Origin of the sequence: Marinobacter sp. (assembly GCF_041686475.1) — a bacterium.
In the GTDB taxonomy this organism is placed as follows: Bacteria; Pseudomonadota; Gammaproteobacteria; order Pseudomonadales; family Oleiphilaceae; genus Marinobacter.
In genome coordinates this window covers 20,339-68,592 of sequence record NZ_JAWLDU010000007.1, presented here as the reverse complement: position 1 = coordinate 68,592, position 48,254 = coordinate 20,339, and the positions used below count along the sequence as shown (strand labels likewise).

The window sequence follows — 48,254 nt, the reverse complement described above, 5'->3', positions numbered from 1 at the left end:
GGAGGCAAAAGGATACCAGATTACCTGTTGATCGCATGGTTGTTTTGCCAATCCGCGCTTACAATGTGTAACAGAGTTAATGAGCAATCTATCAAGGAGTCTTTCTATGGCTGGCCGGGAAAGCTTGCCTCTGCGCCGTCTAAAAGAGTTTCAGCCGTTGAACCGGCTGACTGATGATCAGCTGGTTTTGCTGGCGAGCAGGGCGGAGCGCAGGACCCATGGTCCGGGGCAGCGGGTGGTGGAGCGTGGTGTTCGTGATGGGCTGGATTTTTTCCTGGTTGCAGGCAGCGTGGAGCTGGAATCCATTGACGGTCGCAAGTCCACCATAGACGCTGAAAGCGACAAAGCGGTCAATCCCATCGCCCGGCTGCAGCCGCGAATGTACGACGTTACGGCAACCAGGGCCAGCGAGTTTCTGGTTATCCCCCAGGATATCCTGAACCAGCTGCTACGCTCGGCACCGGTGCCGCAGGTGGAAATGGACTCAGGGGATGGTGTTGGTGATGATGGCACCGAGGAGCATCACCTGCTGATGGAGTTCTACGCCGAACTGCGTTCCAACCAGCTCAGCCTGCCCAGCGTTCCGGATGTGGCATGGAAGGTGCGCCGGGCGGTAGACCGCGAGGAATCCACGGCAGACCAGGTGGCAAGCGCCATTTCAGCGGATCCGTCGATGGCCGCCAAGCTGGTTCGCGCCTGCAACAGCCCCTTGTACCGGGGCTTCAGTGATGTCCGCAACGTTCGTGAAGCCGTCGTCAGGCTGGGTATGCGCACCACCCGCCAACTGGTCACCGTGTTCTCGTTGCGGGAAGTGTTCAAGACCAGGCAGGCATCGTTGCAGAAAGAGATGGACAGGCTCTGGCGCCACTCCCGTGAAGTTGCGGCACTGTGCTGGGTACTTGCCGATAGTGCCACATCCATCAACCCTGAAGAGGCGCTGCTCGCCGGGTTGCTCCATGACATCGGTGTAGTGCCTGTGCTGGTGCAGGCCGAGCATCACGTTAATCTGTTTGCGGATCAGGCCAACCTTGAACATGCCATTGCAGAACTGCGGGCGGATGTAGGCACCGCGATTCTGGAAAGCTGGTCCTTCCCGGCGAGCTTTCTTGAGGCTACCCGCCATGCCGAGGACTGGGGATATGAAAGCCGCGAACCGGCACCCCGGTTGGTGGACGTCGTGATTGTGGCACAGTTGCACGCCATGATCGGCTCCAGCCAGAACGGTAACCTGCCTCCGTTTGATGAAGTGCCTGCCTACCGCAGGCTGGGCGAACTTGAACTGAATGCCTCCCGCAGCCTGCAACTGCTGACGGAAGCCCGTGCAAGGGTGGATGAAGTCCATCGCCTGCTTTCAATACATTGAGAATATGACAGGGCTGTCAGTCTTCCGGAGCTCTGAACTGGTGACAATACCGACAATGAATGTACCTCTTTTTCCATTGAATTCGATTGTACTGCCGGGGGGAAGAATCCCTCTCCAGCTCTTTGAGCCAAGATACATCGATATGCTGACCCGCTGTCTGAAGGATGACCGGGGTTTCGTGGTGGTTCTGCTCAGGGATGGGGTGGAAACCGGCACGACAGCCGCCTTCTATGACATTGGCACCTATGTGCGCATCATTGATTTCCAGCAGATGGATAATGGCCTTCTGGGTATCACGGTTGAAGGGCAGGACAAGGTTACGGTAGTACGCACCTGGCAGCAGCCGGACGGCCTGAACGTGGGCGATGTGGAATGCCTGCTGGCAGAAGAGGAACTAAGTGTTCCCGAGCGCTTCACCGAACTGCCCTCGGTGTTGAAAGCACTGTTTCGTCACCCGGTTATCCGTGAGCTGAACATGGACGTGGACTACAACGACGCCCGGGATGTTGGCTGGCGTCTGACGGAACTGCTCCCACTGGATAAACAGGAAAAGCAGCGCCTGGTAGAGCTTCAGGACCCACTGGACCGCCTGGAACGGCTGCTCGGATTACTGGAGGCGCTGGAACAGAACTGACGTGGTGAGTCTCTAGCCCGCCACCGGCCCGTGCAGAAGAACCCCTTCTGCCCAGTTATCAGCAACATACCACACGATGTAGAGAGCCCAGGCAATGCCTGCGGCCAGTAACGAACTGTCCGTCGTCAGCGGGATATTGTCGTAACGGCTGTAACTGGCCCGTGCCAGTCCGGAAATCGACAACCCCAGAAGAAGCCCCGCCAACACATCCGTAAACCAGTGTATTCCCAGGTAAAGCCGGCTCAATGCCACCAGCACGATGGGAAGGCTGAATAACAGGTAATAGCGCCAGCGCCTGCGGTGCCGGCTTTCCCGGGCAACAAAGCTGGCGATGAGGGACGACAACACGGTTATACCCGTGGTATGCCCGCTCGGAAAGGCCCCGGACGCGGGCGGGCCGAGCACGATATCCGGCCGCGGGATGGCTGACAGGTACTTGAATGCCCACACCAGCAGCGTTGCCAGCAGAGCGGCGCCGATAATATGCAGTGCTGCTGCGTAGAAACCACGCATGCCCAGGGCCAGTGAAAACAGCGCGGCGGCTGCCAGCAGTACCGGCGGGTCGCTTAGCAGCGTCAACGTCAACATTACCGGATCCAGCAAGGGATTCCTGAGTTGCGCAAACCATTCGAGCGTGAGGTTGTTGAAGGGCTCGAGCACCCGGGTAGCGGTTACCAGTTGTCCCAGTATTGTGAACAGTGCCCCGGCACCCAGCGCCAGGGACATTGAGGGGAGTGGAAACTCGCCAGCCTGGGACGGCCGCTGGCTGGTGTAAAGCCGCCAGAAACGATGAGTGGCATGGTAACGGCTCATCAGCCCGCCAAGCCACTGGTAAAGCCGGCTGCTGTGTCCAAGCCCCAGCTGAAAGCGGATGAGTAAAAGGTAGATCAGCAGCAGAACCCCGGCGCTGATACCGATCACCGGGTAGAAATGCGCCGGTGGCTCAAAGTCAGTGGCGAGTGCGCTGCCAACCAGGTAGCCCGGCAGCACGTAGGTGGGAGCCCAGGCGACGGCGGACGACAGGTTAAAGGCCAGAAATCGCCGCCAGGGCATGAGAAAGGCGCCGGCAATGAGGGGGATAACCGGGCGAATCGGGCCCACAAAACGCCCGATCACCACGCTTTTGCCACCGTGAAGATGAAAGAAAACCTCGCCCTTGGCGATGAAGCCCGGAAAGTGATTCAGCGGCCATAGCTTTTCCAGTCGGCCCTGGAACAGTCTGCCGAGGGCAAAGCTGATACTGTCGCCAGCGACAGCACCGGCGCCCGCCCAGAACAGCACCTGGAGGATCGGTATCGAGATCTGGCCTGCCAGCGCAGCGACCGCGAAAATAATGGCTACACCCGGAATCAGGATGCCGGCAATGGCAAGGGACTCGAGGAATGCAGTGGCGAAGATGGCGACAGAGAGCCAGCCAGGATTGGTAGCCAGCCAAGCGGTCAGTGCCTGCAGCCACTCCGAACTCATGACTGGCGAACTTCTCCCTGGCTATACCAGACCGAGTCGGCCCCGCGCTTCCTGGCCTCCTCAAGCGCCTGGCGCACCCGTTTCCGCAGGTCAGCCGTACGGGTATCTGAACTTGCGCGTGTTGTGCAACCGAGGCTGACAGTGACCTTGCCAGCCAGGGGCCAGGTCTGCTCCGCGATCGTGCGGCGAATACGTTCGGCAATGACGCGGACACCTTCTTCCGGGGTAAAAGGCAGGATCAGGAAAAATTCGCCATCTTCCAGCGTGTAAAGGGTGTCGCCGGCCCGGATCACCCCGAACAGGTGCTGGGTAAGGTCCCGTAGTAACCGTTGCATACCGGCTTTGCCATGGAGATCCTCCGCTTCATCCGCGTAATCGATGGCCAGGGAGATGACAGACAGTGAATGGGACATCTCGATGGCGCGGCTGATTTCTTTTTGCAGGGTTTCATCCAGGAAGCGTGCATTGTGGGCGCCAGTCACCGGGTCTGTAATAGCCAGGTCCTCGGCGGACTGTGCCATGTGATCGTAGTGCCAGATATACAGTGCCGCGACCGCTATTAATGCAAACACTCCGGAGCCGATGGTAACCGTATGGGTGACCGTCTGTGTCAGCAGCAGGAACAGTGCCAGTGCCGACAGCAACAACAAAGAAAGTATGATTCCCTGGCGTAGCGGCAGGATCAGCAGGTTCAGAAGTATCAGAGGCATGACCCAGTGGCTGATCCCGGGCGGATCCAGGGCATAGATTGCGGCGACCAGACCACTGTTGAGCGCAGTCAGGATGACCAGATGCCCGGGTGCGGAAAGCTGATGGCGGCGACAGATGAAGGTGTAGCCAGCGCCGGCGATAGTCAGGAGGGTCATTCCTGATGCCAGAAAGAACAGTTCGTAGAAACCATAGCGAAGGTTCTGGAAGGCCAGGCTGGCAATGAACAGGCTGGCAAACAGGTAGCCTGCCAGGTGAGTGAAGCTCCTCAGGCGCGTCTCGGTCATGATATCGGCCCTCCGGTTCCCTCGGCGCGGGCCGCTGGTGCCGTATGGGACCAGGTGCTGTAGGACTGGGCCCGGTTGCCTCCCTGTTGTTGAGCCCGCCGGAGGGCGTTGGCGGCAGATTGCTGCAGGCTGTCGGCATCATCGCCGATATTCAGCCCGGCGATGCCGGCGCTGATGGTCAGATCCAGCTGATGGGAAGCCAGCAGGGTGCTCAGCCCTCTGCGGATGGTCTCCGCCAAAGTGGCAGCGTCTGCCGTCGCAATGCCCGGCAGGATGATAAGAAACTGCAAGTCGGCCACTCGGTAATACGTGTCGAAATCCCTAAGTTGGGAATGCAGGTAGCGGCCAATTCGTGGCAATATGGAGCGTATGTCGGCGTCGGGGTTACTGTCGCTGAGATGGGTGTCCAGGCCGATCATGATCACCGACATGTCCGTGCCTTCACGCTCGCTGCGCTGGATTTCCTTGTGCAGGTCGGCCGACAGGTACTCCCGGCTTGCTGCCTGGGTCAGTTCGTCGGTACGACGCAGGGGCGCCAGCTGCCGGGATTTGTACTCACGGAGAAATACCAACAGCCCGGACAGCACAATGGTCAGCAGAAGCGCGCTGATCATCTGGTGACGATCCGGTGCTCCACCGGCCCAGTGGTTGGCGAGTATCGCCATCAGGGCGGCCAGAATCGTGATGCCGGCGCCCCAGAAAACCGGCAGCAGGGCAAAGCCTACCAGTGGCGCCACGTAGAGCCAGTGGGTCAGGCTCCGGGGGCCGGTCCACAGGCTGGTCACCAGAAGCAGTAACAGAGCAATGAACAGCAGGCGATGTATGGCGGGCCAGGGTTGCCGGAAGCGCCCGGGGTGGAAAGCACTGCTGGTGAAGACCAGGCCGGCGCCCACAATCGCGGCAACAGCGGTAATGGGTTCCCTCTGTATTACCGCGAATACAGCAATGGCGAGCAGGATCAGGAATCCTGTTCTCGACAGGCGGCTAAGCAGGAATTTTTCGGCCATCTGGGCCATGGTATCCGTCCTCTCCCGGGCGTCCGTGTGTTCAAAGCATACAGCAGGTACCGTTCAATGACCCGCGTAATAACGTGTGTCAGGGCGGTATAATAATCGCTTGGGATGCGTACTTGAAACGGGAAAGGTAAAGTTAGGCCCTGATTCGCACAATCGGTACAAAAATCTAAAGGTAATTGGATGGATATTGCAGCATACATGGCTGATGTGGGGCAGCAGGCGCGGGAAGCCGCTACTGCGGTAGCCCGATCCACAACGGCAGTTCGCAATCAGGCACTGCTGGCAACGGCGGAAGCACTGGATGCCTCGAGGGGTGAGCTTGCCTCGGCAAATACCAGGGATCTGGAGAGTGGTCGCAGCAACGGCCTTGACGAAGCCATGCTGGACCGGCTGGAACTGACACCGGCGCGGATTGACGCAATGATCGAAGGGCTACGCCAGGTTGCCTCATTGCCGGACCCGATCGGTGAAATCACCGATATGACCTATCGTCCCTCCGGCATTCAGGTCGGGCGGATGCGGGTACCGCTCGGCGTTATCGGTATTATCTACGAGTCGCGCCCGAATGTGACCGTGGAGGCAGCCAGCCTGTGCCTGAAATCAGGCAATGCAACCATTCTCCGCGGAGGCTCCGAGGCGATTAATTCCAACCAGGCCATCGCAGAGTGCCTGGCCAGGGGACTCTCGGATGCCGGGCTTCCCGGCAATGCCGTGCAGGTCATCAAAACCACCGACCGGGCTGCGGTGGGCGAACTGATTACCATGCCCCGGTTTGTCGACGTGATCGTTCCCCGCGGCGGCAAGGGCCTGATCGAGCGAATCAGCCGAGACGCGCGGGTGCCGGTAATCAAGCACCTGGATGGCATCTGCCACGTGTATATCGACAGTCATGCCGACCCTGAGAAGGCACTGGCCGTGGCTATCAATTCCAAGACCCAGCGCTATGGCACCTGCAACACCATGGAGACACTGCTGGTGGACCAGGAAATTGCCGGCGATATCCTGCCTTTGCTGGCGGATGCCTTCCGTGAGAAGGGGGTAGAGCTGCGGGGTTGCGAGCAGACCGTGCAGATTCTGGCGGATGTGACTGCTGCCACCGAGGAGGACTGGGAAACGGAATATCTGGCACCGATTCTTGCGGTAAAGGTTGTGAACGGAGTTGATGGCGCCATCGCTCACATCAATTGTTACAGCTCGCAACACACCGACAGTATCATCACCGAGAATTACACTCGGGCGCGCCGATTTATGATCGAAGTGGATTCCAGTTCGGTAATGGTGAATGCATCCACCCGCTTCGCCGACGGTTTCGAATACGGTCTGGGTGCGGAAATCGGTATCTCGACGGACAAGATCCACGCCCGGGGCCCTGTCGGCCTTGAAGGTCTGACATCGCAGAAATATGTGGTGTTCGGCGACGGCCACATCCGGACCTGATCCTGCATGCATGTAATCTATGGCGGTACCTTCGATCCCATTCATCATGGCCACCTGCGGCTGGCAGTAGAACTCCGGGAGCGGCTTGGCGTACCCGAGGTGTCACTGATGCCCTGCCATGTGCCTCCGCACCGCGAGGTGCCGGGTGCAACCAGCGCGCAACGGGTAGCGTTACTGGAACTGGCCATCTCCGGTGAGCGGGGGCTGACCCTGGACGACCGGGAGCTGGGGCGTGACGGTGCCTCCTATACAGCGGAAACCCTGCGCCAGATCCGTGCTGAGTTGGGGGCTGAGCGACCACTGACGATGGTGCTGGGTACGGATTCATTTGCCGGCTTTGACCGTTGGCAGGAGTGGCAATGCATACCCGAGTTGGCGCACATTGTGGTGGTACGGAGACCCGGACCCGGGCTGGAACCGGGCAGCGCACCGGCGCGCCTGCTTCAGGAGCGCTCGGTTGACAGTGTGGAGGCGCTCTACAAAGCCCCCTGTGGCCATGTTCTGGAACTGGATCCGCCCCTGCTGGATATATCAGCGACAGGTATTCGCGACAGAATCCTTTCTGGGCGCTCACCCCGATACCTCCTGCCAGACAGCGTATGGCAGGAAATTCGTCGTCAGGGACTTTACGGAGCATGACCTGACGGGAACTTTTAGTGCTACAATCCCGTGTGAATATGACTTATCGGGTGGCCGCATTCGCCGCCGCCCGCCAACAGGGTGATTATGCAGGCAGAGCAACTGAAAGAACTGGTCGTGGGTGCGCTTGAGGACGTCAAGGCGCAGGACGTGAGTATCATTGATGTCAGGGGAAGAACCAGTGTCACTGATTACATGGTACTGGCTTCGGGAACCTCTAACCGACACGTAAAATCCCTGGCGGATTCGGTGTTGTCGGAAGCCAGGGAGAAGGGGGTCAGGGCCAGTAATGTGGAAGGTGCCAATGCCAGCGACTGGATTCTGGTGGACCTTGGTGACGTAGTGGTTCATGTCATGATGCCCGCAACCCGCGAATTCTATGATCTCGAGCGTCTGTGGCGGGATGCTCCGGATCTGGGTGTTGCAGGTAGCGAATAGCGATGCGGTTACGTCTGGTCTGTGTAGGGCAGAAAATGCCCGAGTGGGTCAGCCAGGGGTTCAACGAGTACGCACGCAGGATGCCGCCGGAACTGCCCATTGAGCTGGTAGAAATACCGATGGCTCACCGTGGGAAAAATCCGGATATTCCCCGGTTGATGCAGAAAGAAGCAGATTCGATCCTCTCTGCGGTGGGCCCCAGGGACCTTGTCATTGCGCTGGAAGTTGGTGGCCGCAACTGGTCCACCGAGAAGCTCTCAAACCAGCTTGAGGGCTGGCAGCAGGATGGCCGGGATGTCAGTTTTCTTGTCGGAGGTCCGGATGGACTAGCCGATGCCTGCCGGGCCAGGGCCGATCGGATGTGGTCGTTATCTTCGCTGACCCTGCCCCACCCGCTGGTTCGTATCCTTCTAGCCGAGCAGTTGTACCGAGCCTGGACCGTCACCCGCAACCACCCTTACCACCGGGCCTAGGAAACCGATATATGCCCTGGGGAGAATTCAAGGATACAGCAGCCGAACGACGCCTGTTCCAGCGTCGGGCCCTGGTAATGCTGTTACTGGTGGCCACGTTGCTCGGAATGCTGGTCGCCAGGATGTATCAGTTGCAGGTTGTCGAGCACGATATCTACACCACCCTTTCCGACAAGAATCGTGTTCAGGTTCAGTCAGTGGCGCCCCCGAGGGGACTGATATACGACCGCAACGACGTGTTGCTTGCCGAGAATCGCCCGGTTTTCAGCGTGACCCTGGTACCGGAGCGGGTCGGCAATATCGAACAAACGCTGGCCAAGCTCCAGGGCATGCTTAGCATATCCGATGAAGACATGGAGCGCTTCGAACGTCGGCTGATGGAGCCGAGGCGACCTTTCCAGGAATTGCCGCTGCGTTATGACCTGGATGAACAGGAAATTGCACGGCTTGCCGTCCATCGCCACGAACTGCCCGGGGTGGAAGTGTCCGCCGAACTGGTTCGCTATTATCCTCACAGTGAACTGACGGCCCATGCGCTTGGCTATGTGGGACGGATCAATCGGCAGGAACTGCAGCGAATTGATCCCATCAACTATGCTGGCACCAATTACATAGGCAAGTCCGGCGTGGAGCGGTTTTATGAAAAGCTTCTGCATGGCCGGGTTGGCTATCAGCATGTAGAAACCAATGCCCGTGGCAGAACGCTGCGAGTGCTGGAACGCCAGAACCCGGTGCCCGGAGAGGACATCGGCCTGCATATGGACCTGCGGCTGCAGCGCCTGGCCCACGAATTACTGGATGGCCGCCGCGGCGCCATAGTGGCGGTAGAGCCATCCACAGGTGGGCTGCTGGCCCTGGCTAGCGTACCGGGTTTCGATGCCAACAAGTTCGTTACCGGTATTGGCAGTGATGAATACCGGGAACTGAGCACCAGTATCGACATGCCATTGTTCAATCGGGCGTTGCGTGGCCAGTATCCGCCCGGATCCACTATCAAACCCATGATGGCAGTGGCTGGCCTGGACAGCGGGGTAACAACCCGGGAAAAAGAAATCTGGGACCCCGGCTACTTTCAGCTCAGGGAAGGCGGCCGTCGTTTCCGAAACTGGAAACGCACGGGCCACGGCTGGGTCAATCTGATGGATTCGGTGGCTCAATCCACTGACACCTACTTTTACCAGATGGGTGTTGAAATGGGGGTGGACAAGATGCACCACTACCTGTCGGCGTTCGGCTTTGGTGAAGATGCAACCCTGGACGTCGCAGGGGCCCTCAGTGGACTGCTTCCCTCCAGAGACTGGAAACGGGCCGTTCACAATGAGTCATGGTACCCCGGAGACTCTGTAAACATGAGTATCGGGCAGGGTTATATGCTGGCAACGCCGCTACAACTGGCAACCGCCACGTCGGTTATCGCCAACCGTGGCAACTGGGCAGAGCCGCGGCTTCTGAGAGATATCAAGGGTGATCGCTCGATCGACAACGTACTGCCCACCGGAGATCACCAGTCAATCGAGCTCAAGAATCCGGGCGACTGGGAGTTTGCAGTGGATACCATGGTGGAAGTGATGCACGGCAGCAAGGGTACTGCCCGTGGTGCCGCCCGTGGAGCCCCCTATCGCATGGCAGGCAAGACCGGGACCGCCCAGGTGTTCAGCCTGGCAGAGGACGAAGAGTACGATGAAGAGGAAATACGCGAGCGTTTGAGAGACCACGCGCTGTTCGTTGGCTTCGCGCCAGTGGATGATCCCAAGATTGCCGTGGCCGTGATTGTGGAAAATGGCGGCAGCGGCAGTGGTACCGCGGCGCCCGTGGCCAGGGCTTTGTTCGACGCCTGGCTGCTGGGTTTCCCGAAAGAGGGAGAGGCACTGGTTGTGGGCGCATCCGAAGGAGACGCTAACTGATGGCAGCGGGAGACATGTTTACCGGGTCAGCACGCAATTCATTATCCGGGCCCAGGGGGCTCTGGTCTGTTCTGCATATTGACCCCATCCTGATGTTTCTTCTGCTGACGCTTATCGGTGGTGGTCTGGTAGTGCTCTACAGTGGAGCCGACCAGAACATGGCAGTGGTCAAGGCCCAGAGTATCCGCATGGGGGTTGCCCTGGTGGTGATGCTGGTCTTTGCCCAGCTTGATCCTTCTGTGTTCCGGCGCTGGGCGCCCTGGCTCTTCGCTCTGGGTCTTGCCGGCCTGGCGGCGGTGTTACTGGTAGGCGTCGGGGCCAAGGGTGCCCAGCGCTGGCTGGCAATTCCGGGATTGCCACGTTTTCAGCCATCAGAACTGATGAAACTTGTGGTGCCAATGATGGCAGCCTGGTACCTGTCACGCCATTACCTGCCGCCACGTATCCGCCACGTCGCTGTGGCGATTCTGATTGCCCTGGTACCCATGGCATTGATCATCCTCCAGCCGGATCTCGGCACATCCCTGCTGGTAGGCACAGCGGGAATTTTTGTGGTGTTTTTTGCGGGCATCAGCTGGCGGTTGATCGGAGCTTTCTTTGCCATGGTATCTGTGGCGGCGCCACTGATGTGGTTCTTCGTCATGCGGGAGTACCAGAAGCAGCGGGTGCTGACCCTGCTGGATCCCCAGAGTGACCCACTCGGCGCGGGCTGGAACATAATCCAGTCCAAAACCGCTATCGGATCCGGTGGGGTGGATGGCAAAGGCTGGCTTCAGGGCACACAGTCCCACCTGGAATTCCTGCCGGAAAGCCATACCGATTTTATCGTGGCCGTACTTGCTGAAGAATTCGGTTTCATCGGTATGCTGGTGCTGCTTGTGCTTTATCTTTTGATTATCCTGCGTTGTCTGTACATTGCCGCCATCGCTCAGGACTCTTTCAGCCGCTTGCTGGCGGGTGCTCTGACCATGACCTTTTTCATCTACATTTTTGTCAATGTCGGAATGGTGAGCGGCCTGCTGCCGGTCGTCGGGATTCCACTGCCTCTTGTCAGCTATGGCGGAACTTCCAGTGTTACCCTCATGGCGGCCTTCGGAGTGTTGATGTCTATCCAGACCCACAGGCGGATGATCAGTGCCTGACAAACCAGTGTCAGCATGGACAGCGGGTAATGGTTGCCCTGCAGGTCGTCGTGGTAATCTTGCCAGCTTCATCCTCACGGGGAGTTCCATGAAAACAGTCAGAAACCGGGTGCGTAACGGACTGGTCATCGCGGTCCTTTTCATGGTGCCGGCGCTGGCATGGGCGCAATACGACAAAACCCCTGAAGGCCAGGCTTTTATTGATGAGATGGCAAAGCGTTATGGCTTCGAGACCAGCCGGGTCGAAGCCCTGCTTGCCACGGCCGAGCGCCAGGATTCAATTCTGGATTCCATCAGCCGGCCGGCAGAAAAGACCCTGGAATGGCACCAGTACCGCAAGATCTTCATCCGCCAGGAACGAATCGAGCAGGGTGTCGAATTTCTCAGGCAGCATCGCGAGGCATTTGAGCGGGCAGAGGCCGAATACGGCGTGCCGGCATCGGTCATCGCTGCGATTATTGGTGTGGAAACCTGGTATGGCACCTATAAGGGCAAGCACAGAGTTCTGGATGCGTTGGCTACCCTGGCGTTCGACTATCCGCCGAGAAGTCGTTTTTTCCGCAGTGAACTGGTGCAGTACCTGCTGATGACCCGCGAGCAGGGTTTTGACCCGGAAGAACTGACCGGCTCCTATGCCGGGGCAATGGGGTATGGCCAGTTTATCTCCAGCAGCTACCGTCACTATGCTATTGACTTCGACGGTGATGGCATCGCCGATATCCTGCACAACCCGGTCGACGCTATCGGCAGTGTGGCAAATTATTTCCGCGCCCATCACTGGGAGCAGGGCGAGCCAGTTGCAGAACCTGTGCAGAGCGGCTTGCCGGAAGGTTCACCAATGCTGACACGGGAACTGAAGCCGACCCTCACAGTCAACGACTACCGGCAGGCCGGGTTGTCGCCCGAAGCCGACGTGGCCGGAGATGCAAAAGCCCGGGCAATCCGTCTTGCCGGTGCTGATGGTCCTGAGCTGTGGCTGACATACCATAACTTTTACGTGATAACCCGCTACAATCACAGTCATCTGTATGCCATGGCTGTGTTCCAGCTGGCCAATGCATTGAACGAGCTGGCCAGCCAGTCGGAACAACAGAACGGGGTGGATAATAACTCGTGATTAAAAGCACTTTCTTGCTGGCTGTCGTGGCGGCCCTGGTTCTGGCCGGGTGTGCGTCATCACCGGAACCGGATCATTCGTCAAGATACACCATGAGTCAGGACCGGGCGCCCGCCGGCAATTTCGATGTCTCGGACCTGCAGGATGCAGAGCCCCGTTATGAGGAGCCCCGGGGGGCTGGAAACAAGTCCCCCTACAAGGTGTGGGGAAAGGAATACCGCGTCATAGAGAGCAACGACGGTTATGTCCAGCGCGGCACGGCCAGCTGGTATGGCGAAAAATTCCATGGCCATAAAACCTCCAACGGTGAGGTTTTTGACATGTATGAAATGTCGGCCGCTCACAAGAGCCTCAGGATCCCCGGTTACGCCCGTGTTACCAATCTTGATAACGGCCGTTCGGTGATCGTGAGAGTAAATGACCGTGGACCTTTTCATGGCGACCGGCTGATCGATCTCTCCTATGCAGCTGCCAAGAAGCTCGGCTACCAGGGCAAGGGCACGGCAAGAGTGGAAGTGGCCGCCATAACCGTTGAACAAGACGGCTCAATGACCCTGGCGGGCAAGCCGTTTCCTGACGGGGAGGCACCGGTGCCGGCAGAGCGTCTTGCCGAGTCTGGTGGTGGCAGCAAATCACTGTTCGTGCAGCTGGGCTCGTTCAGCCAGCGCAGTCCTGCCGAGGTTCTGCTAAAACGCGCCCGTGAGGCGGTGGACGATCCCATGAGAGTGCGGGAGGTAAAAACGGCATCAGGCCGCTTCCACCGCGTCCAGGCTGGGCCTTTCAACGACGAAGATGAAGCACTGAGAGCCCAGAGCCGGCTTGAAAACCAAGGATTCGGTCAGTCAATATTGCTGACCGACACACACTGAACCAGTCACCCACTTGATACTGAATGGACCCATGGCAATAAAAAACGTATTTCGCGCCTGTACCGCTGTTCTCATGCTTGCCCTGCTGTCGGCAACACCGGCGGCAGCGCAGTCTGTGCTGATCCCGTCTCCGCCTCAGATTGGTGCGAGTTCCTACATCCTGATGGATCCGCTGTCCGGGCGGATCATCATGGAGGAAAACAGCCATGAACGCCTGCCTCCGGCGAGCCTGACCAAGATGATGACCGCCTATATCGTTGAGCGGGAGCTGGACGAGGGCCGGATAACCATGTCCGACATGGTGCCCATCAGTGTTGAGGCGTGGCGTACCGAGGGTTCGCGCACGTTCGTACAGGAAGGAACACAGGTATCCGTGGAGGACCTGCTCAAGGGCGTTATCATCCAGTCGGGTAACGATGCTTCTGTGGCACTGGCGGAGTTTGTTGCCGGCAGTGAGGATGCCTTCGTTGATGTCATGAACCAGCAGGCGCAGCTTCTGGGCATGAATGAAACCAGTTTTGCCAACTCCACCGGGTTGCCGTCACCGGATAATTTCTCTACCGCCTACGATCTGGCCCTGCTGGCAAAGGCGATTATCAACGACTACCCGGAAAACTATCCCCTGTACGCGCAGAAGCATTTCACTTTCAACAACATAAGGCAGCCAAACCGGAACAGCCTGTTGTGGCGTGACGACAGCGTTGATGGCCTGAAAACCGGCCATACCCAAGAGGCGGGCTACTGTCTGGTGGCATCAGCCAAACGCAATGACACCCGCATGATTGCTGTGGTTATGGGTACGGACAGCACGACAGAACGCGCCCAGGAAGTCCAGAAAATGCTCAACTACGGCTTTCGCTACTACCAGACAGAAAGGCTTTTCCGGTCCGGCCAGGAACTGCTGGAAGCTCAGGTCTGGGGTGGTGAGAGCGACAGCCTTTCAGTGGGCCTCATGGAGGATATTCACGTAACCATTCCCCGGGGCTCCCGTGACTCTCTGGATTCCACCGTGGAACTGGATTCCGTGATCAAGGCGCCTGTGTCGAAAGGCGATGAGCTGGGTCGGGTGACTGTGAAACTGGACGATGAGGTAGTGGTTGACCAGCCGGTACTGGCCCTCAGTGATGTGCCCGAGGGTGGGTTTTTCAAACGCATCTGGGACGCCATCAAGCTATTCTTCATGCAGTTGTTTGAATAAGGGCCGGTGCGCCCGGGAGAAATCCGCGATGAGTGAGCCAAAGGCACCCAAAATAGAGTTCCCCTGTGACTATGTGATCAAGGTCATCGGGGATTCCGCCCCCGATTTCAAAGAGTTTGTGGTGGAAGTGGTAGAGCAGCATGCACCAGGGATATCCGAAAAGGATGTATTTGTCCGGGAAAGCAGCGGCGGACGCTTTTCGTCAGTGAATCTGACAATCGTCGCCACCGGCGAACCGCAGCTCAAGGCTCTGTTTGAAGAGCTGAAGGCCAGTGGCCGGGTCCATATGGTGCTGTGACCGGATGGACGAATTGATTGTTCGTACACTGGGAGAGCAGCCTTACCTGGAAACCTGGGAGGCGATGAAATCGTTCACCGCCGGCCGTGATGCCTCAACGCCCGATGAAATCTGGCTGCTGGAGCATCCACGGGTATACACCCAGGGGCAGGCGGGCAAGGCCGAGCATATTCTTGCTCCGGGCGATATTCCCGTCATTCAGGTCGACCGTGGCGGACAGGTGACTTACCACGGCCCCGGACAACTGGTGGTCTATCTGCTGATCGACCTCACCAGGCACAGGCTTGGCGTGCGCACACTGGTGGATGTAATTGAGCGCTCGATCGTCCAGACGCTGGCAGAGTTTGGAATTGCGGCCTCGCCACGGCCCGATGCACCGGGCGTGTACGTTGAGGAGGCGAAAATTGCGTCTCTTGGCCTGAGGGTGAAACGCGGCTGCTCGTTTCACGGTCTGGCGCTGAACGTTGCCATGGACATGGAGCCGTTCCGCCGTATCAACCCCTGCGGTTACGCCGGTATGTCCATGTGCCAGGTCAGGGACTTTGCACCGGGCGTGGATATCAGTGACGTGACAACCATTCTGTCTGGCGAGCTTGCCGCCAGCCTCGCGCATGGAAACATCCGCCGAATTCCCTGGTGCCCTTGGAATTGATGATCGGTCGGTTAGGTTTGAACGGAGAGGTATCCGTATAATGAATTCATAGGCTGATAACGCCAACACTTACTGAACCGGGCAGGTTTTTGATGGCACCCAGACCCAAGAGCACATCTGTCGCACGAATCAAGACCGGAAGCTTCGAACGCCGGCTCTCCCTGACAAGGGCCGGATTGTATGCCGGTACACGCATGGCGTCCCATATGGCCACCAACTGGTTTGGTGGCAAGGACAAGCGGGACGCCAGGCATCGCGCCATGCTGTCCAGCCAGGCGGAGTTTCTGGTGGAAGAGCTGGGGAAGCTCAAGGGCAGTGTGGTCAAGATCGGGCAGGTGATGGCACTGTACGGCGAACATTTCCTGCCGGAAGAAGTAACAGAAGCGTTGCATACCCTGGAAGACCAGACCACCTGGCTTGAGTGGCCGTCCATTGAGCGCGTGTTGAAAGACGAGCTGGGTGCCGAGCGGCGTGCGGAACTGGAAGTGGATCCGGACCCCATCGGCGCGGCTTCCCTTGGCCAGGTTCACCGGGCCCGCCGTCGCAGTGACGGTCTTGAGTTGGTGCTGAAAGTTCAGTATCCGGGGGTTGATGAGGCTGTTGACAGCGACCTCAACTCAGTGGCCCAGTTGCTCAGAGTTGCACGGCTAGTGTCGTTCGGCCCGGAATTCAACGACTGGTTGGAAGAAGTACGGGACATGATGCACCGGGAGGTGGATTATCGCCTGGAGGCCTACACAACGGAAAAATTCCGGCAGATGCTGTTAAACGATCCCCGCTTCGTGGTGCCAAGGGTTCTGGAAGAATACTGCACGGCTCATGTTATCGCCTCCACCTACGAGCAGGGCCATTCCGTAAGCTCGGTGACGGTCAGGGAATTGTCGCTGGAACGTCGCAGCGAGCTTGGCCGGGCGGCACTGGAACTGTTTTTCCGCGAACTGTTTGTCTGGGGTGAAATCCAGACCGACCCGAATTTCGGCAATTATCGCATTCGTATTGCCGGTGAGAGTGGCGCCGACCGGGAGCACGACCAGATCGTGTTGCTGGATTTTGGCGCGGTTCAGTCCTATTCGGCCAAATTTCTCGACCCGGTCATCCAGATGATCCGGGCCTCCTATGAGGGCGATCTGGAGGCAGTGATTGATGGTGGGGTGAAGCTGCGCTTCATGAGCGAGGAATGGCCGGCGGACGTACTGGAAAAGTTCGGCTCGGTCTGCATGTCGGTACTGGAACCCCTGTCACGGGACCGGAGCAGTTGGCCGGATTACGCCGTAAACGACGACGGCGAATATCGCTGGAAACAGAGCGATCTGCCATCCCGGGTTGCCCGCCAGGCGGCGCGATCCGCCATCAGCCGTTACTTCAAGGTGCCGCCGAAAGAGTTCGTCTTTCTGAATCGTAAGCTGATTGGTGTCTATACCTTCATCGCAGTGCTCAACGCGGAGTTCAACGGTGAGGACCTGCTGCGGCAATACCTCTACGGAGACCCGGGAACCGCGGACCCTTCCAGCACCAGCCATATTACCAAGGCGTAGCGTGCGCCCTTGCCGATGCCCACCAGCACCACGAAGTTGAGCCAGGGGACGCGCATGATGCCCCCGACCAGTGTCAACGGGTCCCCACCGATAGGAAGCCAGCCCAGAAGCAGCGACCATTGCCCGTAACGGTTAAAGCGGATTCGGGCCTGTTCCAGCTGTTTTTCTGATACCGGAAACCAGCGTTTGTGCTTAAAGCGATCCACTTGCCTGCCGATAACCCCGTTAATCACCGAGCCGGCCGTATTGCCTGCGGTGGCCCAGAACCATATCCACCAGAGCGAATAACCTTGCGTCACCATGCCGCCAAGCAGTATTTCGGAATAGGCCGGCAATAGCGTTGCTGCGGCCAGGGCGGTCATGAAAAGCGTAAGGTAGGCCAATGCTGATTCCTCGAAATAAACTCCCGTACCAGGACAGGTTGTACCAATGAAAAAGCTGTCACTTCGCTTCAAACTCTATGCCCTTGTTATCACTCTCCTGCTGGTCATGGGCATCAGCATCGTGGTGACGGCCCAGCTGTCCCTTGGGCAAATGGAGCAGCGAATTACCTCCGAAACCCGTGAAACCGTCCAGGGTATGGCCGTCGAGCGTCTGAGCGCAACGGCCGGCAAGTATGGCGAGCTGGTCAGCGGCATGTTTGCCACAGCCTACCGGACGCCAGAAGTGGTTCGCAATGTAATCAGCCGCAATATCCAGGCAGACAGCTCCGGGCGTATCAGCCGCATTGATCTTCAGGAAACGGTCGGGGCAATCCTCGAAGAGCAGGGCAACCTCAGTTCCATCTATGCCCAGTTCGAGCCCGATGCCTATGACGGCCAGGATCGCTATTTTACCGGTGGCGTGGAAGACCACAGCAGCGATGAGGGCACCCTGGAGATCTATTACTATCGCACTCCGGAAGGGGATGTGGCCTTCAGCCGCACGGAAGATCCTGCGACAAAGTACCTTGACGAGCGCAACGAGTTCGGGACCCGTGAGGCCGAGTGGTACCTGTGTTCCCGGGATACCGGGAAGCCCTGCATAATGGAGCCTTATGAATACCAGATCGAGGAAGGATATTCCGAGCTGATGACCAGCCTGGTGGTGCCTATTCTCAAGGACAACGAATTCGCGGGTGTGGCGGGGGTTGATATCAACCTGTCCACGCTGCAGCAGACCATACAGACCGTCAGCCGCGAGCTCTATGATGGTGAGTCCAGGGTCACGCTGCTCAGTAACCAGGGGCTGATTGCAGCCTCCAGCCACTACGGTGAATACCTGGGCCGCCCACTGTCGGCGGCGCTGCCGCAACAGGCTGATCAATACACCTCTTTGCATCGGGGTGATGGCAATTACGACGATGGAGAAACACTGGCGGTATCCTATCCCATCGAGATTGCCCTGCCGGATACCGAATGGTCGCTGCTGATCGAACTGCCTCGGGAAACCGCTCTGGCAGACGTATCCGAGATTACCGGGCTGCTGTCCAGTGAGGTGAACGCCACCGCCGGGCGTCAGACCATGGTGGGTGTTCTGGTGTCGGTGATCGCAATTCTTGTGCTGGTTGTACTGGTGCGATCTGTTACCAGGCCGCTCAATGAGATCCGTGACCGCATGAAAAACCTGGCGAGTGCCGAGGGGGATCTGACCCGTGAACTGGACATTTATACCCATGCGGAGCTCATTGAACTGGCCGGCGGGTTTAACCGCTTCCTTGGCCGGCTACGGGAAATGATCAACGACCTCAAAAAGGTCAATGGACAGGTCAGCCAGCAGGCCGCTGATGTGGGCCACATCGCCACGGAAACCGACAACCAGACCGAGCGTCAGCATCAGGACATCGAGAGCGTTGTCACCGCCATGAACGAAATGTCCGCGGCAGCGGGCGAAGTGGCCGGATTCGCGGGTGAGGCGGCTGAGAATGCGCAAATGGCCCAGGACGGTATCCGTTTTACCCAGGATACGCTGACGTCAGCCCTTGATGGCGTCAGCGCCCTTGCCGGCGATATGGATGAGGCGAGTAACGCCATTGGCCACGTGGCCACGCGCAGTGAAGACATCAACCGTATCATCGAGGTGATCCGGGGGATCGCGGAACAGACCAATCTGCTGGCCCTGAACGCGGCCATCGAAGCCGCCAGGGCAGGAGAGCAGGGTCGTGGTTTCGCCGTGGTGGCAGACGAGGTGAGAACCCTTGCCTCCCGCACCCGTGAGTCAACCGATGAAATCAGTCTGATGATCGATGGCCTGCAAAATGATGTGAGCGGTGCTGTCACTGTTATCCAGAGTGGTGTTGACCGTGCCACCCGGGCCGTTGAAGGCACCCGGGAAGCAGATCACTCGCTGGCTTCGGTGGTTGAGCGTATTGCAACCATTGTGGAGCACGTTACCCATGTGGCTACGGCGGCAGAAGAGCAGAGTAGCGTCAGCGAGGAGATCAACCGGAATCTTACCCGCATAGGTGACGCGGCTAATGATCTGAGGGCTCTCGCACAGAGAGTAAGCGGCAGCGGTCGCACTCTGGATGAGCAGGTGCAGACGCTGGATTCGGAGCTGAATCGCCTGAAAACCTGATATTGCTGATCGGGCTGGATCAAAGCGGGGTAACCCCGGCGGTCGCTGAATCGTCTATTGCTATCGCTACCATTCAGCCCATCAATTTTCTTTTTATGTAAACATGCGATCATAATGCCGCTTGTTTGAGGCTGTGAAAGCCCGCCTATTTTCCGGACCAGGAGTTGAATTATGGAGCAAGTCACTATTTTTGGCCGCGCTTCCTGTGGTTTCTGTACGCGTGCAAGGCAGCTGTGCGAGATCAATGATCTTCCATACCGTTATGTCGACATTGTCGAGGAGGGGATCAGCAAGGAAGACCTGTCCAAAACCATTGGCAAACCGGTTCATACGGTCCCGCAGATTTTCGTGGGTCAGGAACACGTGGGCGGATTTGATCATTTTTCCGAGTATCTGGAGCGGGCTGGTTCCACGTTCAGCTGAGCAGTTCGCCAAAAAAGGGCGCACCCGGCTGGCCGGATGCGCCCTTTTTGGTCTGCGGCCGATCAGATCTGGAAATCGGCCTTCAGCTTTTTTTCGACCAGTTGGTTTTTCAACTTTGCCACCCTTGGCAATCCGTCATCGAACGGCGGGAAGCTCTCACCGTAAATGAGCGGCTCCAGGTAATCGCGACAATCCTGGGTGATACCGTAGCCATCATCGGTAATGAAGTGGATCGGCATTTTCTTTTCCTGATTGGCAACATCGCTCAGCGGCGCCTCACCAATGTGCCAGCGATACGGGCGTGACTGCTCGCGCACGATGGTGGGCATCAGGGCCTGCTTGCCGGCCAGGGCCATTTCCACGGCTACCCTGCCGACGGCGTAGGCCTGCTCTACATCCGTTGCAGAGGCGATGTGGCGGGCACTGCGCTGGAGATAATCCGCAACCGCCCAGTGGTATTTGTAGCCCAGGGCCTGTCGCACCATGTTGGCCAGGGCGGGAGCTACGCCACCAAGCTGGGTATGGCCGAAGGCATCCTTGGCGCCGGCATCAGCCAGAAAGCGACCGTCTTCATACTGGGCGCCTTCAGACGCAACCACCACGCAATAGCCATATTCCTTGACACAGAAATCCACCCGCTCAAGAAATTTTTCCCGCTCGAAGGGCACTTCCGGGAACAGAATGACGTGCGGAGGCTCGCCTTCGCCCTTGCCGGCAAGGCCGCCGGATGCGGCAATCCAGCCGGCGTGACGTCCCATCACTTCCAGGATGAACACCTTGGTGGAGGTTTCACACATGGAGCGTATGTCGAGGCTGGCTTCCAGGGTGGAGGTGGCAATGTACTTTGCCACTGATCCAAAACCGGGGCAGCAATCGGTGAAGGGCAGGTCATTGTCCACGGTCTTGGGAACGCCGATGCAGGTAATCGGGTAGCCCATCTTCTCGGCAAGCTGGGATACCTTGTAGGCGGTATCCTGGGAATCACCACCACCGTTGTAGAAGAAGTAGCCAATGTCGTGGGCCCGGAACACCTCGATCAGGCGTTCGTACTCACGCTTGTTTTCCGAAAAATTCTTCAGCTTGTGGCGGCAGGACCCGAACGCACCGCCGGGGGTGTGGATCAGGGCCTGGACATCGTCATCACTTTCCAGGCTGGTATCGATCAGTTCCTCTTTCAGGGCGCCGATAATACCGTTGCGTCCGGCATAGACTTTTCCGATCTGATCCGGATGCTTGCGGGCGGTCTGAATGACCCCGCAGGCACTGGCGTTGATGACGGCGGTTACACCGCCTGACTGGGCATAGAATGCGTTTCTGGTGGCCATTTCCGGCTGGTGCCTCCTGCAGTTTCATCGAATGCGGCAGATGATACGCCAATCGCCGTTTTTTTTCATGACATCAAACGTCGTAAGCAACGCTTGACGACCCGCACTCTATACGGGACGCTTTGCAGGTTTCATTCAAGAGGTCGATAACCGAATGCATATTCATATCCTGGGAATCTGTGGCACTTTCATGGGAAGTCTGGCCGTGCTGGCCAGGGAGCTCGGGCACACCGTGACCGGCTCCGACCAGGGGGTTTACCCACCCATGAGCACCCAGCTGAAAGCCCAGGGCATCGGATTGATGGAAGGCTACCATGCGGACAACCTCAAGCCCGCGCCAGACCTGGTGCTCATCGGTAATGCCATGTCCCGGGGCAACCCCGAAGTGGAAGCAGTTCTGAACCAGAATATCGATTACATGTCCGGCCCGGAGTGGCTCGCCCGGGAAGTGTTACGTCATCGCTGGGTGCTGGCGGTGGCTGGCACCCACGGCAAAACCACCACCACGGCAATGCTGCTCTGGATCCTCGAGCAGGCAGGTCTTGAAGCTGGCTATCTGGTCGGTGGTGTCCCCAACGACTTTCCGGTCTCCGCCAGGCTTGGCAACAGCGATTTTTTCGTGATCGAGGCGGACGAATACGACAGCGCCTTTTTCGATAAACGCTCCAAGTTCGTTCACTACCGGCCCCACACGCTGATTCTCAACAATCTGGAATTCGACCACGCCGATATCTTCGACAATGTGGAAGCCATTGAACGCCAGTTTCACCATCTGGTCAGAACCGTCCCCTCCCGCGGGCTGATCATCAGGCCGGCATTGGACATCCATCTGGACAGGGCGCTGGAACTGGGCTGCTGGACCAGTATCCAGGCCATATCAGTGGGCAGCGAAGTGCCTTACATGGCCGACTGGCGGGCAGAATTGCTGGCGGAAGATGGCAGCCACTTCATGGTGGTTCATCATGAGCAGCCTGTCGCCACCGTGAAATGGACGCAGACCGGTCTTCACAACGTGCGTAACGCCCTGGCGGCCATTGCCGCTGCCCGGCATGTGGGGGTCACGCCGGATCACGCCGTGGCGGCACTGTGCCGGTTTTCCGGCGTCAAACGGCGGATGGAGTTGCTGGCGGACGTTGGTGGTGTCCATGTATATGATGACTTCGCCCATCATCCCACGGCCATCACTACCACTCTTGAAGGGTTGCGCAACAAGGTGGGTCAGGAAACCATCGTCGCCCTGATTGAACCCCGTTCCAATACCATGCAGCAGGGGGTGCACCAGCAGACCCTGCTGCCCAGCGCGGCTGCGGCCGACCGCGTGATCTGGGCCAATCTCAACCAGATGGACTGGCTACCGGAACTGATTGATGGCCATAACGCCACGGCGGACACACCGGAGCGACACATTGTAGAGTCGACAATGGAGGCATTGATCGGCCGGGTTCTGGAACAGGTATCCGGCCCCTGCCATATTGTCATCATGAGTAATGGTGGATTTGGTGGTATACATCAGAAGCTGATTGCAGAACTTGAACGTAAAACCGGTTGACAGACGTTTGCCCTCCAACCGATCAGGGAACATCAGCATGACAGCAGCATCAGACAACCAGCGGGTGATCAACCTGGCTTTCACCGGAGCCTCCGGCGCACAGTACGGTCTTCGCCTGTTGCAGTGCCTGGTGGCGGCGGACTGTCGGGTGCATGTGATGGTCAGCAAGGCTGCCCAGATCGTGATTGCCACGGAAACGGATCTGAAGTTGCCGGGCAATACACCGGCCATGCAGGAAGTGCTGACCAACCATGCCGGTGCCAGGCCCGGGCAGGTGCTGGTGTTCGGGCGGGAGGACTGGTTTTCTCCGCCGGCCTCCGGTTCGGGTGAGAAGGCGCCACTGGTGATCTGTCCCTGCAGCACCGGTACCCTCTCCGCACTGGCCACCGGCGCCAGCAATAACCTCATCGAGCGTGCCGGGGATGTGGCCCTGAAGGAACGGCGGCAACTGATTCTGGTGCCGCGGGAAGCGCCTTACTCTGAAGTGCACCTGGAAAACATGCTGAGGCTCACCCGCATGGGTGCGGTGATCATGCCCGCCAGCCCCGGGTTCTATCATCAGCCGCAATGCGTCGGAGACCTGGTGGACTTCATTGTTGCCCGCCTGCTAGACCACCTGGGTCTGCCCCAGGATCTGATGCCACGCTGGGGTGAAGAGCGTCTCAGGGCCAAACAGCCGGACTGATGGCCAGCGATGGTTTTGGCCAGCCCGATTGATGTTTTTCATCATTGAGCGAAATCGCCGCTCCCCCGAGACTTGGTGAACGACAATCACAAGACAGTCTTTCACCGAGGTTCACCATGATTCCACGCACACTCTTTGATGCCGACCTTGAAGGTTTCCGGGATTCCGTCCGCAAGTTCCTGCAGCAGGAAGCGGCGCCCTATCACGAACAATGGGAAAAAGACGGTCAGGTCAGCCGGGAACTCTGGACCAAGGCCGGTGCGCTGGGCTTTCTGTGCCCGACGATGCCGGAAGAGTATGGCGGCGTAGGGGCAGATTTCCGCTACAGTGCGGTCATCATGGAGGAAGTTTCCAGGGCGGGCCTGTCCGGCATCGGCTGGACGCTGCATTCTGACATTGTTGCCCCCTATCTTCTCAACTACGGCTCCGAAGAGCAGAAACAGAAATACCTGCCGAAACTGGCGTCCGGTGAAATGATCGGCGCCATCGCCATGACCGAGCCCGGTGCCGGCTCTGACCTCCAGGGGGTGAAAACCACGGCGGTAAAGAACGAGGCAGGCGACCATTACGTGCTGAATGGCTCCAAAACCTTCATCACCAACGGTCAGATGGCAGACCTGGTGATCGTGGTGGTCAAGACCGACCCCAAAGAGGGTGCCAAGGGCACCAGCCTGCTGCTGGTGGAAAGTGCCTGGGAAGGCTTTGAAAAGGGCCAGAACCTGAACAAGGTGGGCATGAAGGCGCAGGATACCTCGGAACTGTTCTTCCAGGACGTCCGGGTGCCGGCTGACCAACTGCTGGGGTCCATGGAAGGCCAGGGCTTTTTCCAGTTGATGGCGGAGCTGCCGGCCGAGCGCCTTCAGGTCGGCCTGACAGCGGTCGCCGCTGCCGAAGCTGCCTGGCAATGGACCCTGGATTATGTGAAGGAGCGCAAGGCGTTCGGCAAGCCGGTGATCGCCTTCCAGAATACCCGTTTCAAGATGGCGGAAATGAAAGCGGAAATCACCGCCGCGCGAGTGTTCTGTGATCGTTGCCTGGAACTGCATCTGGAGAAGAAGCTGGATATTCCCACTGCAGCCATGCTGAAACAGCACACCACCGATCTGCAGTGCAAGGTCATGGACGAATGCGTGCAGCTTCATGGCGGTTACGGCTATATGTGGGAGTATCCCATTGCCCGGGCCTGGGCAGATTCCCGTGTTCAGCGCATCTACGCCGGTACCAATGAGATCATGAAGGAAATTGTGGCGCGCTCATTCTGAGCGCAATTTTGCGTCGGTCTGGTGCCAGGGGTCTGGTACTAGACGATTATGCTATGCAACCTGCCATCGTTAGATCAAATTAAGCTTCATTAACTCCCGAACTCTGCCGTTAACTGTATCAAGTGAGTCGTCAGTCTCAGCAGTTACGAGTTCTACGGCGCTTGTCTCCAAGCCAGTTGCAGATCAGGAAGTGTCTATGTCCATTCGTAAACTGTTCATCGTCTCGATTGCCGGAATTCTATTTGCTATTGCATTGATCGCAAGCATTTTTCTCGCGATCAACACCCAGAAAGCGATTACCTCCGAGGTGATTGAAAAGCGCGAGACCCTGATCGATGAAGTCGTCCAGATGCTCTCGATTACTGACGACCTTATGTCAAAACGAGTGCAGAACTCTCTTGATCTACTGATGGAGAGAGGAGAAAGGCAGGGAGGCGCGACCGTCAATGGCCAGGAACCCGTGGCTGGGCAATCAGCACCCGCCCTGTTTCTGGGCGATACGATGGTGAACAACAATTTTGAACTGGTTGACGGCGTAACCAGCGTTATGGGAGGCACGGCGACCCTTTTCGTGCGAGATGGCCAGGATTTTGTCCGGGTCTCAACCAACGTCAAAAAACAGGATGGGTCACGGGCTATCGGGACCAAACTCAACATGGACGGGGCGGCGGGAAAAGCCATCAGCCGGGGAGAAGCTTACTTCGGGCAGGTGGATATACTCGGTAATCCGTATCTCACGGCTTACAGCCCCATTCGCAACGATACAAACCAGATTATCGGAATCTGGTACGTGGGTTACTCGGCAGATCTTGAGGTGCTGGAAGAGGTCATCAATTCGTCCCGACTTCTGCAGGATGGATTCATCGGGCTTCTGGACGACAAGAACAGGCTCCGGATGCAATCGGATACCATCGCATCAGCGCAACTCGAAGAAATACTGGAGACCGATGCTGATAGGTGGCAACTCGATCGAACGACATTTGATCCATGGGGTTACCAGATCGTTACTGGCTACTCCAGGGATGAGGTTTCCGGGATGGTTCGCAACCAGACTCTGGGAGCGATCGTTGCCATCCTTGTTGCCGGGGTTATTCTCATCGCGTGTCTGAGCGTACTGGCGCAATGGGTTGTTTCCCGACCGTTGAAACGGATGATCGCGGCAATTGATGACATTGCCAGCGGCGAGGGGGATCTGACAGTCCGCTTCAATTCCACCGGCCGCAATGAACTCGGTTTGATGGCACAGGGGTTCGATCGCCTTTTGGATCGCCTGCAAGCGACCATTGCTGACACTAAAAACTCCTCCGGAAGCCTCCGGGATGCCTCTGGCGAACTGAAAGCTATTGCCGCGGATTCGGCTTCAGTAGTCTCAAACCAGACAGAAGAAACCGAACATGTTGCGACGGCCATGAACGAAATGACGGCAACAGCTCAGAACGTCGCTGAGAGCGCGTCGAGGGCAGAAAATATTGCCAAAGACGCTGACGGCCTGGCCGAGAACGGTCAATCGTTGATCGACAGGACCACGGCAAAGATCCAAGGCCAGCTTGATAATAATCAGCGATCAGTCCAGACAAGCGCCTCTCTGAAAGAGGCCTCCGAAAACATCGGCAGTATTCTGGCGGTCATCGAAAACATTTCCGGACAGACGAATCTTCTTGCCCTGAACGCGGCCATCGAGGCCGCCCGCGCTGGAGAGCATGGCAGAGGATTTGCCGTTGTTTCCGAGGAAGTCCGGAACCTTGCCAGTCGCACCCAGGAGTCGGTCAAGGAAATCCAGGACCAGATACATCATCTTCGCGAAGGGGTGAGCAGTGTGACTGATGTGATCGAGGTTGGCAGCCGGCTGGCCAATGAGACCAACGACATGATCAGAGAGACCGGGGGGGCCATCGGATCATTGCGCGACAGTGTCCGGAGTATCCGGGACACAAATATTGAAATGGCAAGTGCGGCTGAAGAGCAAAGCCAGGTTGCGGAGGATATTAACCAGCGCCTGGAACACATCCGTCAGATGGCTGGAAGTAGCCAACAAAATGCGACCCACACCAACGAGGCGTCGGAAAAGCTGAAAAGTCTGGCGGAAGAACTGCAATCGAAGCTCGACTCCTACAAAACCTGAGCCAGCGACTGGGCCAATCGGTTCGTGAGGCAAAACCCATTAGTCAGATGGGAACCTATGGCAGGCAGTTGTTACCAAACTTTACACATTGCCAAACCTATCAAGGTTCCCCCGGCCAACATCCCCTAGAGCAGACCCGTATGGGGGATGTGGTGCTGGAGCAAGCCTACATGCTCAGCGACTACGTCAAATCCGAAGATCACCGGGCTCAGCCCTATGCCCGTGCTTTTGCTCGCTTCATGGCCAGTCAGTTTTCGGAAAAATACGCCAACCTCCTGCGAGACGGCGACGGGCGTGATCGTTATCTGAGTGAAGAGGCGGCTTCCATGTCCAATCTCAGCGTTTCCGCCGAGCTGGAGTTTGATTACTCCGAGGATGGCCGGGTAACGTCTATTACGGCCCATGGCTGTATGCGACCTTCACTGCGGGAAATGGTGCGTCTGATCAACGCTCGTGCCAGGATGGCCGATATGCAGGTACAGTCCCTGACCGCAACATTGGAGAAGGGTACCGAGTTTCTGGAGCCTGATTCTGGTTTCGGCGCAGCAGCCGTACACCGTATCCGGCACTATTCCGCAGCCTGACGGATTCGAATCCCTTGCGCTTGAGTTGGACGTTCGGGATAACCGCCTCCGCTCGCGTGAACTATGCGTATCAGCGGCTATCGGAGTATCTGTCGGGACTGGTGGAGTAAAATGGAAGATCGGTGCGGCCACCCGGGTATAGCGGGGCATTGTATTACTGGCCTGTGAAAGGCTGCGGCATGTGCGTATAAGGGTTTCGGATTTCCGACACTTCCTGAGGAAGGAAGTGGTGCCGAGGAGAGGACTTGAACCTCCACGGGGTTGCCCCCACTAGCACCTGAAGCTAGCGTGTCTACCAATTTCACCACCTCGGCAGGTGATTTGCAGCTTTTCCGGTGGGGATTCAACGGCTTTAGCTTATTGAATTTCCGGAGTTTCTGCCTCGGCTACAGGCAATGCCGTCAACCGATGGCGCGTACTTTAATCATTCGGAAAAAGGCTGTCAAACATTTTTTGCCGCCCAACGCCGGTTTTTGTGCCTATTTTCAGCGAGCGGTTAGGCAGGCGGCCGCTGGCGGCGTTATACTCTCTGGCAAATGCAATATAACGACTGATTTCCATGGGGGAATCAGAATTAAGGATACGAATGGTTTCCAGGAAAAAGACAGACAACGACCCCCACGCACAACGTGAGGCCAGCAAGTATGACAACCCGATCCAGAGCCGGGAGTTCATTCTTGAGCACCTGAAAGAGAGGGGAGCGCCGGCCACTCATGAAACCCTGTGCGAGGAACTGGGGCAACAGTCTGAAGAGGGTATTGAAGCCCTGCGCCGCCGATTGATCGCCATGTGCCGGGACGGCCAGTTGATCTGCAACCGCCGTGGCGCTTACCTTCCGATTGAAGAAGCGGATCTGGTGACAGGCCGTGTAACAGGGCACAAGGACGGTTTCGGCTTCCTGATTCCCGATGACGGCGGATCGGATCTGTTTCTGACAGCGCGCCAGATGCGTCAGGTTTTCCACGGCGACAGGGTTGCGGCTCGGGTAGACCGGGTGGATGACCGTGGGCGTCGAGAAGGGGTGATTGTCGAGGTACTGGAATACCGTACCCATCAGACCGTGGGCCGACTCTTCCAGGAAAGCGGTATATCGTTTGTAGTTCCGGAGAATGCCCGCATCAATCACGAAGTTCTGATTCCAGCCGAACATATTAATGAAGCACGGCATGGTCAGTATGTGGTGGTCGATATTCTGCGCCAGCCCACCGTTCGCACCCAACCCACCGGCAAAGTGGTGGAAGTGCTGGGCGAGCATATGGCACCGGGAATGGAGATCGACGTTGCCATCCGCTCCTACGATATCCCCCACAGCTGGCCACCAGCAGTGGGTGAGCAGGCGGCCGGTATCCCCGAGGAAGTCACAGAGAAAGACAAACAGAACCGGGTGGACATCAGAAACCTGCGCCTGGTAACCATCGACGATGAGTCCGCGCGTGATTTTGACGACGCGATCTATTGCGAGCCCCGCCCTCGAGGCGGCTACCGCTTGCTGGTAGCAATTGCGGATGTATCACACTATGTGCGCCCGGGTACGCCACTGGATGAAGAGGCCATCAACCGCGGTAACTCCGTGTATTTCCCGGATCACGTGGTGCCGATGCTGCCGGAAAAGCTGTCCAACGGCCTGTGCTCCCTGAACCCGGGTGTGGACCGGCTGTGTATGGTGGCGGACATGACCATCAGCGCCGCTGGCGCAATCAGTGGCTACACCTTCTACCAGGCGGTGATGCACAGCCACGCACGGCTGACTTACAATAAGGTCAGCGACATGCTGGAGCGGCCGGACTCGGAGCCGGGCTACCGGTTGTCGGAGCAGTACGCTCACGTGCTGCCGCACCTGCACAACCTGTACAACCTCTACAAGTTACTGCGCAAGGCCAGAACCGAGCGGGGCGCCATCGATTTCGAGACCACGGAAACCAAGGTGGTGTTCGACGCCAACCGCAAGATCGAGGAAATTGTCCCGGTCCAGCGTAACGATGCCCACAAGATTGTCGAGGAGTGCATGCTGGCGGCCAACGTGGCAACCGCGCGATTCCTCAAGAAACACAAGGTGCCGTCACTGTATCGTGTTCACGATGGTCCCTCGGAAGAGCGGCTCAGCGCGGTGCGGCTGTTCCTGGGCGAGCTGGGCCTGCAACTGGGTGGCGGTGACAAGCCAACCTCTGCGGACTATCAGGAGTTGTTGGCCAGTATTTCAGACCGCTCCGATGCCAATGTTATCCAGACCGTGATGCTTCGCTCTCTCAGTCAGGCAGTCTACAGTCCGGAAGAGGGTGGTCACTTCGGTCTCGGCTTTTCCAGTTATGCCCACTTTACGTCGCCAATTCGCCGTTATCCGGACCTGATCGTGCATCGTGGCATCAAGTCAGTGGTTCATGGTGAAGAAGGCAGCAAGGATGTGGTTGCGCCTCCGAAGCATGACCCGGAGCTTGCGGATTACCCTTACGATACGCCCCGCATGCACCAACTTGGCGAGCACTGCTCGATGACCGAGCGGCGTGCCGATGATGCTACCCGAGATGTCATGGCGTGGCTCAAGTGCGAGTACCTGAAAGACCATGTGGGCGAGGAATACGACGGTGTCATAGCCGCAGTGGTGCCATTCGGCTTCTTCGTGGAGCTGTCCGGGGTCTATATAGAAGGCCTTGTGCACGTGTCTACGCTCAGTGGTGATTACTTCCATCACGATTCCGCCAAGCATCGCCTGATTGGCGAGCGTACCGCCATGAGTTTCCGCCTGGGCGACGATGTCCGCGTGAAGGTGGTGCGTGTAGGTATGGAAGACCGCAAGATCGATCTTGAACTGGTGAGCGAGCCCCAGCACCGCCAGGCCGACCGCGATGCCCTGGAAATCAGCAAGCGTGAACCAAGGGATAAGGGCAAGGGGCGTGGCAAAGGTGGCAAAGCCTCTGCAGGTCGTTCCCGTGGCGGTGATCGTGGCAAGGTTGGTGGTGACAAAGGCGGGGATGCCGCTGCAAAACCGCGCCGGCGCAAAGGTTCCGCGCCACAGACCGGTGGCAAATCAAAAAAACCTGAGGCAGTGGCGCCGACCTACGAAGACGATGGCGAGTTGTCAGCCCGCGACAAGCTGGTGGCAGAAGCCGCCAAGCTGGCGTTGGGCAAGGGCAAAGGCAAGAAGCCTGCTGGCAAAACCGACGGCGCTGACAAGAAGCGCAAATCCCGCAAGTCAGGAAAATAAGCTGTGGCTGAAGAGTTTATTTTTGGCTGGCATGCGGTTGAAGCAGTTCTCAAGCGTGAGCCCGAGCGACTGCAGCAGGTGTGGATCCAGACTGGCCGCGAAGATCGCCGGGTCAAAACCGTCACCGATGCCCTGAACGAACTCGGGGTGCGCTGGCAGGTGGTGCATCGTAAGGAACTGGACCAGCGGGTTTCCGGAGTTCACCAGGGCGTGGTGGCGGCGGTATCTGAAAGCCGTGAGTGGAGCGAGGACGACCTGCTGGCCATGCTCGCAGGTTCCGATAAGCCGCCGTTCCTGCTCATTCTTGATGGTGTCACTGATCCCCACAACCTGGGGGCCTGCTTGCGCACTGCCGATGCCGTTGGTGTTCAGGCTGTCGTGGTCCCGAAGGACAAGTCGGCCTCACTGTCGCCCACAGTGCGCAAAGTGGCCTGCGGCGCTGCCGAAACCGTGCCGCTGGTGCGGGTTACCAATCTTGCCCGCTTTATGCGGACAATACAGGATCAAGGTGTCTGGCTTATCGGCACCGCGGGCGGGGCCAGGAGCACCGTCTACCAGGCTGACTTTACCGGCCCCGTGGCTCTGGTAATGGGGGCAGAAGGCAAGGGTATGCGGCGTTTGACCCGTGAGCATTGCGACCTGCTGATCAATATCCCCATGCTTGGCCACGTCGACAGCCTCAACGTTTCGGTGGCAACTGGCGTTTGCCTGTACGAAGCTTTGCGACAGCGGCTTGCATAGTACCCCCCACACGCCTAGAATACGTGACCCCCTTTTCCAGGGGGCAGTGTCGTATTGCCTGAATTCCGGGCAGTAGGCATCAAGAAGCCGGCGGCCCTGGCTGCCACCTCCTTGCTTCCTGTATTTGCCCAGTCTGTTTCTGTGCGTTTACCGGAGGCTGTTTAAACCGTAGGGAGAACTCATGCGTCACTACGAAATCGTATTTATGGTACACCCGGATCAGAGCGAGCAGGTGCCCGCGATGATCGAGCGTTATACCGGCGTCATCAATGAAGATGGCGGCAAGGTACATCGCCTGGAAGATTGGGGCCGTCGTCACCTGGCTTACCCGATCAACAAGATTCACAAGGCTCACTACGTACTGATGAACGTTGAATGTTCACAGGCAGCGATGGACGAGCTGACTCACAACTTCCGTTTCAACGATGCCATCATCCGCGACATGATCCTGCGCCGCGATGGTGCCGATACCGACCTGTCCCCGATGAAAGCTTCCGAGTCCCGTGAAGATCGTCGTGGCGGAGATGATCGTCCGCGTCGTTCAGCTGAATCTGACGAATCACGTCAGCAGGCTGAAACCCAGGACGAAGAAGAGTAAAACCATCACCGGAGTTGAGGAGTTAAGTTATGGCTCGTTTTTTCAGACGTCGTAAGTTCTGCCGCTTCACGGCAGAAGGTGTTAAAGAGATCGATTACAAGGATCTTGACACCCTCAAAGGTTACGTTACTGAGACAGGCAAAATCGTGCCCAGCCGTATCACCGGCACCAAGGCACGCTATCAGCGTCAGCTGGCTACCGCTATCAAGCGTGCCCGCTATCTGGCACTGCTGCCGTATTCGGACAGCCACGATAACTAAGTAACAGAATAAACAGGACCCGGGACCATGCGTGCACTGGCACAGTTTGTAATGCGCGGTCCTCTGCAGGCAGGCGGGGTTGCCGCAGTTACCACTGCGATACCCCTTTTGTTCTGGATTGGTGCAGCGGTCATTGGCCTGGTCATTCTCAGGCTGGGTATCAGCCAGGGGCTTAACATTGGCCTCTGGGCATTGCTTCCGGCACTCGGCTGGAGCTGGTTCGGGCAGGACCCGACAGCGCTGGCTGTATTGCTTCAGGTGATGTTGATTGCGTCCATACTGCGAACAACCCTGTCCTGGGAGAAAGCGCTTCTGGCGGGCAGCTTCCTGGGTATTGTGACAGGCATGATGTTGCCCCTGTTGTATCCGGATCTGCTGAACGATCTGGTGCAGACCGGGGTGAGATTTTACGAAGAGTACAACGCCGAAGTGGCCAGCAGTCTTGGCGACAGGCTGGAAACAGTCATTCGGCAAACCATGAATGCGAGCATGGCAGGCACCTACCTGGTTATCGGGGTGGGCATGACCATGCTGGCAAGATCCTGGCAGGCGGGATTGTATAATCCCGGCGGATTCCGGACCGAGTTCCACTCGTTCCGGCTGTCACCGGCAATCGCGGTTATCTGCGTGATTACCATGGTGGCAGGGCCCGTTCTCGGGCTCAATTCCATGCTGCTGGGTTGGGCCGGAGGCTTGCCGCTGTTTCTGGCGGGCCTGGCCCTGATCCATGGCGTTGTTGGTCGTAAAAATCTGAGTGGTCAGTGGCTGATAATGTTCTATCTGGCGCTGGTACTGCTTGGTCCAAGCCTGATGATTCTGTTGGTAGTTCTGGCTTTTGTGGATAGCTGGCTGGATATCCGGAGACGAATAAAGCCCTCCGGCCCGGCTGAATAAAGCACGAAGAGGTTAACGAGATGGAAGTTATTCTGCTCGAAAAAGTAGCAAACCTTGGTTCACTGGGTGACAAGGTCAAGGTAAAGGCCGGCTACGGTCGCAATTTTCTGCTGCCTTATGGCAAGGCTGTTCCGGCAACAGCCGAAAACCTGAAGGCGTTCGAAGAGCGCCGTGCAGAACTTGAGAAAGTAGCCGCCGAAAAACTGGCCGAAGCCCAGACCCGTGGTGAGACGCTGGAAGGTTCCTCCGTCACCATCACCTCCAAGGCTGGTGAAGAAGGCAAGCTGTTCGGTTCTATCGGTGTGCGTGACATCGCTGATGCGATTACCGCTGCTGGTACCGAAGTCGAGAAAAGTGAAGTTCGTCTGCCGGAAGGCCCGATTCGCGTGGTTGGCGAGTACGAGATTGAGCTTCAGCTGCACTCTGACGTGAGCGTTGTAATTAACCTGGCAGTAGTTGCAGAGTAAGCAGCCAAGCAATTGCACGTTAAACGGTAACGCCGGGTTTCGATCCGGCGGCAGCCATACAGGCCCGGAATCTGCTCAGGTGGATTCCGGGCCTGTTGCTTTGTGGTGTATGATTTGTGCTTGCCCTAGCTAGACGAAGAAGTTTCCATGGCCAATCCTAATTTCAAACCGGTAAACAGCGACCCCGAAACCAGCCGAATCAAGGTTCCCCCTCATTCTGTTGAGGCCGAGCAGGCGGTTCTCGGTGGCCTGATGCTGGACAACCGCCGATTTGATGAGATCTCGGAAATGATTTCCGCGGTGGACTTCTATCGCCAGGATCACCGGCTGATTTTTGGCGCCGCGGAGCGCCTCGCCAGTGAAAGCGAGCCGCTGGACGTGGTGACGCTGACGGAATTTCTTGAACGCGCCGGTGATATAGAAGACGCCGGTGGGCTGTCGTACCTGGCCGAGCTGGCTGAAAAAACCCCGGGTGCTGCCAATATCCGCGCATACGCAGACATCGTGCGGGAACGATCCATCCTGCGGCAGTTGGTGCAGGTATCCGGGCAGATCTCGGATTCGGCCTTCAATCCCCTGGGGCGCAACAGCAGCGAGATACTGGATGAAGCTGAGCGCAATGTCTTCCAGATTGCCGAATCCCGGGTCAAGGAAGGTACTGGCCCGCAGACGATCAATCCGATTCTTACCAAGGCCCTGAGCCGTATCGAAGAACTGTTTGAGTCCGGGGAAACCACAACCGGCCTGACCACCGGCTTCAAGGATCTGGATGAGTGGACATCCGGTATGCAACCGGCCGATCTGCTGATTGTCGCCGGTCGCCCCTCCATGGGTAAGACCACCTTTGCCATGAACATTGTCGAGAATGCCCTGATCAGCACCAGTACGCCGATCCTGGTGTTCAGTATGGAGATGCCGGCAGATGCACTGGTGATGCGTATGCTGTCTTCCCTGGGCCGGATCGACCAGAGTCGGATCCGCAGTGGCAAACTGGAAGAGGACGATTGGCCCAGGCTGACGTCCGCCGTCAGCCTGTTGAAAGACAAGCCCCTGTATATCGATGACACACCTGGTCTGAGCCCGACGGAAATGCGTTCCCGGGCACGACGTATCGCCCGGGAGAATGACGGCCAGCTGGGCCTGATAATGGTGGATTACCTTCAGCTGATGCGGGTGCCCGGCAACACGGAAGGGCGTACCGCAGAGATTTCCGAGATTTCCCGTTCCCTGAAGGGCATTGCCAAAGAGCTCAGTTGCCCGGTTTTGGCGTTATCGCAGCTTAACCGGAGCCTGGAACAGCGGCCCAACAAACGCCCGGTAAACTCGGACCTGCGGGAATCCGGCGCCATCGAGCAGGACGCGGACGTGATCATGTTCGTGTATCGGGACGAGGTCTATAACGAAGACACCTCAGACAAGGGCATTGCCGAGATTATCATCGGCAAGCAGCGGAACGGCCCCATTGGCACCGTTCGCCTGGCCTTTATCGGCAAGTACACCAAGTTTGAAGACCTGGCCCACGGCGATTACGGCGGGGATTATTGATGCCACGGAAAACCGTCGCCCACATTGATACCGCTGCACTTCGCTATAATTACCGCCTCGCCTGCAGCCTGTCCGGCCCGGCACGGGCGATGGCTGTTATCAAGGCCGATGGCTATGGCCACGGTATCCGTGAAGTGGCCCGGGCGCTGGCGGATGACGCGCCGAAATTTGCCGTTGCCTGTATTGAAGAAGCCCTGGCACTCCGGGAGGCCGGTTTTAGGCATCCGGTCGTGCTGCTGCAGGGCGTGCACAGCGCTGATGACCTGGCTACGTGCGCCCGTGAAGGCTTCGAGGTGGTGGTTCACAGTGATTACCAGCTTTGCTGGCTGGAGGGTGCCAACGAAGTGCCGACACTCTGGCTCAAGGTGAACACTGGCATGAACCGGCTTGGGTTTCCGCCCGGAGGGCTGCCAGATGTCATGGCCTGGCTTAAAAGCCATTCCATGGATCAGAAGCTCACCGGCTTCGTGACCCATTTTGCCTGTGCGGATGATCCTGCCAGCGACTTTACCGCTCAACAGACCCGTGTGTTTGCCGAGACATTGGCTGACTGGCCGTCCCTGGAGAAGAGTGCCTGCAACTCTGCAGCCCATTTCCGCGCCGGTCAGACAATGTTTGACTGGAGTCGTCCGGGCATCATGCTTTACGGTGCTTCTCCCATGCTGGCAAAAACAGGGCCGCAACTGGGCCTGAAACCGGTCATGACACTGGAAGCACAGTTAACCGCTGAACGCACGCTACAGCCCGGCGAGTCAGTAGGCTACGGTTGCAGCTGGACCGCTGAGCGGGAAACCCGGATGGGGATCGTGGCCATTGGCTATGGCGATGGTTATCCGCGACATGCCGGCACTGATACCCCAGCCTGGGTCGCCGGCAACCGTATACGCCTGATTGGCCGGGTATCCATGGATATGCTGGCGGTGGACCTGACCGGTGCGCCAGAGGCTTCTCCCGGTGATATCGTGGAACTCTGGGGACCGCATGTGAGCGTGGATGAAATTGCCCATCATGCTGGCACCATCGCCTATGAGCTTCTTACCGGTATCACGGCCCGGGTGCCCAGGCTGTATGACAGTCCCGGCTCAGGGGCCTGATAGCTCTGTGTGCCGTTGGCTTGAGCAGTATCAGGTAGCCTTCATATCAGTGATATCCCGGGCATGCGTTCCAACCATCGACGTGAAAGATTACAGTGTGGATAAAGATAAACGACTCAAACCGGAGGCAATGAGCGCTCGTGCACGTTCTTGTTGTTCATGATTATGGCCCCTTGGGGCGGGTTTTGCTGGAGCGCCTGAGAAAAACATCGCTTCATGTCAGTCCGTTGCTGATCAGTGAGCTGGAAACAGCGGATCTCACCGCACTGGAAGGCTGGATTCCTGACGATACTGACTTGATCGTGAATGCGTTATGGCTGGCCAATCCGGAAGTCGCCGAAAAAGACCCGGAAGCTGCCCACAAGGTCTCTTTTTCGCTGCCCCTTGCACTGGCGGAGTTTGCCCGCGACCGGAATATGGCGCTGCTGCAGCTATCGTCCTGCTATGTGTTCGATGGCCGCAAACAGAGTGCCTACATTGCCTCCAACCCCGGCCAGCCCGGAAACGAACTGGGAAACTGGCAGTGGGAGAGCGAGCAGGCAGTGCGAACGCTTCTGCCCCGTCATATCATTCTGCGAACAGGCTGGAGCCTGGGGCGTTTTATCCGCAAGGTGCAGTCTGTGGCAGCGCGCTCCGACGTCATCAGGCTGCCCGGCAAGTGCCACGGCCAGCCGGTAACCGTGAGCGATCTTGCCCGGGTGATTACCGCCATTGTGCAGCAGATAGATTGTGGGGCCGAAGTATGGGGTACGTATCAGTACGCCGGTGCGGAGGATATCTCACTCTATGAACTGGGCCTGGCTATCACGGGGCTGAGTGGCATTCCGGGGGGGATCCGGGTGGTGGATGAGATGCCTGCCTGGGCAACGCTTGAACCTGCCAACACCACCATGATCTGCACCAAGATCCGCAACACCTTTGGCGTAAAGCAACTGCCCTGGCGTTCCGGGCTGGCCGAAGAGCTGGAATTGCTTTCTCTGAACGGGGACAGGGAGTTGACTGACGAACCGGCCGGATGATTTCAGCCTTGTCGCCAGTCAGGCAAGAAGGTCAGCTGTTCTGGCTTGAAAATTCCCGGGTGACCGTCTGCAGTGCTTCCACATCCAGCAGTTCCACTTCCCGGCCACGGGCACTGATAATGCCCTGATTCTGGAATCGGGTGAATACACGGCTTACGGTTTCCACCGCCAGGCCAAGGAAGTTGGCGATATCGTTCCGCGCCATGGGCAGGCTGAAGTTGGTGCCAGACATGCGGCGGCGCTGGAAGCGGCTGGAGAGGGATAAAAGCAGGGCTGCAATGCGCTCCTCGGCTGTGTTCTTGCTCAACAACATGGCCAGTTGATGGCTACCCTGAATCTCTTGGCTCATCAGGTGATACATGTGATGCTGGAGGTCCGGCAGCTTGCCGGTGAGTTCTTCCAGCTTGTCGATCGGGAACTCGCAGACACTGGTGCGCTCCAGTGCCCTGGCGGTACAGGCATAGTTTTTACTGCCCATGCTGTCCAGCCCCACCAGTTCGCCGGGCATGAAGAACCCGGTTACCTGTTCCTCGCCGTCCTCGCTGATGATTGATGTCTTGATGGCGCCACTCTTGACCGCAAAACAGGAACGGAAGGGTGTGCTCTGATCAAAGATATGTTCGCCACGGTTGAAAATCCGGCCCTGCTGGACAATGTCTTCCAGGCGATCAAGTTCGTTTTCTTCCACGGCCAGGGGAAGACAGATGTTACTAAGGCTGCACTGATGACAGGAAGCCTTTAGGGGGGAAGCCTGATGAAGTCTGATAACTTGAGCCATGATAGACGAACCATCCATTATTGATTCATATCAAAACCGTACTTTAGTACGAACGATGGGCTTTGCCAATGACTAATGGCATTGACAATTATAAGCATATTCCCCGCCAACAGCACTTGAAGGTACGTTGGCGGGCCCGGCGGCTCCACCAGATCTGCAGAAGGCCCTCAGGCTTTTTCGAACACCAGCGAGGCGTTGGTGCCACAGGCTGAAGACATGGAATAATTCACGCCCCGGGTTTTTCATTTCTGGCCTGCTGGCGTTCGGCTTCTTCCCTGGCTTCCTTTTCCACCATTTCAGGTGTTTCCAGGGAAATACGCCCGAGTTTGCCGGCGCGGAACTCGTTCAACAGTATTTCCGACACCTTGTGCAGGTCCGGAACACCGCCGCGGCCGAGGAATCGACGTTTCTGCGCGATTCCGTCCATCAATGCCAGTCCGTCCTGTGGTAGTTCCTCAAAGCCGTAGCGTGCCATCACCAGCTGCGGATAGGCTTCCAGCAGATAATCCGCTTCGAACATGGCCACGTCTTCGAACTCGATCACCGCACTGCGAATGGCGCCACTGATGGCAAGGCGATAACCACAGGCCTCCGGCGATAGCTTGGGCCAGAGAAACCCGGGCGTGTCGTACAGCAGCACATTGCCCGACAGCTTGATCGCCTGCTGCGCGCGGGTCACCGCAGGCTCATTACCGGTCTTGGCGGCCGGCCTGCCGGCAATGGTATTGATCAGCGTGGATTTGCCAACATTGGGAATGCCCAGGATCATAACCCTGAGGGCGCGCTTCTGGCGATCATGGTCCGGCGTCATCTCACCGGCCAGGCGCAAGATATCCAGAGCTTCGGCACGTTGGTTGTGAGTCATGGTGATGGCACGCACACCACGATCCGTCTCCAGCCAGGCCAGCCAACGCTCGGTGATGGCGGGATCCGCTAGATCACGTTTGTTGAGTACCTTTATCACCGGGGTATCGCCACGCAGGGCAGGGACCAGCGGATTCTCGCTACTGAAAGGCAGGCGTGCATCTACGACCTCAATAATGAGATCCATCTGGGGCATTACCTTTTTGATCTCCTTTCGGGCCTTGTGCATATGCCCTGGAAACCAGTTAATGGCCATGTTTGATACTCCGGAAATGGCTGAACGGCGCCATTATGGACGGGAATGACTAAATTTTCACATTTCTCTGAACCCGCCAGTGGCGGGAGCTCAGGGATTTGATGGTGTGAAGTGTGTACAAAAAGAGGGGGGTTCGGGATGAAATCTGTTGTTGTTTTGTTTTAGGGTGTAGGGCTTGAAAACGCAATATGACCCAAATAATCGATTCTTGGAGATATCTATGAAGCTCATGAAACTGTTCGGAATTGCCCTGATTGCACTCGGGCTGTCTTCTCCGGCGATGGCGCAGCAATCTGGCGGGCAGCCGGACCAGGTTGACCAGCTGGCGCAGATGGTTGGTCTGAGCGATGATCAGCAGAAAGAAATCCGCGGTATCATCGATGACATGCAGTCTGAAATTCAGGAGCTTCAGGGCGAAGCGCAGCAGCTGCAACAGCAGATCCAGGGTGAGATCAAGCCTGACTACGACGAAGGCGCGATTCGCGACAACGCCGAGAAGCTGGGTGAAGTTACTGGTGAGATGACTGCACTGTCTACCCTGATGCAGGCCAAGGTAGATGCTGTGTTCACGGAAGAGCAGCGCGAAGAACTGAACAAGCGTATGCAGGAGATGCAGCAGCAACAGCAGCAGCAAATGCAACAGCAACAACAGCAGCAGATGCAGTAAGCATCAGTAGCTGTTGCCAGATTCCGGGCTTCGCCGCCCGGAGCCTGAAAAACCGCCCTGGCTTTTGGCTTGGGCGGTTTTTTTACGTTCGTAGCCTGCCAGTTTTGAGTCGGACGCGGCGGGGCGGGCCTTCAGAAACACGCCCGTGAATACGCCCGTGTAGGGCCCGGTCGCGCCATCCCTGGCGCTCCACGGTTTCTGAAAGCCCCTACACCGGTGCCGACTATTGCCACGGCCTGAAGGCTGGGAGCGGGCAACTCACGATTTAGCCCCGAAGGGTTTAACGAGGACAATAAGCCGGGGCAACAGGGTAAGGGCCCCAACCAGGGCCATAAACATGGCAAAGCCGGTGAACAAGCCGAAGTAGATGGTCGGGATGAAGTTTGAGAGCACCAGTATGGAAAACCCGGTAATGATCGTCAGCGAGGTAAAGAACATCGCCTGCCCGATACTGCGATGGCAGCGGTGCATGGTGGCGATGTAGTCGCCATCTTGCTCGAACTCCGTCTTGAAGCGGTGGATATAATGAATGGTATCATCCACCGCAATCCCCACGGTAATGGCCGCCACCGTAATCGTCATCATATCCAGTGGAATACCCAGCCAGCCCATCAGACCCAGTACCGCGCCCGCTGCTATAAGATTGGGTGCCATGCCTATCAACGCCAGCTTTATTGACCGGAACAGAATCAGGAACATGATCATGATTGCCAGGAACACCACCCCCAGCGTCTTGATCTGGGAATCGAACAGGCTCTGCAGCATGTTGTTGTACATCACCGTCATGCCGGTGAGCTTTACCTGGTGGTCTTCAAAGCCCATTTCGCCGGTCAGGTGGCTTCGTATGTTATCCAGCAGCTCCTGACGGCGCAGGTCGGGAGAGGTTTCCAGAATGCGGATGCTGAAACGGGCCTGGTCGTGCTCCTCACTGATGTAGGGGGTCAACAGAATGTCCTGCAGGTCATCCGGCACCGCCGAGGGTACAAACGCCAGCTCCAGGGCGTCCAGGGGCTCGCCGCCGTTGACCTGGGCCAGTATATCCAGCGTTGTGCTGATGGACTGTACCTTGCCGGTTTCCGGCAGGCTGTCCAGGTAGTCGTGAACCTTTTCCAGGCGCTCCATCTTCTGATAGGTAAACCAGGTGTCCCGGTGCTCCTCCGCTCCATCACAGTCGTCGACAAACGGGTCGCAGTCACTGGCGAAAGGGTCGCCGCCGCTTTCACCTTCCGGGGCGCTGTCGTCGGTGATCACCACGTCCAGCGGGGTGGTACCACCCAGGCGGTCGTCGATGGTGATCATGCCCTGGTGGATTTCCGTACTGGATTTGAAATAGTCGATAAAGCTGTTTTCCACCGTCAGGCGGTTCAGGCCGATCACGCAGAGTACGGCGATGATGGCCGAGCCGAACAGGACGGTTCTGCCGTAATGCTCGGTAAATCGCGCGAACCTGTCGGTAAACGGAATCCGGTCCGAACGAACCCGCTCGTCTACCGGCGGCGGCAGCAGGGAAAGCAGGGCGGGGAAAATCACGAAGGTGATGAGAAAGGCCACAGCCAGGCCGATGGTCATCATCCAGCCAAAATCGATCACCGGGCGAATACCGCTGAAGGTCAGCGAGCCAAAGGCAACGATGGTGGTGATGGCCATGTAGAAGCAGGGTTTGATCATCGCCAGCAGGGTGTTACGAAGGATGTCCCGCGGCGCGTCATCCGGGTTGTCGTGCTGGAATTCCCGGTAGCGGACGATCAGGTGGATGGTCAGCGACAGGGTCATGATCAGCAGCAGCGACACAAAGTTTGAAGAGATGACCGTGACCGGCCAGCGTGCCCAGCTCAGGTAACCAATCACCAACCAGACGGTAAAGCTGCAGCACAGCAGCGGCACCAGCACCCAGCGCCACTGGCGGAAAATGATTGCGAGGGTCAGCAGCAGGAACACCAGCACGCCGATGCCGAAGGTGGACAGGTCGTTTTCGATGAAGCGGATCATGTCGGCGACAATCATCGGCACGCCGCCCAGGTAGATCTCGGCGCGATCCCGATAGTTGTCGAGCACGGTGCGCACGTTATCGATGGTACGGTCCCGCTCTTCGCCCTGGGCTTCAGTGAATTCGATGAATTCCCGGCTGACCGCTTCCAGCTCCTGCTGCTCTTCCGCCGTTGCTTCGCCACTGTCGACCCTGTCCCGCAGATCATTGCGCTTGTAGAGCAGTTCGAAGTACCGCTCTGGTGTGGGCAGATTGACCTGTATAGCGGTGGTGCCGGCGTCCTCGCTGATCAGCAGGTTCGGATAGAGCGGGTTGCCGAGCAGGGCCTTGCGGGCGGTGTCAGGCTCGACGCCATCCTCGTCAATGGTCTTTATCTCGGAGTCCACGGTATCAAGGGTGAGGTCCGGGCTGTGAAGCAGCGGAACGTTGAGAATGCTGTTGGTGGAGCTGACATTGTCCAGTGCGGCCAGCTCATCCCGGAGGGATTCCAGCAGCGCCAGGCCATCCTCGCTGAACAGTTCGTCGTGCGGTGTAAAGGTAACCACCAGGAAGTCGTCGGAGGTGGTGAAGCGCTGGTTCACTTCCCGGTACTGTTCCAGTGAGCGGTCGTTTTCGAGAACCAGCGACTCGGCTGAAGCGTCGAGGCGAAACTGGTCAAGGCGCAGGCTGGCAATCACCAGCAACACACCGAACAGCAGAAGAACAAGAACAGGATGGGGGAAAATCAGCCGGTCATAGAACGATCGAAGCCAGGACATCGAAAACAGCACCCTTCACAGTGGAAACGAGAGCAGAGTGTGCCACAAAGTGTCAGTCGACGGTGACCCTGTTTGAGGCTTCTTCCAGGGAATCGATCAGTTGTTTCAGGCGCCTGCTCATATCGGCACTTTCGGTGAGTTGGGTGACCATGCTCTCGGTGGTGTCGCGAATACTCTGAACGTTGGCCAGAACCTCATCGGTGGAGGCTGTCTGGTCGGCGGACACGTCGGCAATCTCCTGGTTGGTTTCGTCAATACGGCTTACAACCGAATTGATGGCGTCCAGGGATTTGCGGGCCTCTTCAGATTCATCCACGCAACGGTTGGCATCTTCCGAACTGTCGGTCATCTGGGTGACGGCGGCGTCCATGGCGGTCAGCAGGCGGTCGATGGTGGTCTGTATCTGGTCGGTGGAATCCTGCACCCGCTGGGCAAGGTTACGCACTTCGTCGGCTACTACGGCAAACCCGCGGCCCTGTTCGCCGGCACGGGCCGCTTCGATGGCTGCGTTCAATGCCAGCAGGTTGGTCTGTTCGGCAATGCCCTTGATCTCGTCAACGGCGTGGCTGATTTCATGGCTGTTTTCCGCCAGTGCCTGCACGCTGTTCGCGGATGTCTGGATAGCGGTTGCCAGCTGACGAATGGAGTCCGCACTGCGGCTGACCCGTTCGCTACCGTCAACGGCGGCATTTCGTGCTTCGTGAGACAGGGTCTTGGCAATGCCGGCCTGCTCCGCAATGCCGGTGAAGCTCTGAAGCATGTTTTCCACTACCGCAGCACTGCGGTCAGCGCCCGACTGCTGGCGGCCCAGGTCGTCTCTGCGTGCCTCTGCAGCTGCTGTCAGTGCCTGAACTTCGCTATGAAGGTGGTCGGTAGCCTGTTTCATGCTTTTAACCACACCCATGGTGCGGTCCTGCATGGCGTTGAAAGCCTCGCCCATTTCGCCGATTTCATCGGTGGAATCAATGTGCGCCCGCTCGCTCAGGTTGCCGGACGCCTGCACCGATACCATGGTTTTCTTCAGGCGATAAACGTGTCGCTCGATAAAAGAAATCAGTAGTTGTGACCCCGCCATTTCCAATGCCATCAGCACGGCGACCACCAGTGCGAAGCCTCCGGCGGTTTCACGGAAAACCGCCGAAAAGGGCTGGTCAGTCAGCGCGGCAATGGTGTTCATGGCATAGAGCACCAGCAGGCAGAGTACCACCAGCACAACAATATTGAGCAGCCAGAACTTGTATTTAAGCCGGGCATTCCTGAGCAGTTGCAGCATGGAGAGTCTCAGTCAACTGCTTTCACGGGGATTTGCTGTGCTTTGTCCGTAGCGGCAGGTACCTCTGGCACGGCAAGACCAAGGTTATTTTTCTCGAATACGCGGTCGGCGCGATAGCTTGAGCGCACCATCGGCCCGGATGGCACTTCCATGAAGCCTTTCTCAAGACCGAGTTCACGGTAGCGGTTGAAGTCTTCAGGGGTTACATACTTCTCGACCGGCAAGTGATTCTGGGTCGGGCGCAGATACTGGCCGAGGGTCAGAATGTCGACGCCGATGGCCCGCAGGTCGTCCATGGTTTCCAGGATTTCTTCCTCGGTTTCCCCCAGTCCCAGCATCAGGCTGGTCTTGGTCAGCACGTCCGGGCGGTATTGCTTGGCGTGGGCCAGTACGCTGAGGGTTTTTTCGTAGCCGGCGCGGGGATCCCGCACGCGTGTGGTCAGACGCTTTACGGTTTCTACATTCTGGGCGAACACGTCCAGCCCGGAGTCCACCACCAGTTCTACATGTTTCATCACAGCGTCGAAGTCCGGGGTCAACGCCTCAACGGCCACTTCCGGCGTCCGCTGCTTGATCGCGGATACGCAAGCCGCATAGTGGGCGGCGCCACCGTCGTCCAGATCATCCCGGTCGACAGAGGTAAGTACGATGTAGCGCAGGCCCATGAGCTCTACGGACTTGGCGGTATTTTCAGGTTCTTCGTGATCAAGCCAGCCTTTGGGGTTGCCGGTATCCACGGCACAGAAGCGGCAGGCACGGGTGCAGACGGATCCCATGACCATGATGGTGGCGGTACCGTTGGTCCAGCATTCACCGATGTTGGGACAGTGGGACTCTTGGCAGACGGTGCTCAGGCGGTGTTCGCTGACGTTCTTGCGAACAGCCTCGTAGCGCTCGCCACCGGGCATGCGGGCCCGGAGCCAGGATGGTTTGCGCTGAGTGCTGGTGTCGATAATGCCCGAGCCAGAACGTTTGATCCCATCCTTTATGGCGGAAAAACCATGTTCATTGCGGAACTTGGAACCACTGGTGACACGGGGCTTGGCGCTATCGCTCATTACAACAGGACTCTTTTCTTGGCTGAGATTAAAGGGTAATCCGCAGCAGCGGAGGATACAAGACAGGTACGGACAATCACGGGGGCTCCGGGCACGACCTTGGTCGTACCCGGAGCCGCTTCAGGCAGTCGCCTTGTCGAGGGCCTGACTGATATCGGCAATGATGTCATCAACATGTTCAATGCCGATGGACAGCCTTACCAGGTCCTCGCTGACGCCCGCGCTTGCCAGCTCTTCCGGGTTGAGTTGCCGGTGAGTGGTTGTGGCCGGGTGGCAGGCCAGGGACTTGGCGTCGCCGATGTTTACCAGGCGGTAGATCAGTTGCAGGGCATCGATAAACTTCGCGCCGTTCTCACGGCCGCCGGTGATGCCGAAGCTGAGGATGCCGGAGGCGCGGCCGCCACAGATTTTGTCGCAGGTGGCTTTATAAGGGCTGTCTGCCAGTGTGGCATAGTTGACCCACTCTACGGACGGATGTTTCTGCAGGTAATCGGCCACTTTTTCCGCGTTCTCACAATGGCGCTCCATGCGCAGCCCCAGAGTCTCCAGGCCCTGCATGATCAGAAACGCATTGAAAGGAGATAGGGCGGCACCGGTATTGCGCAGCGGGACGACACGGCAGCGGCCAATGAAAGCTGCCTCGCCCAGCGCCTCTGTGAATACCACGCCGTGATAGGACGGGTCAGGCTCATTCAGCATGGGGAATTTTGCCTTGTTGGCGGCCCAGTCGAATTTACCGGAATCCACGACGACGCCGGCAACCGTGGTGCCATGGCCACCGATGTACTTGGTGAGCGAGTGAACCACGATGTCCGCGCCGTGCTCGATGGGCCGGCACAGAAATGGCGTTGCCACGGTGTTGTCGACAATCAGCGGGATGCCGTGTTGGTGGGCGATCTCTGCCCAGCGCTGGATGTCTACCACGTTGCCCGCCGGGTTGCCGATGGACTCACAGAACAGGGCGCGGGTGTTGTCGTCGATGGCCTTTTCCACGGCATCGAAGTCATCGTGTCTCACCATGTGGCAGTCAATACCCTGGTTGGGCAGTGAGTGCGCAAACAGGTTGTAGGTGCCGCCATAGAGCTGGCCGGTGCTGACGATGTTGTTGCCGACCTTGCAGATGGTCTGCAGGGCATAAAGGATCGCAGCCATGCCTGAAGCCACCGCCAGTGCACCTACGCCGCCCTCGAGCTGCGCCATGCGCTCTTCCAGTACGGCATTGGTGGGGTTCATGATTCGGGTATAGATGTTGCCCTGCACCTTCAGGTCGAACAAGTCGGCCCCGTGCTGGGTGTCGTCGAAGGTGTAGGAGGTGGTCTGGTAGATTGGCGTCGTGGCCGCATTAGTGGTCGGATCGCCGTTAAAGCCCGCGTGAAGGGCGAGAGTTTCCGGTTTCATGATATTGCATCCCTTTTCTTATGCATGGGTGTCAAGGTTGAACGTCAGGCACGAGTATGCCACAGGCGAAGGATTGTGAGCAGAGTTTCATGTTCGTGCCGCAAGCTTGTGACTTGGTTGATTTCGCGCTAGCTTCAGCCAGATATGACTGCCACCAGCCTGCAAATAATGACTGCCACAATCAACCGGTGCGCCTTCGCTCTTCTCGCGCTGATAATGCTGGCTGCCTGTAGCGAGGAAGGTCGGCAGGATGCTGGCGATGAAGCCCTGGCTGCGGCTGAAGTCGATGCGCCGGAAAGCCGCATGCGTGATCATCCCGAAACCGGAGAAAAACTGGCCCGCAGACAGGTTCTCGTGCGTGGTAACGCCAGTGAACCGGCGTCACTCGACCCCCATCTGGTGGAAGACACCGTGGGCGGTGCCATTGTGGTTGATCTGTTCGAGGGCCTGACCCGCAGCGGCCCCAACGGGGATACCGAGCCGGCACTGGCCAGGTCCTGGTCGTCCTCGGATAACAACCTGACATGGACGTTCAGGTTGAGGGAAGACGGCCGCTGGAGCGATGGTACCACAGTGACAGCCCATGACTTTGTTTATGGCTGGCGCCGGGCTGTGGATCCCGAGGTTGGTTCCAATTATGCCTATTACATCGAATCGGCCGGGGTAGAGAATGCCGCTGAAATCATAACCGGAGAGAAAGAGCCGGAGGCACTGGGTGTTCGCGCCATTGACGATTTCACCTTTGAGGTGACCCTGGCGCAGCCGATCACTTACCTGCCGGACATGACCGTTCACTACACCATGTTCCCTGCTCCTAGAGAGGCGATTGAAACCCATGGCCCGGACTGGACCAAACCCGGCAACATGGTCTCGAACGGCGCCTATCTGCTGGATACCTGGCATCTGGGTGAAAAACTGGTTGCGGCCCGCAACCCACATTACCGCGAGAACAACCGGACCATCATCGACCGGGTGGTGTATGTGCCCATCGAGTCCTCTTCTGCCGAGCTCCAGCGTTACGCCAGCGGGGAGCTCCACATGACGTCCACGGTGCCGGTGTCCCAGATGGTCAGGCTGAAGAAGGAGCGGCCGGATGAGCTGGTGATGGCTCCCAGCATTGCTACCTACATGTATGCTTTCAACGTAAACCGGCCGCCTTTTGATGATGTGCGTGTGCGCCGTGCCCTGACCTATGCCATCGACAGAAACCTCATCGTGAACTACATCACCCGCGGCGGGCAGATGCCAGCCTTCAGCCTGACTCCGGGTTACGTCAGTGACTTTGACTTCCAGCAACCGGAGTATGGAACCTGGAGCCAGCCGGAGCGGGACGAGGCGGCCCGCCGGGAACTCGAGAAGGCCGGTTATACCGAAGACAACCCGCTGGAGTTCGAGCTGCTTTACAACACCGATGAAAGCCACAAGGCACTGGCCATCGTGGTCAGCCAGATGTGGAAAGAAAAGCTGGGCGCAAAGGTCACCATCAGCAACCTGGAGTGGAAAACGTTCCTCTCCGAGAAGCAGGCCGGCAACTATGAAATGGCCCGCTTTGGCTGGAAGGGAGACTACAACGAGGCTTCCACCTTTCTGACATTGCTTACCACCGATAGCGGCAACAATGATGGTGGCTGGGGTAATGTGGAGTACGATCAGCTTCTGCAGGATGCCCGTTCCGCCGAAGATCCAAACCCCTATTACGTTCAGGCCGAGGA

General features: G+C 57.8%; 45 protein-coding genes and 1 tRNA gene. 32 read left to right on the top strand and 14 right to left on the bottom strand.

Annotated features, from left to right (window positions below; all coding sequences use genetic code 11):
- Nucleotides 1-106: 106 nt before the first annotated feature.
- Together ACESMB_RS03330 and ACESMB_RS03325 are read left to right on the top strand one after the other, a co-directional pair.
- Nucleotides 107-1,363: an HDOD domain-containing protein gene (locus ACESMB_RS03330; RefSeq protein WP_372925217.1), complete on the top strand. Its 1,257-nt coding sequence runs from the start codon at nucleotides 107-109 to the stop codon at nucleotides 1,361-1,363.
- Nucleotides 1,364-1,418: 55 nt separating this feature from the next.
- Entirely contained in the window at nucleotides 1,419-1,997 is a 579-nt protein-coding gene (locus ACESMB_RS03325; protein WP_372925218.1) for an LON peptidase substrate-binding domain-containing protein, read from the top strand.
- Between the two features lie 12 nt (nucleotides 1,998-2,009).
- On the opposite strand, the gene ACESMB_RS03320 is transcribed toward ACESMB_RS03325, so the two are convergent.
- The 3 genes from ACESMB_RS03320 to ACESMB_RS03310 are packed head-to-tail and all read right to left on the bottom strand — an operon-like array spanning nucleotide 2,010 to nucleotide 5,475.
- Nucleotides 2,010-3,464 (bottom strand): bifunctional DedA family/phosphatase PAP2 family protein, encoded by a 1,455-nt coding sequence (locus ACESMB_RS03320; protein ID WP_372925219.1) that lies wholly within the window; start codon nucleotides 3,462-3,464, stop codon nucleotides 2,010-2,012.
- Nucleotides 3,461-4,459 carry a GGDEF domain-containing protein gene (locus ACESMB_RS03315; protein ID WP_372970898.1) on the bottom strand — a complete coding sequence of 333 codons (999 nt, stop codon included), beginning with the start codon at nucleotides 4,457-4,459 and terminating at the stop codon, nucleotides 3,461-3,463. Before ACESMB_RS03315 ends, ACESMB_RS03320 begins: the two co-directional genes overlap by 4 nt.
- A complete protein-coding gene (locus tag ACESMB_RS03310; RefSeq protein WP_372925221.1) occupies nucleotides 4,456-5,475 on the bottom strand; it encodes a GGDEF domain-containing protein in 1,020 nt (339 codons plus the stop codon). Before ACESMB_RS03310 ends, ACESMB_RS03315 begins: the two co-directional genes overlap by 4 nt.
- 180 nt (nucleotides 5,476-5,655) lie before the next feature.
- Between ACESMB_RS03310 and ACESMB_RS03305 the strand changes: the two genes are divergently transcribed.
- From ACESMB_RS03305 to ACESMB_RS03250, 12 genes are all read left to right on the top strand, one after another.
- Nucleotides 5,656-6,912, top strand: coding sequence for a glutamate-5-semialdehyde dehydrogenase (locus ACESMB_RS03305; protein ID WP_372970897.1), 1,257 nt, complete (start codon nucleotides 5,656-5,658; stop codon nucleotides 6,910-6,912).
- A 6-nt stretch (nucleotides 6,913-6,918) separates the two neighbouring features.
- On the top strand, nucleotides 6,919-7,551 hold the full coding sequence (gene nadD / locus ACESMB_RS03300) for a nicotinate-nucleotide adenylyltransferase (RefSeq protein ID WP_372925223.1): 633 nt from the start codon (nucleotides 6,919-6,921) through the stop codon (nucleotides 7,549-7,551).
- An 87-nt stretch (nucleotides 7,552-7,638) separates the two neighbouring features.
- On the top strand, nucleotides 7,639-7,989 hold the full coding sequence (rsfS, locus tag ACESMB_RS03295) for a ribosome silencing factor (RefSeq protein WP_372925224.1): 351 nt from the start codon (nucleotides 7,639-7,641) through the stop codon (nucleotides 7,987-7,989).
- 2 nt (nucleotides 7,990-7,991) lie between these two features.
- A complete protein-coding gene (rlmH, locus tag ACESMB_RS03290) occupies nucleotides 7,992-8,462 on the top strand; it encodes a 23S rRNA (pseudouridine(1915)-N(3))-methyltransferase RlmH (RefSeq protein ID WP_372925225.1) in 471 nt (156 codons plus the stop codon).
- Between the two features lie 11 nt (nucleotides 8,463-8,473).
- The gene (mrdA, locus tag ACESMB_RS03285; RefSeq protein ID WP_372925226.1) at nucleotides 8,474-10,366 is read left to right on the top strand and encodes a penicillin-binding protein 2; all 1,893 of its coding nucleotides are present in this window, start codon (nucleotides 8,474-8,476) and stop codon (nucleotides 10,364-10,366) included.
- Complete coding sequence (gene rodA / locus ACESMB_RS03280) at nucleotides 10,366-11,508, top strand: rod shape-determining protein RodA (RefSeq protein ID WP_372925227.1); 1,143 nt, start codon at nucleotides 10,366-10,368, stop codon at nucleotides 11,506-11,508. The genes mrdA and rodA overlap by 1 nt, the downstream gene beginning before the upstream one ends.
- An 88-nt stretch (nucleotides 11,509-11,596) precedes the next feature.
- On the top strand, nucleotides 11,597-12,625 hold the full coding sequence (gene mltB, locus ACESMB_RS03275) for a lytic murein transglycosylase B (RefSeq protein ID WP_372970896.1): 1,029 nt from the start codon (nucleotides 11,597-11,599) through the stop codon (nucleotides 12,623-12,625).
- A complete protein-coding gene (locus ACESMB_RS03270) occupies nucleotides 12,625-13,494 on the top strand; it encodes a septal ring lytic transglycosylase RlpA family protein (protein ID WP_372970899.1) in 870 nt (289 codons plus the stop codon). The genes mltB and ACESMB_RS03270 overlap by 1 nt, the downstream gene beginning before the upstream one ends.
- 31 nt (nucleotides 13,495-13,525) lie before the next feature.
- Complete coding sequence (locus ACESMB_RS03265) at nucleotides 13,526-14,692, top strand: D-alanyl-D-alanine carboxypeptidase family protein (RefSeq protein ID WP_372925230.1); 1,167 nt, start codon at nucleotides 13,526-13,528, stop codon at nucleotides 14,690-14,692.
- Nucleotides 14,693-14,720: 28 nt separating this feature from the next.
- A complete protein-coding gene (locus ACESMB_RS03260; protein WP_372925231.1) occupies nucleotides 14,721-14,990 on the top strand; it encodes a YbeD family protein in 270 nt (89 codons plus the stop codon).
- A 4-nt stretch (nucleotides 14,991-14,994) separates the two neighbouring features.
- On the top strand, nucleotides 14,995-15,642 hold the full coding sequence (gene lipB, locus ACESMB_RS03255) for a lipoyl(octanoyl) transferase LipB (protein ID WP_372925232.1): 648 nt from the start codon (nucleotides 14,995-14,997) through the stop codon (nucleotides 15,640-15,642).
- 92 nt (nucleotides 15,643-15,734) lie between these two features.
- Nucleotides 15,735-17,177 carry an ABC1 kinase family protein gene (locus ACESMB_RS03250; RefSeq protein ID WP_372925233.1) on the top strand — a complete coding sequence of 481 codons (1,443 nt, stop codon included), beginning with the start codon at nucleotides 15,735-15,737 and terminating at the stop codon, nucleotides 17,175-17,177.
- Here ACESMB_RS03250 and ACESMB_RS03245 read toward each other — a convergent pair.
- Nucleotides 17,120-17,560 carry a YqaA family protein gene (locus ACESMB_RS03245; protein WP_372925234.1) on the bottom strand — a complete coding sequence of 147 codons (441 nt, stop codon included), beginning with the start codon at nucleotides 17,558-17,560 and terminating at the stop codon, nucleotides 17,120-17,122. The two genes, ACESMB_RS03250 and ACESMB_RS03245, sit on opposite strands and share 58 nt — an antisense overlap.
- A gap of 46 nt (nucleotides 17,561-17,606) precedes the next feature.
- On the opposite strand from ACESMB_RS03245, the gene ACESMB_RS03240 reads away from it, so the two are divergent.
- Nucleotides 17,607-19,733 (top strand): methyl-accepting chemotaxis protein, encoded by a 2,127-nt coding sequence (locus tag ACESMB_RS03240; protein WP_372970895.1) that lies wholly within the window; start codon nucleotides 17,607-17,609, stop codon nucleotides 19,731-19,733.
- 171 nt (nucleotides 19,734-19,904) lie between these two features.
- Nucleotides 19,905-20,156 carry a GrxA family glutaredoxin gene (locus ACESMB_RS03235; protein WP_372925236.1) on the top strand — a complete coding sequence of 84 codons (252 nt, stop codon included), beginning with the start codon at nucleotides 19,905-19,907 and terminating at the stop codon, nucleotides 20,154-20,156.
- A gap of 62 nt (nucleotides 20,157-20,218) precedes the next feature.
- On the opposite strand, the gene ACESMB_RS03230 is transcribed toward ACESMB_RS03235, so the two are convergent.
- On the bottom strand, nucleotides 20,219-21,481 hold the full coding sequence (locus ACESMB_RS03230; protein WP_372925237.1) for a 6-phosphofructokinase: 1,263 nt from the start codon (nucleotides 21,479-21,481) through the stop codon (nucleotides 20,219-20,221).
- 154 nt (nucleotides 21,482-21,635) lie between these two features.
- Between ACESMB_RS03230 and mpl the strand changes: the two genes are divergently transcribed.
- The 5 genes from mpl to ACESMB_RS03205 all read left to right on the top strand — a co-directional run bounded on the left by mpl (nucleotide 21,636) and on the right by ACESMB_RS03205 (nucleotide 27,683).
- Nucleotides 21,636-23,030: a UDP-N-acetylmuramate:L-alanyl-gamma-D-glutamyl-meso-diaminopimelate ligase gene (gene mpl / locus ACESMB_RS03225; RefSeq protein WP_372970894.1), complete on the top strand. Its 1,395-nt coding sequence runs from the start codon at nucleotides 21,636-21,638 to the stop codon at nucleotides 23,028-23,030.
- A gap of 37 nt (nucleotides 23,031-23,067) precedes the next feature.
- A complete protein-coding gene (locus tag ACESMB_RS03220; RefSeq protein ID WP_372925239.1) occupies nucleotides 23,068-23,715 on the top strand; it encodes a flavin prenyltransferase UbiX in 648 nt (215 codons plus the stop codon).
- 116 nt (nucleotides 23,716-23,831) lie between these two features.
- A complete protein-coding gene (locus ACESMB_RS03215; protein ID WP_372925240.1) occupies nucleotides 23,832-24,977 on the top strand; it encodes an acyl-CoA dehydrogenase family protein in 1,146 nt (381 codons plus the stop codon).
- A gap of 196 nt (nucleotides 24,978-25,173) precedes the next feature.
- A complete protein-coding gene (locus tag ACESMB_RS03210; RefSeq protein ID WP_372925241.1) occupies nucleotides 25,174-27,099 on the top strand; it encodes a methyl-accepting chemotaxis protein in 1,926 nt (641 codons plus the stop codon).
- A gap of 140 nt (nucleotides 27,100-27,239) precedes the next feature.
- Nucleotides 27,240-27,683, top strand: coding sequence for a hypothetical protein (locus tag ACESMB_RS03205; protein ID WP_372970893.1), 444 nt, complete (start codon nucleotides 27,240-27,242; stop codon nucleotides 27,681-27,683).
- Nucleotides 27,684-27,910: 227 nt separating this feature from the next.
- On the opposite strand, the gene ACESMB_RS03200 is transcribed toward ACESMB_RS03205, so the two are convergent.
- Both ACESMB_RS03200 and ACESMB_RS03195 read right to left on the bottom strand, forming a co-directional pair.
- Nucleotides 27,911-27,997, bottom strand: a tRNA-Leu gene (locus ACESMB_RS03200).
- Nucleotides 27,998-28,103: 106 nt separating this feature from the next.
- A complete protein-coding gene (locus ACESMB_RS03195; protein ID WP_372925243.1) occupies nucleotides 28,104-28,244 on the bottom strand; it encodes a hypothetical protein in 141 nt (46 codons plus the stop codon).
- A gap of 25 nt (nucleotides 28,245-28,269) precedes the next feature.
- On the opposite strand from ACESMB_RS03195, the gene rnr reads away from it, so the two are divergent.
- The 9 genes from rnr to ACESMB_RS03150 all read left to right on the top strand — a co-directional run bounded on the left by rnr (nucleotide 28,270) and on the right by ACESMB_RS03150 (nucleotide 37,503).
- Complete coding sequence (rnr, locus tag ACESMB_RS03190) at nucleotides 28,270-30,885, top strand: ribonuclease R (protein ID WP_372925244.1); 2,616 nt, start codon at nucleotides 28,270-28,272, stop codon at nucleotides 30,883-30,885.
- 3 nt (nucleotides 30,886-30,888) lie between these two features.
- The gene (rlmB, locus tag ACESMB_RS03185) at nucleotides 30,889-31,626 is read left to right on the top strand and encodes a 23S rRNA (guanosine(2251)-2'-O)-methyltransferase RlmB (protein WP_372925245.1); all 738 of its coding nucleotides are present in this window, start codon (nucleotides 30,889-30,891) and stop codon (nucleotides 31,624-31,626) included.
- A gap of 181 nt (nucleotides 31,627-31,807) precedes the next feature.
- Nucleotides 31,808-32,224: a 30S ribosomal protein S6 gene (gene rpsF / locus ACESMB_RS03180; RefSeq protein ID WP_027831131.1), complete on the top strand. Its 417-nt coding sequence runs from the start codon at nucleotides 31,808-31,810 to the stop codon at nucleotides 32,222-32,224.
- Nucleotides 32,225-32,253: 29 nt separating this feature from the next.
- A complete protein-coding gene (gene rpsR / locus ACESMB_RS03175) occupies nucleotides 32,254-32,484 on the top strand; it encodes a 30S ribosomal protein S18 (RefSeq protein WP_114613426.1) in 231 nt (76 codons plus the stop codon).
- A gap of 27 nt (nucleotides 32,485-32,511) precedes the next feature.
- Complete coding sequence (locus ACESMB_RS03170; RefSeq protein WP_372925246.1) at nucleotides 32,512-33,378, top strand: hypothetical protein; 867 nt, start codon at nucleotides 32,512-32,514, stop codon at nucleotides 33,376-33,378.
- 20 nt (nucleotides 33,379-33,398) lie between these two features.
- A complete protein-coding gene (gene rplI / locus ACESMB_RS03165; RefSeq protein ID WP_372925247.1) occupies nucleotides 33,399-33,845 on the top strand; it encodes a 50S ribosomal protein L9 in 447 nt (148 codons plus the stop codon).
- Between the two features lie 147 nt (nucleotides 33,846-33,992).
- Nucleotides 33,993-35,390 (top strand): replicative DNA helicase, encoded by a 1,398-nt coding sequence (gene dnaB / locus ACESMB_RS03160; RefSeq protein ID WP_372925248.1) that lies wholly within the window; start codon nucleotides 33,993-33,995, stop codon nucleotides 35,388-35,390.
- The gene (alr, locus tag ACESMB_RS03155; RefSeq protein ID WP_372925249.1) at nucleotides 35,390-36,484 is read left to right on the top strand and encodes an alanine racemase; all 1,095 of its coding nucleotides are present in this window, start codon (nucleotides 35,390-35,392) and stop codon (nucleotides 36,482-36,484) included. Before dnaB ends, alr begins: the two co-directional genes overlap by 1 nt.
- 140 nt (nucleotides 36,485-36,624) lie before the next feature.
- Complete coding sequence (locus ACESMB_RS03150) at nucleotides 36,625-37,503, top strand: SDR family oxidoreductase (RefSeq protein ID WP_372925250.1); 879 nt, start codon at nucleotides 36,625-36,627, stop codon at nucleotides 37,501-37,503.
- Between the two features lie 31 nt (nucleotides 37,504-37,534).
- Here the strand turns inward: ACESMB_RS03150 and fnr are convergent, their stop codons facing one another.
- The gene (gene fnr, locus ACESMB_RS03145) at nucleotides 37,535-38,281 is read right to left on the bottom strand and encodes a fumarate/nitrate reduction transcriptional regulator Fnr (RefSeq protein WP_372970892.1); all 747 of its coding nucleotides are present in this window, start codon (nucleotides 38,279-38,281) and stop codon (nucleotides 37,535-37,537) included.
- Nucleotides 38,282-38,507: 226 nt separating this feature from the next.
- Nucleotides 38,508-39,401, bottom strand: a complete 894-nt coding sequence (gene ylqF / locus ACESMB_RS03140; RefSeq protein WP_372925252.1) for a ribosome biogenesis GTPase YlqF — start codon at nucleotides 39,399-39,401, stop codon at nucleotides 38,508-38,510.
- Between the two features lie 220 nt (nucleotides 39,402-39,621).
- Between ylqF and ACESMB_RS03135 the strand changes: the two genes are divergently transcribed.
- Entirely contained in the window at nucleotides 39,622-40,068 is a 447-nt protein-coding gene (locus ACESMB_RS03135; RefSeq protein WP_372925253.1) for a Spy/CpxP family protein refolding chaperone, read from the top strand.
- A gap of 258 nt (nucleotides 40,069-40,326) precedes the next feature.
- Here the strand turns inward: ACESMB_RS03135 and ACESMB_RS03130 are convergent, their stop codons facing one another.
- From ACESMB_RS03130 to ACESMB_RS03110, 5 genes are all read right to left on the bottom strand, one after another.
- Nucleotides 40,327-42,813 (bottom strand): efflux RND transporter permease subunit, encoded by a 2,487-nt coding sequence (locus tag ACESMB_RS03130; protein ID WP_372970891.1) that lies wholly within the window; start codon nucleotides 42,811-42,813, stop codon nucleotides 40,327-40,329.
- 52 nt (nucleotides 42,814-42,865) lie between these two features.
- Nucleotides 42,866-44,086, bottom strand: coding sequence for a methyl-accepting chemotaxis protein (locus ACESMB_RS03125; protein WP_372970890.1), 1,221 nt, complete (start codon nucleotides 44,084-44,086; stop codon nucleotides 42,866-42,868).
- 8 nt (nucleotides 44,087-44,094) lie between these two features.
- The gene (lipA, locus tag ACESMB_RS03120) at nucleotides 44,095-45,144 is read right to left on the bottom strand and encodes a lipoyl synthase (protein ID WP_372925256.1); all 1,050 of its coding nucleotides are present in this window, start codon (nucleotides 45,142-45,144) and stop codon (nucleotides 44,095-44,097) included.
- A gap of 120 nt (nucleotides 45,145-45,264) precedes the next feature.
- Complete coding sequence (locus ACESMB_RS03115) at nucleotides 45,265-46,542, bottom strand: O-acetylhomoserine aminocarboxypropyltransferase/cysteine synthase family protein (RefSeq protein ID WP_372970889.1); 1,278 nt, start codon at nucleotides 46,540-46,542, stop codon at nucleotides 45,265-45,267.
- A gap of 87 nt (nucleotides 46,543-46,629) precedes the next feature.
- Nucleotides 46,630-46,857, bottom strand: a complete 228-nt coding sequence (locus ACESMB_RS03110) for a hypothetical protein (protein WP_372970888.1) — start codon at nucleotides 46,855-46,857, stop codon at nucleotides 46,630-46,632.
- Between ACESMB_RS03110 and ACESMB_RS03105 the strand changes: the two genes are divergently transcribed.
- The coding region (locus ACESMB_RS03105; protein WP_372970887.1) for a peptide ABC transporter substrate-binding protein at nucleotides 46,846-48,254 on the top strand (1,409 nt) is incomplete at its 3' end. The two genes, ACESMB_RS03110 and ACESMB_RS03105, sit on opposite strands and share 12 nt — an antisense overlap.

Bases quoted from the DNA above. Each gene is read 5' to 3' on its own strand.
- ACESMB_RS03330 (WP_372925217.1), top strand. From the start codon at position 107: ATGGCTGGCCGGGAAAGCTTGCCTCTGCGCCGTCTAAAAGAGTTTCAG.
- ACESMB_RS03325 (WP_372925218.1), top strand. From the start codon at position 1,419: ATGAATGTACCTCTTTTTCCATTGAATTCGATTGTACTGCCGGGGGGA.
- ACESMB_RS03320 (WP_372925219.1), bottom strand. From the start codon at position 3,464: ATGAGTTCGGAGTGGCTGCAGGCACTGACCGCTTGGCTGGCTACCAAT.
- ACESMB_RS03315 (WP_372970898.1), bottom strand. From the start codon at position 4,459: ATGACCGAGACGCGCCTGAGGAGCTTCACTCACCTGGCAGGCTACCTG.
- ACESMB_RS03310 (WP_372925221.1), bottom strand. From the start codon at position 5,475: ATGGCCCAGATGGCCGAAAAATTCCTGCTTAGCCGCCTGTCGAGAACA.
- ACESMB_RS03305 (WP_372970897.1), top strand. From the start codon at position 5,656: ATGGATATTGCAGCATACATGGCTGATGTGGGGCAGCAGGCGCGGGAA.
- nadD (WP_372925223.1), top strand. From the start codon at position 6,919: ATGCATGTAATCTATGGCGGTACCTTCGATCCCATTCATCATGGCCAC.
- rsfS (WP_372925224.1), top strand. From the start codon at position 7,639: ATGCAGGCAGAGCAACTGAAAGAACTGGTCGTGGGTGCGCTTGAGGAC.
- rlmH (WP_372925225.1), top strand. From the start codon at position 7,992: ATGCGGTTACGTCTGGTCTGTGTAGGGCAGAAAATGCCCGAGTGGGTC.
- mrdA (WP_372925226.1), top strand. From the start codon at position 8,474: ATGCCCTGGGGAGAATTCAAGGATACAGCAGCCGAACGACGCCTGTTC.
- rodA (WP_372925227.1), top strand. From the start codon at position 10,366: ATGGCAGCGGGAGACATGTTTACCGGGTCAGCACGCAATTCATTATCC.
- mltB (WP_372970896.1), top strand. From the start codon at position 11,597: ATGAAAACAGTCAGAAACCGGGTGCGTAACGGACTGGTCATCGCGGTC.
- ACESMB_RS03265 (WP_372925230.1), top strand. From the start codon at position 13,526: ATGGCAATAAAAAACGTATTTCGCGCCTGTACCGCTGTTCTCATGCTT.
- ACESMB_RS03260 (WP_372925231.1), top strand. From the start codon at position 14,721: ATGAGTGAGCCAAAGGCACCCAAAATAGAGTTCCCCTGTGACTATGTG.
- lipB (WP_372925232.1), top strand. From the start codon at position 14,995: ATGGACGAATTGATTGTTCGTACACTGGGAGAGCAGCCTTACCTGGAA.
- ACESMB_RS03250 (WP_372925233.1), top strand. From the start codon at position 15,735: ATGGCACCCAGACCCAAGAGCACATCTGTCGCACGAATCAAGACCGGA.
- ACESMB_RS03240 (WP_372970895.1), top strand. From the start codon at position 17,607: ATGAAAAAGCTGTCACTTCGCTTCAAACTCTATGCCCTTGTTATCACT.
- ACESMB_RS03235 (WP_372925236.1), top strand. From the start codon at position 19,905: ATGGAGCAAGTCACTATTTTTGGCCGCGCTTCCTGTGGTTTCTGTACG.
- ACESMB_RS03230 (WP_372925237.1), bottom strand. From the start codon at position 21,481: ATGGCCACCAGAAACGCATTCTATGCCCAGTCAGGCGGTGTAACCGCC.
- mpl (WP_372970894.1), top strand. From the start codon at position 21,636: ATGCATATTCATATCCTGGGAATCTGTGGCACTTTCATGGGAAGTCTG.
- ACESMB_RS03220 (WP_372925239.1), top strand. From the start codon at position 23,068: ATGACAGCAGCATCAGACAACCAGCGGGTGATCAACCTGGCTTTCACC.
- ACESMB_RS03215 (WP_372925240.1), top strand. From the start codon at position 23,832: ATGATTCCACGCACACTCTTTGATGCCGACCTTGAAGGTTTCCGGGAT.
- ACESMB_RS03210 (WP_372925241.1), top strand. From the start codon at position 25,174: ATGTCCATTCGTAAACTGTTCATCGTCTCGATTGCCGGAATTCTATTT.
- ACESMB_RS03205 (WP_372970893.1), top strand. From the start codon at position 27,240: ATGGGGGATGTGGTGCTGGAGCAAGCCTACATGCTCAGCGACTACGTC.
- ACESMB_RS03195 (WP_372925243.1), bottom strand. From the start codon at position 28,244: ATGGAAATCAGTCGTTATATTGCATTTGCCAGAGAGTATAACGCCGCC.
- rnr (WP_372925244.1), top strand. From the start codon at position 28,270: ATGGTTTCCAGGAAAAAGACAGACAACGACCCCCACGCACAACGTGAG.
- rpsF (WP_027831131.1), top strand. From the start codon at position 31,808: ATGCGTCACTACGAAATCGTATTTATGGTACACCCGGATCAGAGCGAG.
- rpsR (WP_114613426.1), top strand. From the start codon at position 32,254: ATGGCTCGTTTTTTCAGACGTCGTAAGTTCTGCCGCTTCACGGCAGAA.
- ACESMB_RS03170 (WP_372925246.1), top strand. From the start codon at position 32,512: ATGCGTGCACTGGCACAGTTTGTAATGCGCGGTCCTCTGCAGGCAGGC.
- rplI (WP_372925247.1), top strand. From the start codon at position 33,399: ATGGAAGTTATTCTGCTCGAAAAAGTAGCAAACCTTGGTTCACTGGGT.
- dnaB (WP_372925248.1), top strand. From the start codon at position 33,993: ATGGCCAATCCTAATTTCAAACCGGTAAACAGCGACCCCGAAACCAGC.
- alr (WP_372925249.1), top strand. From the start codon at position 35,390: ATGCCACGGAAAACCGTCGCCCACATTGATACCGCTGCACTTCGCTAT.
- fnr (WP_372970892.1), bottom strand. From the start codon at position 38,281: ATGGCTCAAGTTATCAGACTTCATCAGGCTTCCCCCCTAAAGGCTTCC.
- ylqF (WP_372925252.1), bottom strand. From the start codon at position 39,401: ATGGCCATTAACTGGTTTCCAGGGCATATGCACAAGGCCCGAAAGGAG.
- ACESMB_RS03135 (WP_372925253.1), top strand. From the start codon at position 39,622: ATGAAGCTCATGAAACTGTTCGGAATTGCCCTGATTGCACTCGGGCTG.
- ACESMB_RS03130 (WP_372970891.1), bottom strand. From the start codon at position 42,813: ATGTCCTGGCTTCGATCGTTCTATGACCGGCTGATTTTCCCCCATCCT.
- ACESMB_RS03125 (WP_372970890.1), bottom strand. From the start codon at position 44,086: ATGCTGCAACTGCTCAGGAATGCCCGGCTTAAATACAAGTTCTGGCTG.
- lipA (WP_372925256.1), bottom strand. From the start codon at position 45,144: ATGAGCGATAGCGCCAAGCCCCGTGTCACCAGTGGTTCCAAGTTCCGC.
- ACESMB_RS03115 (WP_372970889.1), bottom strand. From the start codon at position 46,542: ATGAAACCGGAAACTCTCGCCCTTCACGCGGGCTTTAACGGCGATCCG.
- ACESMB_RS03110 (WP_372970888.1), bottom strand. From the start codon at position 46,857: ATGATCACGCATGCGGCTTTCCGGCGCATCGACTTCAGCCGCAGCCAG.